This is a genomic window from Synechococcus sp. ATX 2A4 (assembly GCF_024346375.1).
Classification (GTDB): domain Bacteria; phylum Cyanobacteriota; class Cyanobacteriia; order PCC-6307; family Cyanobiaceae; genus MW101C3.
Map to the genome: position 1 here is coordinate 1 of NZ_JAGQCV010000012.1, position 55,441 is coordinate 55,441.

At 65.7% G+C, this 55,441-nt stretch carries 57 protein-coding genes (1 of these 57 cut by a window edge); 24 read left to right on the forward strand and 33 right to left on the reverse strand.

The features are described 5' to 3' along the window. Window positions 1-498 precede the first annotated feature (498 nt). The 4 genes from KBY97_RS11565 (at window position 499) to KBY97_RS11580 (ending at window position 2,244) form a co-directional block, all read left to right on the forward strand. Window positions 499-1,017, forward strand: a complete 519-nt coding sequence (locus KBY97_RS11565) for a YihY/virulence factor BrkB family protein (protein ID WP_255147147.1) — start codon at window positions 499-501, stop codon at window positions 1,015-1,017. Continuing rightward, window positions 987-1,502, forward strand: a complete 516-nt coding sequence (locus KBY97_RS11570; RefSeq protein ID WP_255147149.1) for a YhjD/YihY/BrkB family envelope integrity protein — start codon at window positions 987-989, stop codon at window positions 1,500-1,502. Before KBY97_RS11565 ends, KBY97_RS11570 begins: the two co-directional genes overlap by 31 nt. Before the next feature lie 62 nt (window positions 1,503-1,564). Then, the gene (locus KBY97_RS11575) at window positions 1,565-1,759 is read left to right on the forward strand and encodes a glypican (RefSeq protein ID WP_255147150.1); all 195 of its coding nucleotides are present in this window, start codon (window positions 1,565-1,567) and stop codon (window positions 1,757-1,759) included. Further along, a complete protein-coding gene (locus KBY97_RS11580) occupies window positions 1,759-2,244 on the forward strand; it encodes a zinc ribbon domain-containing protein (RefSeq protein ID WP_255147151.1) in 486 nt (161 codons plus the stop codon). The genes KBY97_RS11575 and KBY97_RS11580 overlap by 1 nt, the downstream gene beginning before the upstream one ends. Window positions 2,245-2,420: 176 nt before the next feature. Here the strand turns inward: KBY97_RS11580 and KBY97_RS11585 are convergent, their stop codons facing one another. From KBY97_RS11585 to KBY97_RS11605, 5 genes are all read right to left on the reverse strand, one after another. Continuing rightward, window positions 2,421-2,801, reverse strand: coding sequence for a DUF2834 domain-containing protein (locus KBY97_RS11585; protein ID WP_255147279.1), 381 nt, complete (start codon window positions 2,799-2,801; stop codon window positions 2,421-2,423). A 38-nt stretch (window positions 2,802-2,839) separates the two neighbouring features. Then, window positions 2,840-3,151 (reverse strand): exodeoxyribonuclease VII small subunit, encoded by a 312-nt coding sequence (gene xseB, locus KBY97_RS11590; protein ID WP_255147152.1) that lies wholly within the window; start codon window positions 3,149-3,151, stop codon window positions 2,840-2,842. Further along, window positions 3,148-4,347 carry an exodeoxyribonuclease VII large subunit gene (xseA, locus tag KBY97_RS11595; RefSeq protein ID WP_255147153.1) on the reverse strand — a complete coding sequence of 400 codons (1,200 nt, stop codon included), beginning with the start codon at window positions 4,345-4,347 and terminating at the stop codon, window positions 3,148-3,150. The genes xseB and xseA overlap by 4 nt, the downstream gene beginning before the upstream one ends. Then, entirely contained in the window at window positions 4,337-4,513 is a 177-nt protein-coding gene (locus KBY97_RS11600) for a hypothetical protein (RefSeq protein ID WP_255147154.1), read from the reverse strand. The genes xseA and KBY97_RS11600 overlap by 11 nt, the downstream gene beginning before the upstream one ends. A 150-nt stretch (window positions 4,514-4,663) precedes the next feature. After that, window positions 4,664-4,810, reverse strand: a complete 147-nt coding sequence (locus KBY97_RS11605; RefSeq protein WP_255147155.1) for a chlorophyll a/b-binding protein — start codon at window positions 4,808-4,810, stop codon at window positions 4,664-4,666. Window positions 4,811-4,979: 169 nt separating this feature from the next. Between KBY97_RS11605 and KBY97_RS11610 the strand changes: the two genes are divergently transcribed. Beyond that, entirely contained in the window at window positions 4,980-5,861 is an 882-nt protein-coding gene (locus tag KBY97_RS11610; protein WP_255147156.1) for an HAD family hydrolase, read from the forward strand. Between the two features lie 65 nt (window positions 5,862-5,926). On the opposite strand, the gene hrpB is transcribed toward KBY97_RS11610, so the two are convergent. The 3 genes from hrpB to KBY97_RS11625 form a co-directional block, all read right to left on the reverse strand. Next, on the reverse strand, window positions 5,927-8,467 hold the full coding sequence (hrpB, locus tag KBY97_RS11615; protein ID WP_255147157.1) for an ATP-dependent helicase HrpB: 2,541 nt from the start codon (window positions 8,465-8,467) through the stop codon (window positions 5,927-5,929). Between the two features lie 323 nt (window positions 8,468-8,790). Continuing rightward, window positions 8,791-9,174, reverse strand: a complete 384-nt coding sequence (locus tag KBY97_RS11620) for a hypothetical protein (protein WP_094512782.1) — start codon at window positions 9,172-9,174, stop codon at window positions 8,791-8,793. A gap of 162 nt (window positions 9,175-9,336) precedes the next feature. Further along, window positions 9,337-9,639 (reverse strand): DUF2973 domain-containing protein, encoded by a 303-nt coding sequence (locus KBY97_RS11625; protein ID WP_255147158.1) that lies wholly within the window; start codon window positions 9,637-9,639, stop codon window positions 9,337-9,339. A 321-nt stretch (window positions 9,640-9,960) separates the two neighbouring features. Between KBY97_RS11625 and KBY97_RS11630 the strand changes: the two genes are divergently transcribed. After that, window positions 9,961-11,100, forward strand: coding sequence for a trypsin-like peptidase domain-containing protein (locus KBY97_RS11630; RefSeq protein WP_399217753.1), 1,140 nt, complete (start codon window positions 9,961-9,963; stop codon window positions 11,098-11,100). A 165-nt stretch (window positions 11,101-11,265) separates the two neighbouring features. Here the strand turns inward: KBY97_RS11630 and KBY97_RS11635 are convergent, their stop codons facing one another. From KBY97_RS11635 to KBY97_RS11645, 3 genes are all read right to left on the reverse strand, one after another. Then, entirely contained in the window at window positions 11,266-11,538 is a 273-nt protein-coding gene (locus KBY97_RS11635; RefSeq protein WP_255147161.1) for a hypothetical protein, read from the reverse strand. A 129-nt stretch (window positions 11,539-11,667) separates the two neighbouring features. Beyond that, the gene (locus tag KBY97_RS11640; protein WP_255147293.1) at window positions 11,668-11,868 is read right to left on the reverse strand and encodes a hypothetical protein; all 201 of its coding nucleotides are present in this window, start codon (window positions 11,866-11,868) and stop codon (window positions 11,668-11,670) included. A gap of 180 nt (window positions 11,869-12,048) precedes the next feature. After that, window positions 12,049-13,776, reverse strand: coding sequence for an ABC-F family ATP-binding cassette domain-containing protein (locus tag KBY97_RS11645; RefSeq protein WP_255147163.1), 1,728 nt, complete (start codon window positions 13,774-13,776; stop codon window positions 12,049-12,051). A 115-nt stretch (window positions 13,777-13,891) separates the two neighbouring features. Here KBY97_RS11645 and KBY97_RS11650 point away from each other — a divergent pair, with 115 nt between their 5' ends. Next, a complete protein-coding gene (locus KBY97_RS11650) occupies window positions 13,892-14,110 on the forward strand; it encodes a hypothetical protein (protein ID WP_255147165.1) in 219 nt (72 codons plus the stop codon). A gap of 43 nt (window positions 14,111-14,153) precedes the next feature. Here the strand turns inward: KBY97_RS11650 and KBY97_RS11655 are convergent, their stop codons facing one another. From KBY97_RS11655 to KBY97_RS11665, 3 genes are all read right to left on the reverse strand, one after another. Continuing rightward, window positions 14,154-14,399, reverse strand: a complete 246-nt coding sequence (locus KBY97_RS11655) for a hypothetical protein (protein ID WP_255147167.1) — start codon at window positions 14,397-14,399, stop codon at window positions 14,154-14,156. A gap of 33 nt (window positions 14,400-14,432) precedes the next feature. Beyond that, the gene (locus KBY97_RS11660) at window positions 14,433-16,496 is read right to left on the reverse strand and encodes a glycosyltransferase (protein ID WP_255147168.1); all 2,064 of its coding nucleotides are present in this window, start codon (window positions 16,494-16,496) and stop codon (window positions 14,433-14,435) included. 385 nt (window positions 16,497-16,881) lie between these two features. Then, window positions 16,882-17,256 (reverse strand): hypothetical protein, encoded by a 375-nt coding sequence (locus tag KBY97_RS11665; RefSeq protein ID WP_255147169.1) that lies wholly within the window; start codon window positions 17,254-17,256, stop codon window positions 16,882-16,884. Between the two features lie 116 nt (window positions 17,257-17,372). Between KBY97_RS11665 and KBY97_RS11670 the strand changes: the two genes are divergently transcribed. Further along, window positions 17,373-17,714, forward strand: coding sequence for a ribbon-helix-helix domain-containing protein (locus KBY97_RS11670; protein WP_255147170.1), 342 nt, complete (start codon window positions 17,373-17,375; stop codon window positions 17,712-17,714). Between the two features lie 73 nt (window positions 17,715-17,787). Here KBY97_RS11670 and KBY97_RS11675 read toward each other — a convergent pair whose 3' ends face one another. The 7 genes from KBY97_RS11675 to KBY97_RS11705 are packed head-to-tail and all read right to left on the reverse strand — an operon-like array spanning window position 17,788 to window position 25,397. Then, entirely contained in the window at window positions 17,788-18,963 is a 1,176-nt protein-coding gene (locus tag KBY97_RS11675; RefSeq protein ID WP_255147173.1) for an anhydro-N-acetylmuramic acid kinase, read from the reverse strand. A gap of 4 nt (window positions 18,964-18,967) precedes the next feature. Beyond that, window positions 18,968-19,672: a TrkA family potassium uptake protein gene (locus tag KBY97_RS11680; RefSeq protein WP_255147175.1), complete on the reverse strand. Its 705-nt coding sequence runs from the start codon at window positions 19,670-19,672 to the stop codon at window positions 18,968-18,970. A 43-nt stretch (window positions 19,673-19,715) separates the two neighbouring features. Then, complete coding sequence (locus KBY97_RS11685; RefSeq protein WP_399217731.1) at window positions 19,716-21,104, reverse strand: TrkH family potassium uptake protein; 1,389 nt, start codon at window positions 21,102-21,104, stop codon at window positions 19,716-19,718. Further along, a complete protein-coding gene (locus tag KBY97_RS11690) occupies window positions 21,101-21,736 on the reverse strand; it encodes a peroxiredoxin (RefSeq protein WP_255147177.1) in 636 nt (211 codons plus the stop codon). The genes KBY97_RS11685 and KBY97_RS11690 overlap by 4 nt, the downstream gene beginning before the upstream one ends. A 44-nt stretch (window positions 21,737-21,780) precedes the next feature. Next, window positions 21,781-23,418 carry a GTPase HflX gene (gene hflX, locus KBY97_RS11695; protein WP_255147178.1) on the reverse strand — a complete coding sequence of 546 codons (1,638 nt, stop codon included), beginning with the start codon at window positions 23,416-23,418 and terminating at the stop codon, window positions 21,781-21,783. A gap of 18 nt (window positions 23,419-23,436) precedes the next feature. Then, window positions 23,437-24,099: an HAD-IA family hydrolase gene (locus KBY97_RS11700; RefSeq protein ID WP_255147282.1), complete on the reverse strand. Its 663-nt coding sequence runs from the start codon at window positions 24,097-24,099 to the stop codon at window positions 23,437-23,439. After that, window positions 24,096-25,397, reverse strand: a complete 1,302-nt coding sequence (locus tag KBY97_RS11705) for an NAD(P)/FAD-dependent oxidoreductase (protein WP_255147179.1) — start codon at window positions 25,395-25,397, stop codon at window positions 24,096-24,098. Before KBY97_RS11705 ends, KBY97_RS11700 begins: the two co-directional genes overlap by 4 nt. Window positions 25,398-25,474: 77 nt before the next feature. Here KBY97_RS11705 and KBY97_RS11710 point away from each other — a divergent pair, with 77 nt between their 5' ends. Both KBY97_RS11710 and KBY97_RS11715 read left to right on the forward strand, forming a co-directional pair. After that, the gene (locus KBY97_RS11710) at window positions 25,475-26,224 is read left to right on the forward strand and encodes a phosphoadenylyl-sulfate reductase (protein WP_255147181.1); all 750 of its coding nucleotides are present in this window, start codon (window positions 25,475-25,477) and stop codon (window positions 26,222-26,224) included. Window positions 26,225-26,272: 48 nt separating this feature from the next. Next, a complete protein-coding gene (locus tag KBY97_RS11715; RefSeq protein ID WP_255147184.1) occupies window positions 26,273-27,055 on the forward strand; it encodes a type III pantothenate kinase in 783 nt (260 codons plus the stop codon). Here KBY97_RS11715 and bcp read toward each other — a convergent pair. Then, entirely contained in the window at window positions 27,021-27,500 is a 480-nt protein-coding gene (bcp, locus tag KBY97_RS11720; RefSeq protein ID WP_255147185.1) for a thioredoxin-dependent thiol peroxidase, read from the reverse strand. The genes KBY97_RS11715 and bcp overlap by 35 nt on opposite strands. Window positions 27,501-27,568: 68 nt before the next feature. Between bcp and KBY97_RS11725 the strand changes: the two genes are divergently transcribed. Both KBY97_RS11725 and KBY97_RS11730 read left to right on the forward strand, forming a co-directional pair. Then, complete coding sequence (locus tag KBY97_RS11725; protein ID WP_255147186.1) at window positions 27,569-28,096, forward strand: hypothetical protein; 528 nt, start codon at window positions 27,569-27,571, stop codon at window positions 28,094-28,096. Window positions 28,097-28,353: 257 nt separating this feature from the next. Then, window positions 28,354-29,007, forward strand: a complete 654-nt coding sequence (locus KBY97_RS11730) for an alpha/beta hydrolase (RefSeq protein WP_255147284.1) — start codon at window positions 28,354-28,356, stop codon at window positions 29,005-29,007. A gap of 11 nt (window positions 29,008-29,018) precedes the next feature. Here the strand turns inward: KBY97_RS11730 and KBY97_RS11735 are convergent, their stop codons facing one another. After that, a complete protein-coding gene (locus KBY97_RS11735) occupies window positions 29,019-31,262 on the reverse strand; it encodes an AAA family ATPase (protein ID WP_255147187.1) in 2,244 nt (747 codons plus the stop codon). A 144-nt stretch (window positions 31,263-31,406) separates the two neighbouring features. Here KBY97_RS11735 and KBY97_RS11740 point away from each other — a divergent pair, with 144 nt between their 5' ends. The 6 genes from KBY97_RS11740 (at window position 31,407) to KBY97_RS11765 (ending at window position 41,063) form a co-directional block, all read left to right on the forward strand. Continuing rightward, on the forward strand, window positions 31,407-32,492 hold the full coding sequence (locus tag KBY97_RS11740; protein WP_255147189.1) for an efflux RND transporter periplasmic adaptor subunit: 1,086 nt from the start codon (window positions 31,407-31,409) through the stop codon (window positions 32,490-32,492). Between the two features lie 10 nt (window positions 32,493-32,502). Then, window positions 32,503-35,910: an efflux RND transporter permease subunit gene (locus KBY97_RS11745; RefSeq protein ID WP_255147191.1), complete on the forward strand. Its 3,408-nt coding sequence runs from the start codon at window positions 32,503-32,505 to the stop codon at window positions 35,908-35,910. Next, window positions 35,910-36,194: a hypothetical protein gene (locus tag KBY97_RS11750; RefSeq protein WP_255147193.1), complete on the forward strand. Its 285-nt coding sequence runs from the start codon at window positions 35,910-35,912 to the stop codon at window positions 36,192-36,194. Before KBY97_RS11745 ends, KBY97_RS11750 begins: the two co-directional genes overlap by 1 nt. A 219-nt stretch (window positions 36,195-36,413) precedes the next feature. After that, a complete protein-coding gene (locus tag KBY97_RS11755; protein WP_255147194.1) occupies window positions 36,414-37,493 on the forward strand; it encodes an efflux RND transporter periplasmic adaptor subunit in 1,080 nt (359 codons plus the stop codon). Next, a complete protein-coding gene (locus KBY97_RS11760; protein WP_255147195.1) occupies window positions 37,490-40,765 on the forward strand; it encodes an efflux RND transporter permease subunit in 3,276 nt (1,091 codons plus the stop codon). The genes KBY97_RS11755 and KBY97_RS11760 overlap by 4 nt, the downstream gene beginning before the upstream one ends. 1 nt (window position 40,766) lies before the next feature. Next, complete coding sequence (locus KBY97_RS11765; protein WP_255147196.1) at window positions 40,767-41,063, forward strand: hypothetical protein; 297 nt, start codon at window positions 40,767-40,769, stop codon at window positions 41,061-41,063. Between the two features lie 62 nt (window positions 41,064-41,125). On the opposite strand, the gene KBY97_RS11770 is transcribed toward KBY97_RS11765, so the two are convergent. After that, window positions 41,126-42,787, reverse strand: a complete 1,662-nt coding sequence (locus KBY97_RS11770) for an alpha-D-glucose phosphate-specific phosphoglucomutase (RefSeq protein ID WP_255147198.1) — start codon at window positions 42,785-42,787, stop codon at window positions 41,126-41,128. A gap of 234 nt (window positions 42,788-43,021) precedes the next feature. On the opposite strand from KBY97_RS11770, the gene KBY97_RS11775 reads away from it, so the two are divergent. Next, complete coding sequence (locus tag KBY97_RS11775; RefSeq protein WP_255147200.1) at window positions 43,022-43,309, forward strand: hypothetical protein; 288 nt, start codon at window positions 43,022-43,024, stop codon at window positions 43,307-43,309. 6 nt (window positions 43,310-43,315) lie between these two features. Beyond that, window positions 43,316-43,555: a hypothetical protein gene (locus KBY97_RS11780; protein ID WP_255147202.1), complete on the forward strand. Its 240-nt coding sequence runs from the start codon at window positions 43,316-43,318 to the stop codon at window positions 43,553-43,555. 6 nt (window positions 43,556-43,561) lie between these two features. Here KBY97_RS11780 and KBY97_RS11785 read toward each other — a convergent pair whose 3' ends face one another. After that, entirely contained in the window at window positions 43,562-44,080 is a 519-nt protein-coding gene (locus KBY97_RS11785) for a hypothetical protein (protein ID WP_255147204.1), read from the reverse strand. A gap of 66 nt (window positions 44,081-44,146) precedes the next feature. Continuing rightward, entirely contained in the window at window positions 44,147-45,337 is a 1,191-nt protein-coding gene (locus KBY97_RS11790; RefSeq protein WP_255147206.1) for an FAD-dependent monooxygenase, read from the reverse strand. 492 nt (window positions 45,338-45,829) lie between these two features. On the opposite strand from KBY97_RS11790, the gene KBY97_RS11795 reads away from it, so the two are divergent. Beyond that, window positions 45,830-46,906 carry a hypothetical protein gene (locus KBY97_RS11795; RefSeq protein ID WP_255147207.1) on the forward strand — a complete coding sequence of 359 codons (1,077 nt, stop codon included), beginning with the start codon at window positions 45,830-45,832 and terminating at the stop codon, window positions 46,904-46,906. 103 nt (window positions 46,907-47,009) lie between these two features. Here the strand turns inward: KBY97_RS11795 and KBY97_RS11800 are convergent, their stop codons facing one another. From KBY97_RS11800 to KBY97_RS11820, 5 genes are all read right to left on the reverse strand, one after another. Continuing rightward, entirely contained in the window at window positions 47,010-48,380 is a 1,371-nt protein-coding gene (locus KBY97_RS11800) for a phospholipase D-like domain-containing protein (RefSeq protein ID WP_315857166.1), read from the reverse strand. Window positions 48,381-48,751: 371 nt separating this feature from the next. Continuing rightward, window positions 48,752-48,994, reverse strand: a complete 243-nt coding sequence (locus KBY97_RS11805; protein ID WP_255147209.1) for a hypothetical protein — start codon at window positions 48,992-48,994, stop codon at window positions 48,752-48,754. Further along, window positions 48,985-50,100 (reverse strand): DUF4912 domain-containing protein, encoded by a 1,116-nt coding sequence (locus KBY97_RS11810; protein ID WP_255147286.1) that lies wholly within the window; start codon window positions 50,098-50,100, stop codon window positions 48,985-48,987. Before KBY97_RS11810 ends, KBY97_RS11805 begins: the two co-directional genes overlap by 10 nt. Window positions 50,101-50,324: 224 nt before the next feature. Continuing rightward, the gene (locus KBY97_RS11815; protein WP_255147210.1) at window positions 50,325-51,086 is read right to left on the reverse strand and encodes a phycobilisome rod-core linker polypeptide; all 762 of its coding nucleotides are present in this window, start codon (window positions 51,084-51,086) and stop codon (window positions 50,325-50,327) included. 105 nt (window positions 51,087-51,191) lie between these two features. Next, complete coding sequence (locus KBY97_RS11820) at window positions 51,192-51,848, reverse strand: phycobiliprotein lyase (protein ID WP_255147212.1); 657 nt, start codon at window positions 51,846-51,848, stop codon at window positions 51,192-51,194. Window positions 51,849-51,902: 54 nt separating this feature from the next. Here KBY97_RS11820 and KBY97_RS11825 point away from each other — a divergent pair, with 54 nt between their 5' ends. Continuing rightward, window positions 51,903-52,802, forward strand: coding sequence for an EamA family transporter (locus tag KBY97_RS11825; protein WP_399217737.1), 900 nt, complete (start codon window positions 51,903-51,905; stop codon window positions 52,800-52,802). On the opposite strand, the gene KBY97_RS11830 is transcribed toward KBY97_RS11825, so the two are convergent. Continuing rightward, entirely contained in the window at window positions 52,750-53,151 is a 402-nt protein-coding gene (locus KBY97_RS11830) for a hypothetical protein (RefSeq protein WP_255147214.1), read from the reverse strand. The genes KBY97_RS11825 and KBY97_RS11830 overlap by 53 nt on opposite strands. Next, window positions 53,144-53,827, reverse strand: coding sequence for an iron-sulfur cluster biosynthesis transcriptional regulator SufR (gene sufR / locus KBY97_RS11835; RefSeq protein ID WP_255147216.1), 684 nt, complete (start codon window positions 53,825-53,827; stop codon window positions 53,144-53,146). The genes KBY97_RS11830 and sufR overlap by 8 nt, the downstream gene beginning before the upstream one ends. A 317-nt stretch (window positions 53,828-54,144) precedes the next feature. On the opposite strand from sufR, the gene KBY97_RS11840 reads away from it, so the two are divergent. After that, the gene (locus KBY97_RS11840) at window positions 54,145-54,507 is read left to right on the forward strand and encodes a ferredoxin-thioredoxin reductase catalytic domain-containing protein (protein WP_255147217.1); all 363 of its coding nucleotides are present in this window, start codon (window positions 54,145-54,147) and stop codon (window positions 54,505-54,507) included. 13 nt (window positions 54,508-54,520) lie between these two features. After that, window positions 54,521-55,441, forward strand: the 5' portion of a protein-coding gene (sufB, locus tag KBY97_RS11845; RefSeq protein ID WP_255147218.1) for a Fe-S cluster assembly protein SufB. 522 nt of this gene lie beyond the right edge of the window; the window shows 921 of its 1,443 coding nt (coding positions 1-921); its start codon is at window positions 54,521-54,523; its stop codon lies beyond the right edge, outside the window.

The following is a 55,441-nucleotide window of genomic DNA, read 5'->3' on the forward strand; positions in this document are numbered from 1 at the left end:
GGTAGCTTCCTGCAAAAATAGCTCAATGCCAGGATAAAACTCTTTGTTCACACTTTGCATTGTTTAGATCGTGCTTTGTCGTCTGATGATGGCACCATGGATCAAGACATGCACTTGAAGGCCACCCAAGAGGGTGGCTTTTTTGTTGGCTTGATCGCTCGTCAATTCGTCAATTCGTCAAATCGTGAATTCCTGAATTCGATAGTTGATTGATTCGTTGTTTAATGAGTTCGTTGGCTGGTTGGTTGGCTCGCCGAACTTGCGCGATGTCAATTTGGGGTGTGTATGGATACCGGAAGGGCTGAAGATGTGAATCACTTTGTCATCATGATTCCGAGCATGGTTTTGCTCTGATGCTGTACGTTGACAGCGCCGCCGGCAGTCATTGCTCGTGACATGGTGAGCTGGGGAATCAGGCCTCTAGGGTTTGTAGAGCGTGAGCATCGCCTGGCCCACGTACCGGTTTGACTTGCCCATGCCAAGGCTTGTGCACGGCTGATGGCTGCTTACAGTACCCAGGCTGACCGTGTTGATGCTGTGAACATCAGGCTTCCGCAGGGAGCTAAGAGACTTGTCCTGACTGGGTGGAGGGCCTATCGCCTTTGGGATCGGTGTGACTGTATTGATCTCAGTGCAGCCTTCGCCTACCACACACTTCAATCGATCTTTCCGGTGCTGTTGATCGTGCTCTCAACGGCAAGTGGCATTCTCGGCAGGGAGGATGGTCTCACTGAGCAAATCATCAGCTGGTCCGCGCAGTTTTTCCCTGAAGCCTCGCTGCCGTTCATTCGCACCACCCTTCTCAGGCTGCAGACAGCCAGGGGAAGTGCCGGATGGTTTGGTGTGGGGATGCTGTTGCTCACATCCAGCAACGCCTACCTCACCCTGCAGCGCGGAGCCGACAGATTGTGGGGGATCCAGGGAGCACTCCCCTCGTTGCCTCTCCGTCTCGGATCGATTCTCTGCGTGCTGTGCGGCGCTTTGTGTTGCAGCGTCTCAAGGCGTTTGGGCTTGTAGGTTCAGTGGGTGTGCTGCTGGTGATTGATCAGCTCACCACAAACATAAGGTCTATGGGAACGCAGACATGGCGCACACTGTTCGATACTCACTTCTCTTGGCTGATCCAGGTCTTCCTGCCTGATCCCACTGTCCTGAATGTTTTGGGGTCGCTCCTGACATCTGTGTTGGTGGCCTTCCTGCTGTTGCGTGTGCTGCCATCCGGCACCATTCCATGGCGTCCTCTGCTGCCGGCTGCGTTGCTGATTGGCGTGGTGCAGTTGCTCTTGAACCTCGCGGTGGGCCGAAGCCTCGTTTCCCTCGGCACTCGCTTTCAGGCTTATGGCGTGATCAGTGGTGTGCTGGTGTTAACCCTGTGGGTCTGGCTGCAGGGTTTGATCTTCTATTACGGCATCGCTTGGAGCGTGGTGCTGGGACGGCGGGGGCGTGGGGGCGATCCACACCTCGGGCTGGTGGACCAGCCCGCTTCGCTCAAGCGAGGATGATGGTCATTGGAGGTAACCGTGTGGCCCGAGCAGGTCTCTCATTGCGACCACTCCCAGCCAGCGTGTTGTTGCTCGCTGCTGGCGTGGGTTCCATTATTCTCATCGTTCTTCTCAGCCTCGCAGTGGTGCCCGTGCTGTTGGGGGCTGGCCTTCTTTTTGGCTTCCTGGTGGGCACAGCACTGTTTGGCTGGGCCGGCATTGAAGGGCTTGCTGCCCTAGAGCGGTGGATCGAAAGCGACCCCCGCTTTCAGCGCTGATGGAGCGCCGCATTCCCTGGGTCTGGATCGTGTTGGGCGCGCTGCTGCTGCTCGCTCCAGGGCCTGTAGGACGGCTGATCCTCGATCTGTTGGGGGGGCTCACCCTCGTGATTGTGCTGTTGCCTTTCCTGTTGGCCGGCGGGGGATGGGTGGCTTGGCGGATTCTCAGCAGCCGGGTGCGCACCTGTTCCACCTGTGGACTCACCACCATGGCTCTGGAGCAGTGCCCGGCCTGCGGATCCCGCCTTGACCTTGATGGACCATCGGCGCGCACCTCCGATCGCGAATCGCAGGCTCCAGTGGACGACGGGCTGCGGCGGTCACCGTTTTCTGGCCCGCTGTTCAACCGCTCCCTCTTCATCCAGATCGACAGCGCAGCTGGGATGGACGCAGGGAATCGCCACGCCGGGCGAGATCCCGCGCCAAGCGATGTGACCATCGACGTTGCTGCAAAGCCGATCAATGACTCCACACCGCCGGATTGATCCGGTATGGAAAGCAATGGCGGTGTGGAGTCATTTGTGCCACAGAGCAGACGGTTCGGATTGCTTGGTGTCACGGAGCAGAGGAACACCCCCGTGCGAATGCTCCTCGGTTGTGCAGGGCCGTCACCGGTATCCCTACTCAACGACCGTGACATCGCTGACACCGGTGTCTTCCCTCATTCCGTTGCGTTGACTGCACTGACGCGCTCCAGCTCCTGCAACCGCCTCTCGCGCAGAAACAGGAACAAGGGAGCGCCGCAGGCGAAGGCGAGCGTCACACAGCACAGCAGGCAGATTCCCAGGCCCTTCACCTGCAACCGGCGCGCTTCCGCCACCATCCAGATGGTCACGGCTGAGGCGCCGATGAACAGATCACGTGACAGTGACTGCGCCGCCGGGTTGGCATTGGCCTGTTGGAGGAACAGGCCCAGATCGAAGGCGTTGTCACTGAGCTGGATGAACTCCAGATTGGCCAGCCAGGGCAGGACAGCTCCCATCACTGCCAATGCCAGGTACAGCCACTGGAGACGATGCGCGCCGGTGGGTGTCCCTGTGATCGCCACGGAAGTGGGCAGATCTGAAGCCGATGGTGTCGTCAAGGCAGCGTCTCCGTGAACGGGGTAGTAGTGGCCTGGTCGAGCTCGGTGACCTCAAGCTGCAAGACCTCTTGCTCCACCTGCTGCAGCACGGCTTCGCAGCGTTCGCCATAGGCAAGCGCCCGCTGATAGAGCTCAGCCATCTTTTCCACTTCGAGATCCTCCGACTGCAGCTGGGCCAGGGACAGCTCCAGCGCTGTGAGTGCCTGGCTGTACGTGAGTTCGGCGACCTCCGCCGCCCAGGAGGGCGGCAGGCCGGCTTTGGGGCCAGTGGCGACTTTGGCCAGCGGCTTGCTCTTGCGTGTGGTCATGGCGGGGACAGGACGGCAAAAGGATCGACCACGGCTTCTCCGGTGGGGTTGGTATTGGTGACCTGGACGCCCGCCAGGCCATCGGCCCACTGCAGCTGCAGATGTTGACCAGTGTTCACCTGCGCCAGCGAGCGCACCAGCTGACCCTCCTCACCACGGGCCAGGCAGAAGCCCCGGCGGAGCAGGCGTTGCGGTGAGAGGGCTTCGCGCAGGTGACCCAGTTGGTGGAGCCGCTGGCGGCGCTGTTGCAGGATCCGGGCGGGATGGCTACTGCCGCGCTGGGCCGCCAGGGCGAGCAGGGTCTGGCGTTGGCTCTGCAGCCGCCAGCGCAGTTCGCCCCCTAGCTGCGATCGGAGCGAGCGCAGACGCTGTTGGGCGCTGGTGCGATCTGGCAGCAGGGCCACCAGCGCGGCCGTGGGGGTGGCGGCCCGGTAGTCCGCCACCAGGTCGGCGATGGTGGTGTCATTTTCATGGCCGAGCCCGGTGACGACGGGCAAGGGGCACGCCGCCAGGGCCTGGGCAAGCTCTTCGCCATCGAAGACAGAGAGATCTTCACGGCTCCCCCCGCCACGGGCCAGCACCAGCGCCTCAATGCCGAGTGCACCAGCGTGCCGGCCCACCGCGGCGATGGCGCGGCAGATCTCCTCCTCCACGCCTCCCTGTACAGGGATCGGCAGGATCACGATCCGGGTGGCCGGCCAGCGTTCCCTCGCGGTGCGGAGCATGTCGGCGAGCGCTGCACTAGGCACGCTGGTGAGCAAGGCAATCGCCTCGGGGAGAGCGGGGAGGGGGCGTTTGCGGGCGGAATCGAAGATCCCCGATGGTTCGAGCAGATCGCGAACCCGCTCAAAACGGCGCAGCACACTGCTGAGACTTGGCCTGACGTCAAGAACCTGAACGCAAAGGGTGGCCCGGGCCGCCCAGAAATTCAGCTTCCCCACCACTGTGACGCCATCCCCATCGCCGGGGCGAAAGCTGAGCCGCGGCAACTGGGAGGCCCACACCACGCCGGAAATAGAGGCCTCTTCGTCCATCAACGTGAGCCAGAGGTGACCCTTCTTGAGCTGGGGCCGAGAAACGGTCGCTTCCAGCAGGAAGCGCGGCGCAAACCCCCGCTCGATCAAAGTGCCGATCGCGCTGTTGAGTTCGGCCACACTGAAGCGGGCGAGAACACCGGTGGCGGAATCAGCGTTCAAGACGGCCGTAGCAGAAACCCCAGTAGACACTCAAGGCGGCGGCCGCCAGGAAAATGGTTCGGCCGCTGGGGTGATCGAAACGCATCAATCCCGCAGCGCACACCACCAGTGCGGTACTTAACAGGCGAGATCCATCGCGTCGGTTCTTGACGTAGAAGGGAGCCATGCGAGCGATCTCGGCACCGAAGGCTCAGTCTTGCCGATCGGGCGACAGCATGGGGATCGGTGGACTGTCCGCCCGTGAAACGTCAAAGCAACAAACCCCACTGCTCCCGTAGGAGCAATGGGGGCCAAAGGGAACAAGCAGGCAGGGAACTCAGCCGAGGCCAATCTGGGAGAGAATTCCCTGGCCTGTGAGCACTTCGGTGGCCAGGCCGATCACGAAGCCCAGCATGGCCAAGCGGCCATTCCAGGTTTCCGCGAAGTTGACGAAGCCGAAGCGTGGGGAGGTGGAGTCAGCCATGACGGATGCTCAATGACAGGTCAAACTGTAACGAAAGTTGGCGTTGACTTGACAGTCGCCGGGTTGCACTTCCGGTTCGGATGCCCGCCCTACGGGGTGCTTGGACGACGGGCCACCAAGCAGGGACCCGCTAAGTAGGGACCCGCCAAACAGGGGGACCCTCCAACAAGTGATCCCCAGCCAGCGCTCTAAAAGCCACCACACCATCGACTGCCTCGCCATCGACCATCCCGCCAATGAACGACGCGCCAGCGATCCAGGCGCGACAGAGCATCCGGCCACTGCTCAGCTGGTGGCTCGACTGCCGCCAGACCCGGAGCTGGTGCTCGTCACCGATCTCGATGGCACGCTGCTGGAGGGGAGTGTGGTTGCCAAGGGCGCGTTCTATGCCTGGTTGGAGCAGCGCCGCGACCGGGTGCTGCATGTGTTCAGCACCGGCAGGGATCTGGCCTCCGTGGGCCGCTTGCTGCTGCAGGAGGCCGCCCAGCGCCCCCCCAGTCCCCATCTGGTGATCAGTGATGTGGGTGCCACCGTGGCCTGTGGCACCAGCTTGGCGCTTCTGCCGGGTCTGGTGGAGCCGATCGAGCGTCGCTGGCAGGGCTGCGCTGAACGGCTGGCACCACTGCTGCGCAACCAGCCCGGGCTCAGCCCCCAGCCGGTGAGTGCCCACCGCCGCCTCGCCTACGACGTGGACCTGGGCAAGCTCGACCCGGGGCTGCCGGCCCGGCTGAGCGCCCAGGGGGTGGATTGCCTCATCTCTGCCGACCGCTATCTGGATTTGCTGCCAGCGGGCGTCAACAAGGGCTCGACACTGATGGCACTGCTGCAGTGGCTGGAGCTGGATCCGAACACGGTGATCACCGCCGGAGACAGCCTCAACGATCTGGCCATGTTCGAGACCGGCCTCAAGGGCGTGATGGTGGGCAACGCCGAACCGGCCCTGCGCCAGGCGCTGCCCCGTCTGCAGCGCACCTATGCGGCGCGCGCCCCTGGCTGTGAGGGCATCGTGGAAGGGCTCAGGCATTTCGGCTTTGCCCACCTGTTCGACTGACGCTTGAGGTCACCCCTTCGCAGCGATCAAGACGTTGTGGTCATTGCGCCGTGATCACAGTTCAGTTATTTGGGTGAAGCGGGCTTGCCACGGCTCGTGGGCAGGGACTGGCGGGGATCCTCCGGCCACGGATGACGCGGGTAGCGGCCTCGGAGCTCGGCGCGCACCTGCCGGTAGCTGCTGCTCCAGAAGCCATCAAGGTCCTGGGTGATCTGGACCGGGCGGCCGGCGGGAGAGAGCAGGTGCAGGGTCACCGCCAGGCGCCCCTCCAGCAACGCCGGCGCGCGGGTGCAGCCGAACATCTCCTGCAGCCGCACGGCCAGCACGGGGGGGGTGTGGCTGTAGTCGATCGCCAGCAGACGCCCCGACGGCACCAGCACCTTGGCAGGCAGGAGCCGGTCCAGGTCCCGGCGCCAGTCCCAGGAGATCCCCGACCAGAGCGCTTCCTGCAGATCGAGCGCTTGCAGATCCTGAAGGGAACGCCGGCCGGCAAGCTGATCGCCCAGCCAGGCGCCGAAATCGCTGCCAAGGGCCGCTTCGCTGCGGTCTGGCCAGGGCGGCCCCAGTTCGCGATGGGCCAGGCAGAGGCGCTGCTGCAACTGCCGGCTGCCGGCGCTCCATGGCAGGGCGTCCAGGCCGTGCTCCCGCAGGCCCGCCATCAGGGCGTCCTGCACCTGGTCGAGCGGGGCGTCCTGCCAGGTCCGCCGGCTCAGTACCAGGGCCCCCAGCCGGCGTTCCTGCACGGCTACCACCCGTTGCTCCTGGCCGTCCCAGCGCACCGCTGCCACGCTGCTGCCCTCCTGCTGGGTCAGCCGCTCGAGGCTGGCCCGTGCCATGGGCAGGGCCAGCAGAATCCGGGCCTCGCTGCCACCGGTGTCTGCCCGGGCGATGGCCAGGGCCTCGGCGCCCGCCAGCGGATCACCGCAATGGAGCCGGGCGCCGCGACCGTTGCGCATCAGAAAGCGGCCCCCGGCTTCCGGGCGGGCCAGCGCCACCTGCTCGGGGTAGGCCAAGCCGATCAGCTCGGCCGCCTGCTGCGCCTCGGATCCACCCGCACCGACCCCGCCGCCGCTGGCCACCAGTGCTAAGGTCGCGGCTCGCCCGCCCGCCTGCAGCTGCGCCAGCTGCTGCAGCAAGGGCTGACGGCGCAGGTCGGCGCTGTCCTGTCGTAGCCAATCGAGCCGCAGCAGCAGATCTGAGCCGGCCTCCGGCAGCCCGAGTGGATCGCGGGCCTCCAGCAGCACCGCCAGCTCGCAGGCCAATGGCAGCTGGTTCCGCCCCCTGGCCTGCAGGAGCATGTGGGCGAGCCTGGGATGCAGGCCGAGCTGGGCCATGGCGCGGCCATGGGCCGTGATGTGGCCTTGGACGTCCGTGGCCCCGAGCTGGCCCAGCAGGTCGATTGCCGCCAGCAACGGCAGCTTTGGTGGTGGATCCAGCCAGGGCAACGACGCACCGGCTCCGGCGCCCCACTGCGCCAGTTGCAGGGCCACTGGCAGGGGATCCCGCTCCAGCAGCTCGGGCAGGTCGAACAGTGGACGCCGCTGTTGTTCCGCCGGTGACCAGAGCCGAAGGCAGCGGCCTGGGCCCAGGCGTCCGGCCCTTCCCCGGCGCTGCGTGGCGGAGGCCTGGCTGGCCGGCACCGTGACCAGCCCATCCATGCCGGTGCTGGAATCGAAGCGGCTACGACGGCTGAGGCCGCTGTCGATCACCAGGCGCACCCCCGCGATCGTGAGCGAGCTTTCGGCGATGGCACTGGCGAGCACCACCTTGCCCGCCCCGTTGCCTGCCTCCCGCATCGCCGCTGACTGTGCCCCCAGGGGCAAGCCGCCGTGCAGGAGGGCGAGTTCCAGCTCGGCCCCCCAGCCGGTGGCCTGGATCGCGCGCTGGCAGTGGAGGATTTCCCTCTGTCCGGGCAAAAACACCAGCACGGTTTCGCCGCCGCTGCGGCCTTCCAGCCAATGCTGCTCAAGCCCGCGCACCACCTGCTGGGCCAGGGTTTCCTGCGGCCTTGGGGGCTGGTAGGCCAGATCCACCGGGAAGCTTTGCCCTTCACTGCGGATCACAGCGGCTTCCGGCAGTTGCCGGGCCAGTGGGGTGAGATCCAGCGTCGCCGACATCACCAGCAGCCGCAGCTCCGGCGCCAGCAGCGGCCGGGATTCCCGCAGCAGCGCCAGGGCGAGATCCGTGTCCGCCCGGCGCTCGTGAAACTCATCGAAGATCACGCACGACACGCCCGTCAGCGCGGGATCGCCCTGCAGCCGCCGCAGGAACAGCCCATCGGTGAGCACCTCAAGCCGGGTGGCCTTCGAACAGCGCTGCTCCAATCGCACCCGGTAACCCACCGTTTCGCCCACCGCTTCCTTGAGGCTGGCGGCGAGCCGCTGGGCGGCGGCCTTGGCCGCCAGACGCCGGGGCTCCAGCATCAGAACTGTGTGACGCTCGCCAGCGGGGCGCTGCTCCTGCAGGCGGTGCAGCAGCGCCAGCGGCACGCGTGTTGTTTTCCCCGCCCCAGGCGGTGCATGCAGCAGCAGGGTGGATCCGACGGCTTCAAGCCGCTCAAGGATCTCCGGCAAGACTGCATCGATCGGCAGAGGCTCCTCGGCCAAGCCGCCGGCTGCGGAGGGGACAGGTCCGAGCCGATGCATGGCGAGGGGCAGCGGGAGGCTGCTGCGGATCAGCCGAGCAGCTTGAGGATCAGAGCCAGCAGGGCGGTGCTGAGCAGCCCGAGGGATGCCAGCAGTCTCACCAGGGGGCCGATCGACAGGGCCAGCGAGGACATAAAGAAAAACGGAAGAAACCGATGCGTCCGTTCTAGCGCCCCTCTGGACCACAGGTGGTGGTCTTAGCCACGTTTCTTTGCCTGTTGATTCAATCGATGGCGCCGCCGCTTCATCCCCCAGCAGCCGCGCGCGTCACCGCTGGCCGCGCTTCAGCGCACGTGACGGGCCCCATCCACCGGGTGGTAGGCCTCGCCAGTGGTTTCTTCGTAGACAACCGCAGGCAGGCCGGTTTCGAACATCGTTTGCAGGGCTTCCTTCAGGTAAGGATTCCAGCCCCCTGTGGTGACCTTGCCGTGGCGCACGGTCCAGTCCCAGGTGCCCTGCAGATCGCGGGGAATCCTGCCCTCCCGATCGCGGCGGGCCACCAGATCCTGGGATTCCACCAGGCCCACCAGGATCGGGTCTTTGCCGTAGGAGGGCGTGAGGCTCAGTTCCAGGCGAATCGGATCCTCCTTGGTGAGCTGGAGGCGAAACCGGGGCGGAAGTTTAAGGCTGCGCAGAACGGCCGCCACGATTCGAGTTCTTTGATCCAACTGTCGGCCTCCGCCGTGATTCGGTTCTACGTTCTGGTTGTACCAGCCCATGGGACCGGAGCAGGCTGATCCGGTGGGCTTGTGGTCAAGCCAAGGCCTGTAACAAGGCCCAGACCACGGGCCTGAAGAGGCAGTGCTGCAGCTCGATAGGCCCTAGGCCGCCTAGGGCGATTCAGGGGGAAGAACCGTTTCCTCCGCGTCGTCACTGAAGCGCACCGTCAGCAGATCCTCCTGGGTGAGGCTGCCGTCGGCGTCGAGCAGCTCCGGGTGAATGGTGAGACGGCCCGTGCGATCGGTGTTCACCGACGGCGCGGAGGCCGGGGCGAAGGGCGTGGGAAAAGGGAGATCGTTGGGGCGGGAAACCGCCGTGAACCCCTTGGCCATCACCCGAAACGCCTGCCACAACAGACCAAGCAGGCAGGCGGCGTAGAGCAGCGGGAAGAGGCGGGCGAGGAAGGGGTCCATCGGGGACGGGCAAGCTGCCGTGGCCGTTGAAGGCCATGGCCCATCATCGCCTGCTTGAAGACCCGGGAGCGATGCTCCAAGCCCAGAGGGTGCTGCAGGCAGCGCCGAAAGAAAGAACAACCAGCAAAATTGTGCTCGTGTCCATGTTCGTTCATAAAAGTTCGTTAACTCTAGGAGTGCTTTGGGGCCTGTGTCGAAATCCCCCCTCACCCGCGCTGTGCCGCACTTCGTCACACCTTTGCTGCCGCAGCCATTCCTGAACTCCTGGCAGCACCGTTACGGTCGGAATCACGCCCCGCTGTTGTCCTGATCGCCATGACCATGAGACGTTTGCCGCTCCGCCAGCTTCCTTATCTCCTCCCTCTTGCGGTTCTGCTGGCCTCCCCGGTGCTCACCCGACCAGCTCCCGCGCCGGCCCAGGCTCAGCCAGGTAGTGCGCCGGGGCTCTCCAGACAGTCGTTTGTGACGGCCGCCGTCCGCAGCGCCGGGCCGGCTGTTGTGACGATTGACACCGAGCGCACGGTGGTGAGCGGCGGCGGTACAGGATTGCCGCGCGGCTTGATGGCGGATCCGTTTTTCCGCCAGTTCTTTAACGTGCCGCAGGCACAGCAGCCGTCCCAACGGACCGAGCGGGGCCAGGGCAGCGGGGTGATCTTTCAGTCCGATGGCCTGCTGCTGACCAACGCCCACGTGGTGGAGAACAGCGATCGGGTGTATGTGGGCCTCAAAGATGGGCGCCGGGTGGAGGGGAAAGTGGTGGGGCTTGACAGGCTTACCGATCTCGCCCTCGTGCGGTTGCTGAGCCCAGGGCCATGGCCGGTGGCCAGGCTCGGGAATTCCGATGCGCTTCAAGTGGGCGACTGGGCGATTGCGGTGGGCAATCCCTTCGGCCTCGACAACACCGTGACCATGGGGATCATCAGCAACCTCAACCGCAACGTCAGCAAGCTGGGCATCACCGACAAGCGACTGGATCTGATTCAGACAGACGCAGCCATCAACCCCGGCAATTCCGGAGGGCCCTTGCTCAATGCCGATGGTGAAGTGGTGGGGATCAACACCTTGGTGCGCTCCGGCCCCGGCGCTGGCCTCGGTTTTGCGATTCCGATCAACCGGGCCCGCAGCATCGCCAATCAGTTGCTGGCCACCGGCCGGGTCGAACATCCGATGATTGGCGTCGGCCTCGATAACGTGCCCGGCACCAATCCAGGCACGGCCCCACGTGGCGCCCTGGTGCGCTCGGTGCTGCCGGGCAGCCCTGCGGCGGCAGCGGGTCTGCGGCCGGGCGATGTGATTGTGGCGGTGGAGGGGCGCCCGCTTCCCGGGCCCTCCCAGATGATCGCCGCCGTGGAAAACAATGGTGTGGGCCGGCCGATGGCGGTGCGCATCCAGCGCGACGGCGCCGACATCAATGTTCAGATCACGCCGACGGCGATGGTGGGTCAGGGCCAGCGCCGTTGAACAGGAGGCGCAGCTGACTCCAGTGGCGGGATCGCCCGTCCCGTGGCAAGCCCCATAAAGAAGCCCTCGGGCTTTCACTGCCAAGGGCTTTGGAGTTGGTGTGTCGGTTGTGCAGCGGGTTGCTCACCGCTGAACAACCGGAGGGGGGCAGGGCAACAGCCAGATTCAGAGCACATCCGGGCCGGCGACGGAAAACTCCTGCTTGACCGGGAGCTTGCCGGCCTCAGTGCCCCCTGCAGAGCCACCGAGGCGACTCGGCGGACTGCCGAGTTGCTGGCGCATCATCCACTCGGTGGCGGCCCGCTGGGTTTGCCAGGCCTGAAGCAACTGTTTGGCCAGACCGCGCAGGGATTGGGCGTCTCCGGTGGAATCGATGACGCGGGTCATGCGCTCCAACTCGAATTTCTGGCCAAGGGTGAGGGCGAGCGGTTCGGACATTCCTGGCATCGCGACGGATCAATGAGCCGCCCCAATGCTACGAAGTGTTTCGAGGTCACGCGTATCGATCGCCACAGAGTTAGGGGGATCTTGTCAGGATCCGCCCATGTCGGGTCTCACCCGCTGGGCTCAGTGATGCATCCGCAGCTGCTCAACGCACTGGGTGATGCAGGCTCCGTCATCCAGTGAGCACGTGGTGATGCATTCGAAGTAAGACTCCACGGAGTCGCCGGCGGCATCTCGCCCGAGGGCGGCATCCATGATGGTCATGCCGGTGTCAAGGGCATCGGGACCAAAGGAAGGTTGGGAAGACAGGCGGGGATCAATCATTGGTCCTGCGGCAGGGGATACGGTCAGGATATGCAGATCAATGGCAGGGGTCCAGAAAAATGAGTTTTCTCGCCTAAGCCTTCATGAAGTTTTTTGTGGTACCCCCTGCAGCATCCAGGCCCTGAGGCTTTTCTGCTGGTTCTGAGCCTGCAAATGCCCCGCGTGGCGGTCGTGACCTGCTCAGTTCTGGCGGGTCTTGCGGGAAGCCGCTTTGGCCTGTTGCTTGTCCTTGTTGGCGGCTGCTTTGGCGCGGCGGACCTGTTCCTCCAGCACCAGTTGCTCCGCTTCGGCTTCTTCGCGTTTTTTCTCCAGGTAGTAGGCGTAATCGCCCCGATAGAGCACCAGTTCACCGTCGCGCAGCTCCACGATGCGGTTGGCCACCTGGGCAATGAAGTAGCGATCGTGGGAAACGATCAGGGCTGCCCCGTCGTATTGCTGCAGCGCCTGTTCCAGCATCTGCTTGGCGGGGATGTCGAGGTGGTTGGTGGGCTCGTCAAGGATCAGCAGGTTGCAGGGGGTGAGCAGCATCAACGCCAGTGCCAGCCGCGCCTTCTCGCCGCCGCTGAGCTGCCCCACCTGTTTGAACACCGCGTCATTGCTGAAGCAGAAACTGCCCAGCAGGGAACGCACCTGGGTCTGGGTCCAGTCGGGCACAGCCTCGAACAGGGTGTCGATCACGGTTTTCTCCAGGTTCAGCGCTTCGGCCTGGTTCTGCTCGAAGTAGCCCGGCACCACGTTGTGATCGCCCAGGCGAGCGGTGCCCTCGTCGACGGGCTCGAGGCCCATCACCAGGCGCAGCAAGGTGGACTTGCCGGCTCCATTGGGCCCGACAAAGGCAATCCGGTCGCCCCGTTCCACCTCCAGCCCCGCACCGAGGAACAGGATCCGCTCGCCGTAGCTGTGGCTCATCTCTTCGATCAGCGCCACCTGTCGGCCTGAGCGGGGCGCCGGCGGGAACTGGAAGCTGGGCCCGGACACCCCCTCCAGCGGCGCTTCAATCCTCTCCACCTTCTCCAGCAGCTTTTCGCGGCTCTTGGCCTGGGTGCTGCGGGTGGCGCTGGCGCGGAAACGGTCGATGTAGGCCTGCTGGCCCGCCAGTTCCTTCTGCTGGCGCTCGAAGGCGGCCTGGGTGGCTTCCCGTTCCAGCAGCTTCTGCTCAAGATGCTGGCTGTAGTTGCCCAGGTAGGTGCGGGAAATGCCGCGCTCGGTTTCGACGATCTGGTTGCAGATCCTGTCGAGGAAGGTGCGGTCGTGGCTGACCACCACGATCGGCACGGGCTGGGCCACCAGGTAGCCCTCCAGCCACTGGATCGTTTCCACATCCAGGTGGTTGGTGGGTTCGTCGAGCAGCAGCAGATCGGGATCCTGCAGCAGGATCTTGCCCAGCGCGATCCGCATCTGCCAACCGCCGGAATAGTCGCCCACCGGCAGGTCGGCGGATTCGGGGGTGAAGCCGATCGTGGGCAGGAGCTTGTCGATGCGGGCGTCGAGCTCGTAGCCGTGCAGGGCTTCGAAACGGCTGTGCAGCCGCCCGAGTTCGTGGATCAGATCATCGAGATGGTCGGGGTCGGCGCTGGCCTGCTCGCCCGCCATTTCATGCTCAACCCGGTGCTGGCGGATCAGCACTTCGGCGGCCTCCCCGAACGCCTGGAAGAGCTCCTCCCGCACGGTGCGGCCGGGATCCACATCGAATTCCTGCTTGAGGTACGCGATGCGGGGATTTCCCTGGCGCACCACCTGGCCGCTGGTGGGCTCCTCAATCCCGGCGATCAGCCGCAGCTGGGTGGATTTGCCGGCACCGTTGACCCCCACCAGACCGATCCGGTCGCCGGGCTTCACTTCCCAGGTGACGTCGCGCAGCACTTCGCCGGTGGGGTAAAGCTTTGAGACGCGTTCCAGACGGAGCACAGCAGGGGAGGTATGGGTGTTGATCCCCATCATCACGCCTGCGCCCGCCTCGAACCGTATCGGCAGAGTGGGGGCTGGAGCAGGGCCCCGCGATGATGGCCCACCGGCTGGAGCCATGGTGAAACGACTGGAGCAAGTGGCGGCGTTGGTGGTGGCCGCCGGGTTGGCACTGGTGAGCTACTGGCTGTTCTTCAGCTGGTCGCAGGGTGGCCGCTCCGATCGTCTTGCTCCGCGCAGCCTCACGCCCACCCCGGAGGGAACGGCAGCGGAGCTGACGCGCCCGCAACCGCAAGCCCCGCGTTTGGAGCCGCCAGCGGCCACAACGGAACCCTGAGCGGGCGGAACTGCCGTTTTGATCAGGGCTCCGAATGCGTAGATCAGAGTCCGCCGCGGGCCTTGACCAGCCATTGCCGCGTGCCTTCATCAAGGCCGGCCAGATGCTCCTTGACCTGCTCGGCGCTGACCGGCAGATTCCATTGCTCGCCCAGCTCCACGATCCGCTGCAGGGTGCCCTTCGGATCTTGCAGGGCTTGCCGGAACAGCAACTGGGTCAGGTCGTGGTCTTGCTGGATCCGGGCGTACAGCTCGGCAACGGGTGATGGTGCGGCGCTGGAATCTGTCATGGAAACGGATGGAAGCCGTTGACTGGTTCGACGTTATGGGTGGCTCGCGAGTGGGGCGAGCGATTGTGTGCTGTTGATGGACTTCGGCACCAGGCTGCGGCGGAAGGGGCGAGCCTCCCGTGGGGCCCGCAGCAGCTGGGAGAACAGCACGATCAGGGCCTTCCATTCCGGCGGCGCCTGACGCTGGGGCCAGCTGCCCGGGGTGCAGTACAGGAACCGAATGAGCGCATTGTGGCTGTCCCAGCCGAGCGTCTCCCACGTCAATGCCACACGCCGTCCCCGGTGGGCCAGGCAGCTGGCGTGCAGCGCGTCGGGCAGGCCCGGAAGTTGCAGGGTGGCCTGGCTGAACGGCGAGAGGTCGGCGGTGAGGTGGCCTTCCACACCCCGCTCGCTGATGGCGTCGATCTGGAGGGTGCAGGTGATCCCCTCCGCCCGCAGCTGGGCGGGCAGGCTGAGCGCCAGCCAGGGGGTGGGATCCAGGCAAGGGGGATCAATGCAGCTGCGCAATGCCACCAGCAGGGCGAAGGTATTGAGGCCGCCCCAGAACAGCCCCACCCAGTGGGTGGTGGGAGCGAGCGGACCTGCCTGCAGGTGCAGGAGCACGGCGCCCAGATTGATGAGGTTGACCACCAGCAGCACGAACAGGGGCAGTAGCAACGACAAGGCGCCTCCGCCGTGCTCGCGGAGGCGGTGCTTGGGGGTGATCGTGAAGCCGCCGCCCGGCAACACCAGGCTGCGCAGCACGGTGATCGCCAGTGGCACCGCCAGCAGCCAGCTCATCAGCTCCGGCAGCAGGGCATGCCGGGAGCCCCTGGTGAGCCAGCCCACCAAGGCCAGCTGGCTGCAAAGCACAGGCAGGGCGTAGACGAGGAACTCCTCAAGCGTCATGCGGATCGGCAGGATGCCGAGCAGGCCCACGCAGAGCGGCATCAGCAGCAGGATCAGTCGGGGCAGGTTGTTGAACCAGTGCAACAGCCCCTCGCTGTAGGAGAAGCGCTGCTGCGCCGTGAGCCCCCGCAGCCGCAGAGGATTGGCGTGCAGGCGCAAGGTCTGCAAGGTGCCGGTGCACCAGCGCAAGCGCTGCTGGACGAAATCCGCCATCGTTTCGGCGGCCAGACCGGCGCTGAGCTTTTCTGGCAGATAGACGAGGCGATGGCCGCGCGCGCTGAGCTCCAGGCCGGCCACGAAATCCTCCGAGAGTGCAGCAGGGTTGAAACCACCGACGGCCGCCAGGGCCGCGCGCCGCACCACAAACGAGGTTCCGGCACAGACGACGGCGCCGTTGCCATCTCGCACCGGCTGGATCCAGCGATAGAAACTCTCTTCATCGGGCAGCAGCCAGCGCTCCATCGCCAGGTTGCGCATCATCGGGTCGGCGTTGATGAAGGTCTGGGGGGTCTGCACCAGCGCCACATCCGCATCCAGAAAGAAGCCGAGCGTCCGCTCGAGAAAGTGGGTCTGCGGGATGAAGTCGGCGTCGAACACCACCACCAGCTCTGCGTGGCTGTGGCTGAGCCCGAAATTGAGGTTGCCCGCTTTGGCGCCGTGGCGATCCAGGCGGCTGAGGTAGGTGCAGCCAAGCTGATTGGAGAGCTCTTCCACCTCAGCGCGGCCGCTGTCATCAAGCACGAACACCCGCTTGTGGGGGTAGCGCATCGCCGTGACGCCGACCAGACAGCGCCGCAGCACCGCCAATGGCTCGCCGCAGGTGGGGATCAGCACATCCACCGGGGGCTGCCAGGTGCCTTCGCGGAAACAGGCTTCGAGCCGGTCGGCCTGCCGCTCCCGTGGCGGAATCGGCCGCCAGCTCAGCAGGATCTGGATCATGCCGGTGCCCAGCAGGAAGGCCTCGCAGCCCAGCAACACCAGGGAGAGGGTGAGAGCCAGCGCCGACGACGTGTTGAGGCTGAAGCCCACCCGCCACACCAGATAACGCAGCACCAGAACCAGCAGTAGGGCCGCCGCCAGCCGGCGCGCCGCTAAAGGGCGCAGCACTTCAGGCCGGTGCGTGAGCCAGCGGGCCGCGGCCAGCACCAGGAGCACCGGCAGCAGGGCAGTGGCCAGAGAGGCCGATGGAATCAGTGGGAAGGCGTTCACGACGTGTTCGGCGTTCCCTCAATACCACCCAAATACCTTGTCGGATGTCTTTAAGCGCCGTGGCAGCGGCTTGGCGAGGCTGTGACAGGGTGCGTCTGCGAACTGCGCGTGGCCTGAGAACTGAGTTGGCTTCGGCGACGCCCAGGCTTCGGTGGAGATATTTTCCGATGGGCTCGCCTGCGCATGGTGCTGTCCTCTGAACAAGCTGCCTGCCGATGAAGCTGCCTTGCGGGGCGGGTTGAGGCCAGGGTCGAGGTGGCCGAGCTGACCGAGCTGACAATGCCTGCAGTTGTGGCAGTTAGAGAGAGACAGTCTTCTGATTGTCTCGATTTACGCTCAGACTGCTTGCAGAGCGGCGCGAAGGCGCAGGGCTCGGCGGTTCGCTTCAGGCCGCGCACGGCGAGTCGAGATCCTCCTGTTCGGAGGCGGAGGCGTCCTCCATGGTGCGGGCATCGAGGCAGAGCACCTTGCGCAGCTGGGCGTAGTTGGAGGCCTGGGACTTGTGCCCCTCCTGGGCTGCGGCGAACTCGGCGCGCTGCAGGACGTGGTGCAGATGGGTGAGTAGATAGGTGCTGATCACAGCGGACACAAGCACGTCACTTTTCTCGGCGCCGCCGCCCATGCCTCCAGCCTGGGCCGAGGGCTTGCGGGCGGCGCGCCTGGAGGGTTTCGAAGCTGCCGCCGGGCTGGCCTTGGTGTCGCTGGGAGTGGCGGGCCCATCAGTGGCCCTGGTCCCGTCCCTGGTTACAGATTTGGTCATGGCTTTGGTCATGGCGTTGGGAGTGGCGCATGCGCAGAGCTCCTCAAGCATACGGCTGGATACTATCCCTGCGCACCTCTGTACACTCGTGTGTGCAGGAAGCGCACCGTGGGTCCGTGGCCACCCGTCAGACCTCCGCCAGCGGCCGCCCTAAATCACCTCGCATTCAGGTGGTCCTGCCTGAAGAACTCTGTGAGCGACTGGCCGCAGTGGCTGAGGCGGAGTCACGCACGGTCAGCAATATGGCCAAGGTGCTGATCCAGCAGGGCCTGGATCGGTTGGACCGGGAGCTGCCGCCAGAACTGACGCGCGACCTGCCGCGCGAAGGCGATTCCCGCAGCCAGCGCCAGCTGCGCACCGATCAATTCCGCCAGGCCCTTGAGCGGCAGCAACGCAATGGCCCCGGCCGTCTGCGAGGGGCGCCGCGGCGGCTGCGGTTCTACCGGCCGGCGGGCTGAACGGCTCCTGGGACGCAGGCAGGAAGTCTTCCTGGCCGACCTGACTTTGCCGGGGGGTGGCAGTTGCTTGAATTCAACTGGTGGGGCTAGCGAGCACGCCCAGCACCGCGCTGCGGGAGGCCCCGGTGACGGCAGGCAGGGAACCGGGATGGCGGTGGTGGTGCCACCAGGCCAGCAGCGCGAAGCCCAGCGCCTCGCGCTGCGACGGCTCCACCCCCAGCTCCGAGAGGGGCCGCACCATCACGCCACGGCAGCGCTGGCGCAGTTCTCGCACCAGGGTGGGGTTGTGGGCGCCGCCGCCGGCCAGCACCAGCTCAAACGGCCGGGTTCCCCGTTCCAGATCCTGAGCGACAACCGCTGCACTGAAGGCGGTGAGGGTGGCGAGCGCATCGGCCTGCTGCTCCGCAAGCTCGGCGCCACTGCTGCCGGCAGCGGTAGCAGCGCCGGCAGCAGTGGCGAGATCCTGCAGGCGGCGGCGCAGATCCTCCTGGCCGAACAGCTCGCGGCCGGTGGATTTCGGCGGCGGCACGCGGAAGTAGTCGTCCTGCAGCCAGCGGGCGATCAGGGCCTCCTGCACCTGACCGCGGGCGGCCCAGGCACCATCGCGGTCGTAGCTGAGGCGTCCTTGGCTGAACTGCGCAACCGCCAGGTCGATCAAGGTGTTGGCCGGCCCGCAGTCCCAGCCCGTCACCGGGGCCTGCCGCTCCGGGCCGCTGGCCGGTGGCAGCAGGGTGAGATTGGCGATGCCGCCGAGGTTGAGCACTGCCCGCCAGCCGCCGATGCGCGGCAGCAGCGCGGCATCGGCAGCGGGTACCAGTGGCGCGCCATGCCCGCCGAGTGCCAGATCGTGGGCGCGCAGATCAAACACCACCGGCGTGTTCAGCAGTTGGGCCAGCAACGGGCCTTGCAGCAGTTGCCAGCTGGCGCCGCGACCTTCGGGCGTGGGCGGGCGGTGCCAGATGGTCTGGCCGTGGCAGCCCACCAGCTTCGCGTCGCCGGCGGGGTCGCAGCTGCGGGCGGCGCGCGCCTGCTCAACGGTGACCTCCTCCGCCAGATCCAGCAGCGCGGCGGCGGTGTGCGGCTCCCCCTGACCCACCGCCACCAACCGAGCGCGCAGCGGCTCGGGGTAGGGGGTGGAGGTGCTGCGCAGCACACTCCAGCGGGGGTGGTCGCGTGGACCTTCGAAGCGAGCGAGTACGGCATCGATGCCATCGGCACTCGTGCCGCTCATCAGGCCCAGCACCTTCATCGGCTCAGTGGGAGGGGAGGGCCTCGAGCGCCTCGCTGCTACCCATCACCACCAGCAGCTCATCTTCGTTGAGCACGTGGGAGGCCGGCGGATTCACGGTGAGGCGGTTCTGGGGACCGGCCGCCAGCACACTGACGTTGTGGTTCTTGCGCATGTTTAGATCGCGCAGGGAGCGACCCACGAACACCTTCGGCACCTTGATTTCCTCGATGCTGTTGCGGTCGTCGAGCCGCAGCCGCTCCAACAGGTTGGGCCGCACCAGCTCCATGCCCAAACGCGCGCCCTGCATCTTGGACGGGAACACCACCCGATCGGCGCCGACCCTCCGGAGCATTTTTTCATGCAGATCGCTGGTGGCCCGGGCAATCACCTGACGCACCCTGCTGCCGGGTGCATCTTTGACGATCAAGGTGGCGGTGATGCTGGCCTCGATTGGCTCACTGATCGCCACTACTACTGTGCCCACATCCAGTGCGCCGGCGGCGCGCAGCGCTTCCTCATCGGTGCAATCCACCACCCGTGCCTCAATGGCCGGATCCTCCTGGCGCAGTTCATCGATCGCCCGTTGGCAGTTGTCGATGGCCAGCACCTCCGCATCGAAGCGCAGCAACTCCTTGCAGACGGCACTGCCGAAGCGGCCCACGCCGATCACGGCGTAACTCCTCGACACCGTGTCGCTGCCGCCCTGCCATTGCCACCACTGGGTCATGAGCGGTGCAAAGGAAGGAAAAAAGTGGAGAGGTGCATGACGATCAGAGGTAAAGCTCTTCGCGGGGATAGCCCACCCGATTGTGGGTCCTGCTGGGGTAAAGGGACGAGAGCAACAACAGAATGCCCACCCGGCCCACAAACATGCCCACCATCAACACCAGCTGGCCCCAGCGGTTGAGCTGGGCAGTGACGCCCACATCCAGGCCGACGGTGCCGAAGGCCGACACACAGGTGAACAGCTTTTCGAGAAAGCTGAACGGTTCGCCACCCGATGCTCCCGCAGCGGTGTTGCCGAGGCCGAGCACCAGGGCCATGCCCAGCACGAACAGGGCGGAGGAGAGGGCCACGCCGATGGCGCGCAACACCACCTTGTCGGGGATCTCGCGGTTGCGCACCACCACTTCCTCTTCACCACGAAGGGTGGCACGGGTGGCGGCCACCAGGGCGGCGAAGGTGGTGGTCTTGATGCCTCCGCCGGTGCCGCCCGGGCTGGCCCCGATGAACATCAACGCCATCATCAGCAGGAGACCGGCATCGGAAATCGTGTCCACCGTGAGTGGCACGGTGTTGAAGCCGGCCGTGCGGGTGGTGATCGACTGAAACAGCGTGACCTGCACCTGGTCCCACCAGCCCATGCTTCCCACCATCCGCTCGGTGGCGAAATGTTCGGTGAACAGCAACCCCACCGTCCCCAGAATGATCAGGACCACCGTGCTGCGGATCACCAACCGCGTGTGCAGGCTGAGCCGGCTGAGCCGGTGCAGGTGGCCGAGGCGGAAGCGGTTCACCCAGAGGTCATTGGCGACGCGCCAACCGATGCCACCGATCACGATCAAGGCAGCGATCACCGCATTCACCACCGGTTGCTGGCGGTAGCTCACCAGGCTGTCTGACCAGAGACCGAAACCGGCGTTGTTGTAAGCGCTGATGCAGTGGAACAGGGCCGCCCAGAGCCGTTCTCCCCGGTTGTGAATGTCGGCGAATCCATAGGTGTAGAGAATCACCGTGCCCACGGCGATCACCGCGGCGGCAATCACCAGAATCTGGTGAAAGGTGGTACCGATGCCACCAACTCCGAACTCATCGAGGGCCCGGCCCTTGTCGAGCCGGTGACGCAGGCCGGAACGGCCCTGCACAAATCCCTGCAGGAAGGTGGTGATCGCCATCAGCCCCAGCCCGCCGGTGAGGATCAGACCCGCCAGCACCATCTGACCGACCAGGGTGAGGTCGGTGCCGACATCAATGATCGACAGCCCCGTGACCGTGATCGCCGAGGTGACGGTGAACAGCGCCTCCCAAAGCCCTACATCGGTGCTGGAGCAAACCGGGCTGGCCATCAGCAGAGTGCCCACGGCGATCACCAGCATCCCTGTCACCAGGGTGAACTGAGGAACAGTGAGACGGTGCTGCCAGCCCGATCGGGTGCTCACGTATTGGGCTGGGGGGTCATGCGCAGGTAGGGCTTGACCTCAGTGACCCCTTTGGGGAACTTGGCCCGGGCATCTTCGGTGGAGATCGAGGGCACCACCACGCAGTCGTCACCCTGCTGCCAGTTCACCGGAGTGGCCACCTGGTGGTGGTCGGTGAGTTGGAGGGAGTCGATCACCCGGAGGATTTCATGGAAATTCCGGCCCGTGCTGGCTGGATAGGTGATCTGCAGACGCAGCTTCTTGCTGGGATCGATGATGAACACCGAGCGCACTGTGAGGTTGTTCAGCGCTTTCGGGTGGATCATCCCGTAAAGGTCGCTCACCGATTTGTCCGCATCTGCCAGGATCGGGTAGTCAACGATCGTGCACTGCGTTTCATTGATGTCGCCGATCCAGCCTTTGTGGCTCTCGGCGGAATCGACGCTCAAGGCGATCGTCTTGACATTGCGCTTTTCCCACTCCGGGCGCAGTCGGGCCACCTCACCCAGTTCCGTGGTGCAAACGGGGGTGTAGTCGGCGGGGTGAGAAAACAGCACGACCCAGCTGTCGCCGGCAAAGTCGTAGAGGTTGATCGGACCCAGCTGGGATTCCTGGGTGAAGTCGGGGACGGTGTCACCGAGTTGAAGGGGCATGGCAGGGAGGATGAGACATCGTTGATCGTGCCATAACCCTGCGGTCAGCTGACTTGGGTGATCATCCAGTCGCGCAGTCCCTCCAGGCCGAAGTCTGCAGTCGCTGACACGAACAGCATGGTGGGGTACAGGGCGCGGGCCAGTTCCAGCGCGTGCGCATCGCAGCGGTCGATCTGGTTGCCCACCACCTGCCGCGGCGCGGCGCTGCCGAGGGTGTCGAGCAGGCTGTTCACCGCTTCGAGCTGCTGTGGCCAGGCCGGGTCCGACAGATCGACCACCACCAGCAACTGATCGGCGTCAAGGGTTTCCTCCAGCGTGGAGCGGAACGCCTCCACCAGTGGTGGAGGCAGGGCGCGGATGAAGCCGACCGTGTCGGTGATCAACAGCCGGACCAGCCCTCCCTGCCCATCCGGCAGGTCAAGCCGCCGGGTGGTGGGATCGAGGGTGGCGAACAGCTTGTTCTCGGCCAGCACCTCCTCACCCGCCGCCGGGCGGGTGAGGGCATTGAGCAGGGAGCTCTTGCCGGCGTTGGTGTATCCCACCAGGGCCAGGCGTTTCACGCCCTGGCGCCCCTCGCGCAGGCGAGCCCGGTGCTCTCCGAGCCGCTGCACCTCCCGCTGCAGGCGATCGAGGCGGCGGGCAATGGCCCGCCGGTCTTTCTCCAGCTGGGTTTCCCCCGGGCCTCGGGTGCCGATACCGCCCCCCTGGCGCGAGAGGCTCTGGCCGCGGCCGCTGAGCCGTGGCAGCCGGTAGCGCAGCTGGGCCAGCTCCACCTGCAGACGTCCGGCGCCGCTGGCGGCCCGCTGGGCAAAGATGTCGAGAATCAGTTCGGTGCGGTCGCTGATCGGCAGGTCCACCAGCCGTTCCAGGTTGCGGGCCTGCACCGGCGTGAGGTCCCGATCGGTCACCACCAGAGTGGCTCCCAGGCGCCGGGCCTCCAGTGCCGCCTCGCGCAGTTTTCCTTCCCCCCAGAGCGCATGGGCCGCCGCTCCCTGGCGCTTCTGCTGGATCAGGCCCACCGGCACCGCGCCGGCGCTGCGCACCAGCCCTTCGAGTTCGGCGATGTCGCGCTGGCTGGCGGTGCCGTCATCGCTGATCAGGGCCAGCAACAGCACCCGTTCGGGTCCCGCCTGGGGCGCCAGCCGTGTGTCGTCGGCCGCAGCTTCCGCTGGTGCCGGCGAGGCCTCGGCCTGGCAGATCTCAGCCAGGTCGGCTTCCCGGTGCAGGGCCCAGGGGCGCCCCTCCTCCTGGCTGATCGTGTAAACCGCTGCCGCCCAGCGTCCCCCCGCGGCGGCTTTGTCGGGGTAGCGGAGCCACACCAGTGGCTCCAGATCGAGCCCCACCAGCGCTTCGCTGGCCAGCGGTTCGAGAGCGGGCTTGCGGCCCACGCAGGTGATCAGGCGCAGGTCGCTCCCCTGGCGCCGCTCGCTGCCGGGCAGCCGCTCGATCAGGCGGCCCGATTGCTCCAGCGGCCCCACCCACAGCAGGCGGGTGAGCCCGCGCCCGTCGATCACCAGGCTCAGCGGCAGCTCCAGCTCACGGGCCTCGGCCGCCAGCCGCTGCAGGCAGAGCAGTTCCGCGCCGCCGCCTTCGGGGTGGCGGCGGTGGGACAGCCGCTCCAGGCGGCGTTTCTGGGCGGGGCGCAGACCGGTGACGCGTCCCAGCAGCACAGCTTGTTTCAAGGGCGCGGGTGCATCGGGTCAGGGGCGTTGGATCCGCAGGCAACGCACACCGGCGGCGGCCGCCCCTTCAGCATCCTCGGGGCTGTCCCCCACGTGCCACACATCCGTGGCTCCGAGGCCGAGCGCCGTCAGCGCCAACCGGAAGGGCAGGGGGTCGGGTTTGGCGGCCCCGGCCGCGCTGGAGACGATCACCGCCTGGAGGTGCACCGCCAGCCCCAGCCCGCCAAGCAGCCCGGGCAGACGCCCGTCGAAATTGCTCACCACTGCCAGCCGGAGGCCCAGTGCCGCCCAGTGTTCAAGGGCGGTGAGCACCCCGGGCAGCACGTGCCACAGCGCCGGATCGGCAAAGCGGAGATACAGCTCCTCCCGCAAGGCGGCGGGGGCAGAGGCGCCGCTGCCGGCGGCCAGCAAGGCGCCATTGATCCGCTCACCCCACCACTGCCGTTCAGCCTCCTCGAGCTCCTGCTGCTGCAGGCCGGGGAAGGCCAGGGGCGGGGCCTGGCGCAGCACGGCCGGAAAGGCCTGGTCAATGGCGGCTGCGTTCACCGTGATCCCATGGCCGGCAGCGGCGGCGGCGTAGGTGGTGCCCACCGATTCCCGCAGGCCGATCAAGGTGCCCATCGCATCGAGCAGCAGCCCCTTGGGGGCCGGCCAGGCCTCTGTGGCGGCGGCGGCGCTCAGGGCCGGGGCGGCGGCGTGCCGGCGGGTTCGCCGGTGGCGAAGAGGGGGCGGCCCAGGTCGGAAAGCCAGCCTGCGGCCACGCGCAGCTGGTGGGGCAGCCCTGGCAGACGGCCCAGATAGGTGAGCTGGCGGAGGCGATAGGCGGCGGATCCGGCCAGGGTGAGACCCAGCCCGGTGAGGCTGGCCTCGCCAATGCCGAGGCTGATCATTTCGCCGAGATCGTTCCAGCGAAATGGGGTGGTGGGCTCGCCGGCCAGGCTGCGGATCAGGTTGTCGGCCAGGTTGTCGGCCTGCTGGAAGGCCACCTGGGCCGTGCCCGCCAGGGGCTCGCCATCGGCATCGGCCACATGGGCCACATCGCCGAGGGCATAGAGATGGGGATGTTGCACCAACGACAGATCGGGGTGGCAGAGCAGACGGCCGCGGCGGTCGGTGGCGGCAACGGGTGTGATCGCTGGCGCGGCCACCGTCACCCCGGCGGTCCAGACCACACCATCGACGTTGAGATGCTCGGTGTTGGCGGCGCCCCCGCCGGCCGGTTCATGCCGCAGCCTGACCCGGCCGGCCTCTACCCCTTCCACCCGGGTATGGGTGCGCAGGCGTACATCCCGGCGTAATAGGGCAGCCCTGGCCTGCTCGCGGTTGAAGGCACGCGCCTCGGGCAGCAGCTCGGCGCCCTGCTCCACCAGCTCCAGCACGGCGTGGCCCTGCAGCAGGTCGGCCAGCTTGCAGGCCAGTTCCACGCCGCTTGCCCCGGCACCCACGATCGCCAGGCGTTGCAGGGGCCGCTGCTGCGCCCTGAGCCGCTGCACCAGGGCCTGAAGGCGTTCCACGTCCTCCAGGCTGCGGAACTGCAAGGCATGCCCGCCCACGCCGGGGATGCCGAAATCATTGGCGCGGCTGCCGGTGGCCACCACGAGCCGGGAATAGGGCAGGCAGCGGCCTTGCGTGGTGGTAACGGTGCCGGCGGCGGCATCGACGCTCGCCACGCGGTCGCGCAACCAGGCGATACCGCGGCTGGCCAGCAGGCTGGCGTAACGCGGCGCCACTTCCCAGGCGCGCAGCTCATCGGAAAGCAGCTCGTAGAGGAGCGGCAGAAACACGAACCGCTCGTTCGGCTCCACCAGCAGCACCGGCGGCGGATCACGCCGGGCGGCCAGGGCCAGTGCTGTGTAAAGGCCTCCGAATCCGCCCCCGACGATCACCACTGGATGGGGGGGCTCCCACGGGGCGGTGCTGCCTGCGCCGGCGTCGGCTGGATTCGGGAAGGGGGTGCGGTCCCCGCTGGTCTCCGCCATGGACGCGGCGTCTCGGTGGCTGGGTGGGCAGCTCGAACCCTAACCAGGGCGTTGCATCACAGGAGATGATGGGATTCATGGCCGCCACCATCTCCACCACCCTCCCCACCAACCGCCAGGGCCTGCCGCTCGACGCTGAGGCCGCAGGGACAGTGCTGAAAGCCCTTTCCCCCCAGGAGCAACTGCGCTGGGGAATGGACAGCTTCGGGGATCACTTCGCCCTGATCACCAGCTTCGGCATTCAATCTGCGGTGCTGCTGCACATGGCCGCCACCCTCGACCCCGCCCTGCCGGTGATCTGGGTCGATACGGGCTATCTCCCCCCCGAGACCTACCGCTACGCCGAGCAGCTCACGGGCTTGCTGTCGCTCAACCTGCAGGTGGTCCAGGCCGAGCTGAGCCCAGCCCGCATGGAAGCGCTGCATGGCCAGCTGTGGGCCACCGGCGATGCCGATGATCTCGAGCTCTATCACCGCCTGCGCAAGGTGGAACCGCTCGATCACGCCTTCGAAACGATCGGGGTGACCTGCTGGGCCAGTGGGGTGCGTAGTGGCCAGACCGACCACCGCGCTGCGATGCTGCCGCTCCAACCGGTGCGGGGACGTTGGTCGCTGCGGCCGCTGCTGAGTTGGACGAACCGGGACGTTTATTACTACCTGCAGAACAATGGCCTGCCCCAGCACCCGCTGTTCGAGCAGGGGTATTCCACCGTGGGCGACTGGCATTCCAGCGGCCCCGACGACGGCAGTGGCCGCTCCACCCGCTTCAGTGGCCTGCAGCAGGAGTGCGGCATCCATCTGCCCGGTGTGATGGGCGAGGGGATCTAGGTGGAGGGCTCGCCGGGCGGCGCTCAAGGCCGTCCGGCGAGCCTCGTTGTGTTGATCGGCAACACCCACTGGCACTGGGGGCGCCGCGAGCCGGCCCCGGGCCGTGATGGGCTGGGCGCTCTCCACTGCTGGAGCACCCGGCCGCCCGAGTGCCTGGAGCAAGGGGAGCTCGAGCAACTGCTGGCCTGGGCCGCGGTGGGCCCCGTGCCGCCAGAGCTGGAATTGCCGCCGCAGCTACAGCTGACGCTTGATGCCGTGCCCCTGTTCGGCATGCCCGCCTGGCTGGGCATCGACCGTGCTTTGGCCGGCTGGGGGGCCTGGCAGCACCAGCAGGAGCGTAAGGCGCGCGAGGGCCCGCCAGGTGACGGAGATGGAAGCAGGGGTGGCCCGGGCCCGGTGCTGGTGGCGGATGCCGGCACGGCGCTGAGTTTCACCCGGGTGGCTGGCAACGGCACCTTCGCGGGCGGCCGGCTAATGGCCGGGGCTGGGTTGCAGTTGGCGGCGCTGGCCGGGGCCACGGCGCTGCTGCCGCAGCAGGGCCTGCCGGATTCGGCCGCGCAGCTGGAAACCTGGCCCATCGCCACCGGTGCCGCCATGGCCAGCGGTTGCCTGTGGGGGCTGGCCCATGCGATCGCGGGGGCCAGCCGGCAAGATCACCCTGAGCAGGCGCCGGGCTTGTGGCTCACCGGCGGTGATGCCCCCCGGCTGGCCCCGCTGCTGCGGGAGCTGGGTCAGCCGTTCGAACTCGTGCCCAACCTGGCGCTGGAGGCGCTGGACGCGCTGACCGGCGCGCGCATCAGCCGGCCGTGGCGTTCAGGCCCAGATCGATGAGCACCTGCTCTGCCATCTCTTCGGCTTTCACCTTGCGGTAGATCTTCTCAAGCGTGCCATCGGCGGCCACCACGAAGCTGTGGCGCATCATCCCCATGTATTCCTTGCCCATGAATTTCTTCAGCCCATAGCTCTCGTAGGCCGCTGCCACCGGACAGGGTTCCGCATCCGTGAGCAGGGTGAAGGGCAGTTCGTATTTGCTGATGAACTTGCCGTGGCTGGTCGCCCCGTCCTTGCTGATGCCCAGCACCTTGATGCCATGGGCTTCGAACTGGCTCCACAGGTCGCGGAAGCTGCAGGCCTCTTTGGTGCAACCCGGGGTGTCGTCTTTGGGATAGAAGTAGATCACTACGCGCTGGCCTTTCAGAGAGGAGAGCTGCACTGGGTTGCCTTCCTGATCCGGCAGGGTGAACTCGGGCGCTGGATCACCGATCTCGAGGGTCATGAAGCTGTCCAAAGCAGGGCTGGATGGAGCCTAAGGGCGGCTAGGGTCCGGCCAACCACTGGCCGCTGATGGCCCTCGTCGTGCGCCTCGGTCTGTTCGGAATCCTGGCGGCACTCGGCCTGGCTGGCCTCAGCCAGCTGCGCCTGCATCCTCCCCTGGCCAGCCGAGCCGATGCCGACACGGTGGAGGTACTGGCGCGCCTGGAGACCCAGGAATCCCTGCTGGGGCAGAGGCAACAGGTGTCGCTCTTGCTGAACCGTTTTGTGGGCGCGGAAATCACCCGCTATTTCTGGGGGGGCTTCACCCCCTACCTCGATGTGCTCGGCATCGAGATTCCCACCACGATGAAGGCCGATGTGGTCTTCAATCAAGACCGCGTGCAGTTGGTGCTCGCCCCGATCGGTGGCGACGAGATCTACCTGGCCCGGGTCGAAGCGATTGAGAACGCGCCACGGGGCGTGGTCTGCCGAGGTTCCAGACCGGCCCCGGATCCAGAGGCGTTCCCCAGCCAGGGGAATCGGCTGCTTTGCCCTGCCGGGTGGGCGACCCTTCCGGCCGTGCGTCCAGCCGCTGCCGCCGAAGCGACACGCTCTTGAACCCTGCCGCGCAGCTCGTTTGCACCGCGCCCGCCGCGAGCTGCTGAGCCCCGGCTGAACAACCGCCAACCTGCGGCCCAGGGCCATGCAGGTTCGCTGCGGATCTGCTGCTGTTGCGCTGCATCATCAGCACTTCGCGCGCGCCCTCTTCATGTCTGGCCGATGACGAGTTGTTGGCAGATGCAACTGGCCTGATTAGGTTCAGATTGTTGTTCCAGAACCGATCCGTGCTGAAGCGTCTCGCCGCCGGCCTCCTGATGGGGACGGCCCTCATGGCCTCCACCCTGCCGGCATCCGCTGCTGTTGATAATGATCTTCCCGTCCGGTGGAACACCGGTGGGGCGGTTTGGTCCACCCCCATGGACGCCTTCACCACCTTCCTTGAAACCGGTGAAATCACCGACCGTGGACTGGCCGGTGGGCTTAACCTTTCCGGCTGGACGGCCGCTGAAGTGCGCGCTGGTCTCTCCAAGTCGTACAGCGTTGATCTGGTTGGCGTCACCCGCTTTCTCTATTCCGATGCGGGCGTGAAGTTCCTGAAGGACCAGAGCCGCAGCTATTTCCCCTACTGGACGATGAGCACCTACGCCGTGCAGGGCCTGCGCAGCGCGATCATCGCCGATGCCAAGGATGGTCAGATTTCCTCGGCGGGGATCATGGCGGCGCTGCCGGTGGATTACCGCCTGGCAGACACCTGCGGCACCTACGACGGCAAGCAGAACATCTGCGCCGATGGCAAGTGCAAGCAAGGCACAGCCCAGTGCACCTCCCTGCTCTCCTGGTATGTGTTCCTGCCGGCTTGCATTCAGGCCAACCAGATGGGCGATCCTGTGGCGAAGGTTGAAAACTTCCAGGCGCCCGTGGTGGTTCCCACCGTTGCCGAGCCCATGCCCATCCGCGGCCTCTGGTGAACCCCTGGGGTTCAGCCTTCCGGCCCCGGGTTCCCCGGGGCTTTTTTCATGGCCATCAGCAGGGTGTGCTGCAAGGCCTGTGCCAGCTCTGCCCCGTCGAGCTCGGCGCTGAGCCGCTCCAGCCGTTCGGCGGCATCACTGCCGAGGGCGGCGCCGAGCAGCCGCCCATAGCTCGCCCCCTCGCCGAACCAGCGCTGACGCAAGCCAACGGAGAGCTTCACAGTCAGGGGTTCGCGCCACTGCTCAGCTTCCACACTCCAGCCCCGCGCCTCCAGGCCCTGCTGGACGGCATCCGCGCCGGGCCCGCTGCCCAGCCCGGCGCTCTCCCAGGCTGCTGCCTGCCGCACGAGGGTTGCCAGCTCCTCCGGACCACAGCGCTGCCGTTGCCGTATCAGTTCCGCCAGGGCTCCGGCGGGACCGATCAATGGCGTGCTCTGCAGCAAGCGGAGCTGGCCCTGTGGCGCTGCCAGCTCGCCGATGCAGTCGAGCCAGGCCGCCAGGCCAGCCTCCTCCAGCTGCTGAAAGGGAGAGCGGCCCACGATCCACTCGAAGCGTTCGCCCGGCTCCAGGGCAGCGATCAGCGCTTCGGGGTGGGCGCCTGGAACGCAGAGCAGTCGCGGGCGCCGCAGCTGATCCAGCACCTGCAGCTGGGCCTCCAGTCGGCCCCGTTCAGCCTCTGCCGCCACCGTGATCACCACGCCCCCCTCCGGGGTGGCGTCGAGCGGATCCAGGCTCCACAGCAGCGAGCGGGCATTCACCACCAGACAGCGGTCGTGCCGCTGCCAGCGCGCCCCCTGCCAGAAGCGCTGCCGCAGCCGCTCGAGGCGCTGGCCCTCACTGCCGATCTGGCGCCGCAGCCAGCGCTGCAGGGCAGGATCTTCCGGCCCAGCGGTGAGCAGGATTCCCTGCTCGAGATCGGCTTCGGCCGCTGCCGCCAGCTGGGCGGCGCGGCGCCGCTGCAGGCCGGCCCCAAGGGCGCCCTCCCAGCCCAGGCCACCCGGCTTCCAGAACACCTCTCCCTGCAGGGCGCCGGGCAGATACTGCTGGGCCACCCAGTGCTCTGCGTATGCGTGGGGATAGCGGTAGCCCACCCCGTCGCCGAAGGCCTTGCCATCACGATTGGCATCCCGCAGGTGGGAGGGCACCTCCTGGCGGCTGGTGGCACGCACGCTCTTGAGGGCATCAAAGAAGCCCAGCACGCTGTTGCTCTTTTCCGCGGAGGCCAGATAAAGCGCCGCCTGGGCCAGCGGGTAGAGCCCCTCGGGCAGCCCCACCCGCTCGAAGGCGGCGGCGCAGGCTTCCACCACCACTACGGCCTGAGGGTCCGCCAGCCCCACGTCCTCGCCGGCGGCGATCAGCATGCGGCGGAAGATGAAGCGGGGGTTCTCGCCGGCCTCCACCATGCGGGCCAGCCAGAACAGGGCGGCGTCGGGATCGGAGCCCCGCAGCGACTTGATGAAGGCACTGATCGTGTCGAAATGGGCATCGCCCTGCTTGTCGTAAAGCACGGCCCGCTGCTGAATCGACTCCTCGGCGATCGCGAGATCGATGGTGATGGCGCCGTTTGCATCCGGCTCCGTCGTTTCCACCGCCAGCTCCAGGGCATTGAGCAGGCAGCGGGCATCACCGCCGGCCACATCCAGCAGGTGGGCGCTGGCGGCGTCCTCGATCTGGATCTCCCGCCCGCCGTAGCCGTGCTCGCCATCCGCCAGGGCCCGCTCCAGCAGCTGGCGCAGGTCCGCGGGCTCGAGCGGCTGCAGCCGGAACAGGCGGGAGCGGCTCACCAGGGCCTTGTTCACCTCGAAGAACGGGTTTTCGGTGGTGGCTCCGATCAAGGTGATCGTGCCGTTCTCCACCCAGGGCAACAGGGCGTCCTGCTGGGCGGCGTTGAAGCGGTGCACCTCGTCGATGAACAGGAAGCTGCGCAAACCGTGCCGGCCCAGCCGTTCGCGCGCGGCCTCCACTTCGGCCCGCAACTCCTTCACCCCCGCCAGCACCGCGTTGAGGCTGGCGAAGTGGGAGCGGGTGGTCCCGGCGATGATGCGGGCGAGTGTGGTCTTCCCCACACCGGGCGGCCCGTGCAGGATCAGGTTGCCTACCCGGTCGGCGGCGATGGCGCGGCGCAGCAGGCGGCCCGGGCCGAGGATCGCCTCCTGGCCCACGAAGTCATCGAGCCCGCGCGGCCGCATCCGGTCAGCCAGTGGGGCGATCCGCTGGCGCTGGCGTGCGGCTTCGAAGTCGAACAGATCCGTCACCGCCTTTTGGTTTGCCGCAATCCTCAGCATGCTGACCCGGTGGGTGACAATCCTGCGACCCCACCCCAGCGCCCCGCAGCGATGCGTGCGTCCTGCAGAATCCCCCCAACCAGAGCCTGCTGCGTGATTCTTCCCCTCCGCTCCATGTCAGTTGGAACGGGTGTCTCTCTCGCGGCCACCCTGCTTGTGCTCGTGGGTTGCGGAGGCGGTCCGCCGACCTCTCAGCAGCGCCAGGTGCAGGTGTCCACCCAGCCGGTGGCGCTAGGTCGCTTCAGCAATGACGTCGACACGATCAGCACCCTGGAGGCGATCGAGGAGGTCCAGCTGGCCGCCCAGACCGCCGGGCGCATCGAGCGCCTGTTCGTACGTCAGGGTGACGTGGTGCGCCAGGGCCAGCTCCTGCTCGTGCTCGACCAGGCCCAGGTGCGCGCCGATGTGGCCAGCCTGATCGCCCAGCGCGACAAGGACAGGCTCAATTACGAGCGTTTTGAGTTTCTGGTGCGCCAGGGCGCCGCCAGCGCGCTGCAACGGGATCAGCTGCGCGCCGAATACATCCAGTCGCGCGAAGCGGTGGTGGCGCGGCAGGCCGACCTCGCCTTCAACAACCTCACGGCGCCGATCAGTGGTGTGATCAGCGATCTGCAGGTGAAGCAGGGCGATGTGATCGCCGCCGGCGCGCCCTTCACCAAGGTGGTGCGCAACGACCGGCTGATGGCCCGCATTGATGTGCCCGGCGCCTTCAGCGACCGAGTGCGCCCAGGCCTGCCGGTGGTGCTCCAGGAGCCGCTGGGCGATCGGGTGCTGGCCAGGGGGGTGGTGGGTTCGGTGGATCCGGCCGTCACCCCTGGCACTCAGGCGTTGCTGTTGAAGGCAGAGTTCCCCAATCCCAATGGTGCCTTGCGCACCGGCCTGCGGCTGCGCACCCGCGTGCAGCTGGCGGCTGGTGATGTGCCCTCGGTGCCGTTCGTGGCGGTCACCCAGTCGTCGGGGCAGAGCTTCGTGTTCGCGGTGGGAACCCTGCAGGACCTGGAGCGCAACCCCGGGAGGGCGGACCTGGAGGCGTTACGGAAGTTGCCACCGGGCACGAGCTTCGCTCTGCAGGTGCCGGTGCAGCTCGGCGAGCTGCAGAACAACCGCTATCCGGTTCTCAAGGGCGTTGACCTCAATAATCAGGTGATTACCACCAACCTGCTCACCCTGCGTCACGGCACACCCGTGACGGTGAAGTAGGAATCCGCCGATGTCTGCTTCCGATAATTTCATCACGCGGCCGGTTCTGACTACCGTCTGCAGCCTGTTGATCGTGATCGGCGGATTGATTGCGATTCCGCTGCTGCCGATCGAGAACCTTCCCGATATTGCTCCGCCCACCGTCACGGTGAATGCCAATTACAACGGCGCCGATGCGGTGTCGGTGGAGGAGGGGGTCACCAATGTGCTGGAGCAGCAGATCAACGGGGTGGAGAACATGGAGTTCATCACCTCCTCCAGCACCGCTTCCGGGGCCAGTTCCATCACCGTGTCGTTTGCCAGTGGCACCGACGGTGACATCAACCAGGTGAATGTGCAGAACCGGGTGTCTCAAGCCCAGCCCCAGTTGCCCGAAGAAGTGAGGCAGTCGGGGGTCTTGGTGAACAAAGCCTCAAACTCCATTCTGCTCGTTTACAACTTTGGCAGCGAGGATGCCGCCAATGCCTACAGCACGGAATTCATCAGTGGTCTGCTTGACCAGAACCTGATCGATGAGCTCAAACGCGTGCGTGGGGTGGGCAACATTGCCTACGCCGGTAACCGCAAGCTCGCCTTCCGGCTCTGGCTCGACCCCGACCGGCTGGTGGCCAACAAGCTGAGCTCGGCCGATGTCGTAAACGCGTTGCGCAGCCAGAGCCGTCTGGTGCCGGCCGGCCAGGTGGGCGGCGAACCTTCACCGGAGGGCCAGCTGTTCACCTTCACCGTGCAACTTCAGGGCCGGCTGCGCAGCGCCCAGGAATTCAGCAACCTGATTCTGCGCACCACCGATCAGGGCGGCCTGGTGCGTCTGCGAGATGTGGGCCGGGTGGAGCTGGGCGCGGAAAGCTACGACGCCAATGCCACCGACCTGAGGGCGACACCTTCTGTGGGCCTGCTGGTCTATCAGCTGGGCGGCAGCAATGCGTTGGAGGTGTCAGAGGCGGTGGAGAACGTGGTCGAGAACTTCCGTCTCACGATTCCGCCAGGAATGAAGATAGAGAAGATCTACGACACCACCGATTTCATCAACGCGTCCATCAGAGGCGTTACCAACTCGCTGCGTGATGCGGTAGTGCTGGTGGTGCTGATCCTGTTCCTGTTCCTTCAGAACTGGAAAGCCACGCTCGTGCCCGGCATTGCCATCCCGGTGGCGCTGGTGGGCACCTTCCTGTTCGTGAAGGTGGCCGGCTTCTCCCTCAACCAGCTCACCCTGTTCGGCCTGGTGCTCGCCACGGGCCTGGTGGTGGATGACGCCATCACCGTGATCGAAGACACCTCCACCAAGAAGGAGCAAGGCATGACGGCCTTGGAGGCCGCCAAGAGCACGATGAACGAGCTGTTCGGCGCTGTCATCGCCACATCGCTTGTGCTGTTTGCGGTGTTCCTTCCGGTGCTCTTCTTTCCCGGGGCCACGGGCACGATTTACCAGCAGTTCGCCGCCACGATCATCTTTTCGGTGGCGATCTCCACCTTCAATGCCCTCACCTTTTCTCCGATGCTCTCGGCCCTGTTGCTGGCCAGAGAGGGGGACCCTCCCGGCCGCCGTGCTTACACGATCGCTGGCGGCTCCATCGGCTTCATTTACGGCCTGCTCGTGAGTGGCAGCGGTGCCCTGCTGGTGATCGGCGTGGTGATCGCGGGCCTGCTTCTGGGCTATCTGCTGAGTTTGATCACCAGGTTGCCGTTGCGCCTTCCCTGCGTGATCGGTGCGGCCGTGGTGGGGCTGCTGATGGGCCGGGTGGAAGCACCGATCTCCGTCCTGGTGTTCACCCTGATCGGTCTGCTGGTGGGCTTCTTCCTCGGTCCGATCTTCAAGGGCTTCAACCGCGTTTATTCCTCCGGTGAAGCGTGGTACCAGCGTGCCCTGGGTTGGGTGCTCAGCCGCCGTGCCCTGATCATGGGGGTGCTGGTGGGGGGAGTAGTGCTCACGGGAGTGGCCTTCACCTCCATCCCCGCCGGATTCGTGCCGATCGAAGACCAGGGCTATGCGATCGGTTTTGTCCAGGCCCCTGATGGCAGCTCCTCCCAGACCACCAGCAAGATCAACGATCAGGTGGCCGAGATCCTACGCACCGAGAAAGACATCAGCACCGCCTTGCTGATCAGCGGCTTCAGCCTTGATGGCAACGCCCCCAACAAGGGTCTGTTCTTCTTCGGCACCAAGAACTGGGACGAACGTCCCAACCCCGATCAGGCCATGGAGGCGATCGTGGAGCGGTTGAACCGCAAGCTTTCGGTGATCAGTGGCGCGCGGATTTTCGTGGTGGAGCCCCCTGCAATCCCCGGCTATGGCACCTCCGGTGGTTTTGAGTTCCAGATGCTCGACCAGAGCGCCGGTGCCCTCACACTGCCCGATTTCTTCGCCAACGCCCAACAGCTGATCGCCAAGGCGATCGCCAGCGGTGATTTCGGCAGGGTGTTCACTCAATTCAGCCCGGAATCCCCACAGTTGAAAGTGAGTGTCAACCGTGATCAGCTGGCAGCCCTGCAAGTGGATTATGGCCAGGCGATGCAGGCCTTCAGCTTTTACTTCGGTGGTGCCTATATCAATGACACCTTCCAGGAGGGCAAGATCCGGCGCGTCTATGTGCAGTCGGATGAGGCTTTCCGGGCCACCCCGCAGCAGCTGACTTCGCTCTTTGTCAACAACCTCAAAGGGGAACCCGTTCCGTTGGCAGAGGTGTTCACGGTGGAGCCTGTCACCGGCCCCTCAGTGATCCCGCACTTCAACCTGTTCCGCTCGATCAAGGTGGAAGGCAGCCCGGCACCGGGGCGCAGCTCCGGCCAGGCGATCACCGGCATTCAGGACCTCTTCAAGAAGATGGAGGTCAACGGCCTCGGCTTCGATTGGACAGGCCTTTCCCGCGAGGAGATCAAGGCCGGAGCGCTGGCTGTGGTGATCTTCGCCCTTGGCATCCTGGTGGTGTATCTGGTGCTGGCCGCCCAGTATGAGAGCTACACCGATCCAATCATCATCCTGATGACCGTGCCCACCGCCATGCTCGGAGCCCTGGCGTTTCTTGCGGCCCGCGGTGAGGTGCTCAACATCTATGCCCAGGTAGGCCTGGTGATGCTGATCGGCCTGGCGGCCAAGAACGGCATCCTGATCGTGGATCTGGCCAACCAGCGCATGGCCGATGGGGCAACAGCGATGGAGGCGGCGCGGGACGCGGCGGAATCCCGCCTCCGGCCGATCCTGATGACGGCCATCTCGTCCCTGTTCGGCTTTCTCCCCCTGGTGCTGGCTAATGGTGCGGGCGCCCGCAGCCAGGCCTCTCTCGGCACAGTGGTGTTCGGTGGCCTCACAGTGGCCACGGTGTTGTCTCTGTTCGTGGTGCCTGTCTTCTATGTGGTGCTGAAGGGATTCGGCTCCGCTGATGCTTCGAAGCCTGACCAGTTGCCCTCCGCTGCTCCCTAATGGCCTGTCCTCCCGAGCCCCTTCAAGGTCGCCGCATCGTTCTCGCTGGACTTGTGGGGGCCGTGCTTGGCCTTTCCATCAGCCTCTTTCTTCAGGCCATTGTTGCCCATACACCCGTTACGGTGAGTTCCAGCGCCTTGGTGTGGTTCCGCATCCTGTTGGCCTCTTTCGGCAGCCTGGGTGGCATGGCGATTGAAACCGTGCGACAGCTGCAGGTCACCAACCCAGATCCCGCGTACCACAGGAAGGTTTACCGGGTGGGCCGAAGCCGCGATCGGATCTGATCCTCCCGAGCGGCACAGTGGGCATCGGTGTCACCAGGTGTATGCCGTTCTGTGATGTGCATTCGCTTTCCCTGTCGCCATACCACCCAACGCATCAACACGCAACGGAGTAGCGATGGGTGTAGACACCACTGCGGTTGTGCGCCAGCCTGGAACGAACGCATGACCAGGCAGTTGCGGCCACCCATCACCGTTCTGGCGGCATCCTCTCTTCTGACGTTGGTTGCTCTCGTTGGCTGTGCCCCGGCCAAGCTTCCTGAGCAGCCTCCAGCGGCCGTCAAGCTGGTCAACCCGCGTTCTTCCAGCTTCAGTGATTCGGCTGACTACCAGAGCACGCTTGAGGCCATCCGCGAGGTGAAGCTTGCTCCTGAGATTGATGGCCGCATCGTGGCGATGCCGATGCAGGAGGGCCAATCGGTGCGGCAGGGCGAGTTGCTCTTCCGGCTCGACCAGGTCCAGCAGGAGGCCAGCACCAATGCCGATCGCGCCGAAGCCCGCAAGGACCTCGTGAACGCCGAGCGTTACATCTTTCTCAACGAGCAGGGCGCCGTTTCCACCAAGGATCGCGATTCCTATGTCACCCAGGCTGTGCAGAGCCGCGACCGGCTTGAATCTTCTGAAGCCACCCTGGGCTACAAGAACGTCACCGCTCCGATCACCGGTCAGGTGGGCAGCATCAATGCCAAGCTCGGGGATGTGGTGCGCGCTGGCGGTGTCGTCACCAGCGTGGTCGACAACTCGCGCCTGTGGGTGCGCCTCGATGTGCCGGGAACCGACGCTGCCCGCGTGAAGGTGGGGATGCCAGTGGTGCTCAGCGCTCCTGATCGCCCCGAGCTCACCGCCCGCGGGTCGGTGAGTTTCGTGGCCCCTTCGCTCGACAAGGAGCGCCAGACCCTGCTGGTGAAGGCCACGTTCGCCAACGACGATGGGGTGCTGCGCAACAGCCAGCGGGTGAACGCCAGGTTGATCTTCTCGCAGGGCAGTGCGCTGTCCATTCCCGAGCAGGCGGTGCTACTGCAGGCCGGCAAAACGTTTGTGTTCCTGGCTGTGAGCCCCGAGCAGGCGCGGCAGCTGCTGGGCCGGCCGATTGAGCCACCGCCGCCGGCCGGGGCGCTGGTGGCGGTGCAGGTGCCCGTCACCCTCGGCACGCTGCAAGGCGGGATGTTCCCGGTGGCCTCGGGCCTGCAGAACACCGATTCGGTGATCCTGGGCAACCTGGCCCAGCTGCGCAGTGGCCTGGCCGTGCGCGCCGCCGCTGCAGCGGCGCCCGCTTCCGCACCCCCGGCGGCCCGTCGATGAGCCTTTCGGACACCTTCATCCGCCGCCCCGTGCTCAGCACGGTATGCAGTGTGCTCATCCTGCTGGCAGGCGTGATCAGCCTGCCCTTGCTGCCGATTGAGAACCTGCCGGACATCGCTCCGCCCACAATTCAGGTGAATGCCAGCCTGCCCGGGGCCGATGCGCTCACGGTGGAAAGCGCCGTGACGGGCCCCCTTGAGGAGCAGATCAACGGCGCCCCGGGGATGGATTACATCACCTCCACCAGCACCGGTGAAGGCAGCAGCCAGATCAACGTCTATTTCAAGCCGGGCACGAACGCAGACATCGATCAGGTGAACGTGCTGAACCGCGTTCAGACCGCCACACCACAATTGCCTCCCCAGGTCAATGCCCAGGGTGTGACCGTTCAGCAGACCTCCGGCAGCTATTTGCTGGTTTACAACCTGACATCCACCCAGGGCCAGTTCGACGGCCCATTCCTTAACGGGCTGCTGCAGCTCAATCTTGTGTATCCGCTGACGCGCGCGGATGGCGTTGGCCAGGTGAACATTTTTGGAGCCAGTGATCCCGCCTTTCGCCTGTGGGTGGATCCACTGCGGCTGGCCCGTTTCAATCTTTCCGTCACCGACGTGGTGAACGCGCTGAAATCCCAGAACGTGGTGGTGATCGCCGGCAGCGTTGGTGGCCCGCCATCGCTGCCCACCAACCGCTCCACCTTCCCGATCCTGGTGAACGGCAACCTTGAAACGGTTGGAGAATTCGAGAAGCTCATTCTATCGAAAGGCCCCGATGGCGGCCTGATCCGGCTGGGGGATGTGGGCCGCGCTGAATATGCCTTCCAGAGCTTCAATCAGTCTGCCATTAATGCCATCAGCGGCTATCCATCTGTGGGTTTTGGCGTGATCCAGCTGCCCGGCAGCAATGCGATCACCACGGCCAAAGCGGTGGATGAGGTGCTCACCCAGTTCCGCAATTCGCTGCCACCAGGCGTGGTGCTGGAGAAGGTGTTCGACCAGACCGACTTCATCAATGCCTCGATTGAAGGGGCTCTCGATGCCCTGCGCGATGCGGTGGTGCTGGTGCTGCTGATCATCTTCCTGTTCCTGCAGGATTGGAAGGCCACAGCTGTGCCAGCCCTCGCACTGCCGATCGCCCTACTGGGTGCGATGGTGTTTGTGAAAGCGTTCGGTTTTTCGATCAACGAACTCACGCTTTTAGGCATCATCCTGGCCACTGGCTTGGTGGTGGATGACGCGATCGTCGTGGTGGAGGCCGTGTCGGCGCGCATTGAAGCCGGCGACTCACCATTCGTGGCGGCCTCAAATGCCATGAAAGAGCTCACGGGCGCCATCCTGGCCACCGCCCTGGTGCTCCTGGCGGTGTTCGTTCCTGTGGCCTTTTTCCCGGGTGCCACCGGCGTGATCTACCGGCAGTTCGCGCTCACGATCGTGTTCTCCATTATTGTCTCCACCTTCAATGCGATCACCGGCAAGCCGCTGCAATCGGCGCTGTTGCTCGGTGGCGGCAAGACCGAACCCAGGGGTTGGCGCTGGACGGCGATCGGCGGTGGCTTGGGTGCGCTGTACGGCACCTTGGCCGGTGGCTGGCTGCTGGCCGTGGTGCTTGGCCTGGTGGGTGCGGTGGTGGGCTCCTTCTTGATGCCCATCTTCACGGCCTTCAACAAGCTGTTCGAGCAGGTGGCCCGCGGCTATGCCGCCCTGCTTCAGCAAGTGATCCGTCTCCGGCGGCTGGTGCTGGTGGCGTTGCTGGGTGGGGTGTTGGTCACCGGTGCCGCCTTCGTGCTCATTCCCACCGGCTTTGTGCCCACGGAAGACCAGGGCTATGGCCTGGGCATCATTCAATTGCCCGCCCAGTCGTCGATCGAGGCCACCATGGTGGTGGCGGATGAGGCCCGCAAAATCATCGCCAAGGAGCCTGATGTGGTGTCCGGGGAGCTGGTGGGTGGGGCCGGATTCAACGGCGGCTCGCTCAATCAGGGCATCTTCTTCTTTGGCTTCAAGCCGATTGAGGAACGCACCAGCCCGCAGCAATCGGCCAACGCCATCATCGGGCGAATGAACGAGGCCTTTGCCAAGATCCCCGGCGCGATTGTGCTCGCCCAGGCACCAGCGGCCGTGCCGGGCTTCGGCGCCCAGGGCGGGCTCTCCTTCCAGTTCAACGACCTCAGCAACGGCGGCTACAGCCCCACCGAACTGGCAGGTCTGGCCAAGGAACTGATCGCCAAGGCCAGGGGAACCGGCACCTTCGGCAACCTCTACACCCAGTTCGTCAGCGATGCGCCGGTGTGGCGCCTCGACGTGGATCGCGACCGTATGGCCTCGCTCGACATTGACTACAGCGCCGCCATGGAGACCCTCGGCACCCTCACCGGCGGCAGCTTTGTCAACCAGACCTACGAGCAGCAGCAATACCGCCAGGTGTACGTGCAGGCCGATGCCAGCCACCGCACCATGATCCAGGACCTCAACAATCTCTATGTGAGCAACCGCTCCGGTGCGCTGGTGCCGCTCTCCAACGTGGTGAAGGCCCGCCTCGACAGCGCCCCGCCGATCATCAGCCACTTTGATCTCTATCGCACGGTACTGATTCAGGGGGTGGAGGCCGCCGGCAAGAGCAGCGGCCAGGCGATCGACACGATCGCGGCGGTGTTCCGTCGGCTCAACTTCTCCAACATCGGTTCGGCCTGGTCGGCGCTGACCCGATCAGAGGTACAGGCCGGAGCCCTGGCGATCCTGGTGTTCGCTCTTGGGATCGTTGTGGTGTACTTGGTGCTTTCGGCGCAGTACGGCAGCTACATCGATCCGCTGATCATCCTGATGACGGTGCCCCTGGCCATGCTTGGCGCGCTGCTGTTCCTGGTGTTGCGCGGCCAGGTGAACAACGTGTACGCCCAGGTGGGACTGGTGACGTTGATCGGCCTGGCCGCCAAGAACGGCATCCTGATCGTGGATCTGGCCAACCAGCGCATGGAGCAGGGGATGAGCGCCACCGATGCGGCCATGGCGGCCGCCTGCTCCCGCCTGCGCCCGATCCTGATGACGGCGATGGCGGCGCTGGCCGGCTTCTTCCCCCTGCTGGTGGCCAGCGGCGCCGGCGCGCTCAGCCAGCAGTCGCTGGGGGCGGTGATCTTCGGCGGGCTGCTGGTGGCCACCGCGCTCAGCCTGTTTGTGGTGCCGTCCTTCTATGTGCTGATGAAGCAGTTGGAAGCTTCCTGGTTCCCGGCCAGCCAGGCCACCGAGCCGGTGTTGCCGGCAGGACCCACCGGCTGAGATGCCACTGCCCCGCCCTCCTGGCTACCGGCCGCTCCGCCAGTTGCGGGTGGACCGACGCCGCATCGTGCTGGCCGGATTTCTCTATGCTCTCGCTATGTTGGTGCTGCTGCTGCTGGCGCACCAGGTGTCACGCACTCCTGGTGAGTTGCTGCCGACGATCCATCCCCGCTTCTGGGCTCTGCTGATCGGCATGGCGGGCTTCTGCGGTGCATGGGGCGAAACCCTGAGGCAGATCAGCCTCACCCGCCGCGGCCAGCCCGGTGCGCCGCTGGGTGAACCTGAAGACGACTTCTGAGGGCCGACCGCGAGAGCTGCCCCCCCGGCCCGCCCTGCGCATGGAAGGAGGGAATCAGCGGATCAGGTGATCACCGTTGGCCGGTCCATGCCGGTGCGGCTGCGGATCTCGGCCAGGCCATCGGCGGCGCTGATCAGATCGGCGAGGGCCGCCTGGGGATCCTGGGCCAGATTGCCGCCGGAGGGCACGAAGCTCTCCAGATAAAGGCGCAGGGTGGCGCCCTGGGTGCCGGTACCGGAGAGGCGGAACACCACCCGGCTGCCGTCGTCGAGCAAGAGCCGCAGGCCCTGCCCCAGCGTCGTCGATTGATCCACGGGATCGTCGTAGCTGAAGTCGTCGGCGGTGGCGATCGCGCGGCCGGCAAAGCCGGTGCCCTTCAAGGTGGGCAGCAGGCCGTGAAGGCGGTCGTAGAGGCCATGGGCGCGGTCGCTGGCGATGGCTTCGTAATCGTGGCGGGAGTAGTAGTGGCGACCGAAACGGGCCCAGTGGCTGGCCATCACCTCGGCCACCGAGCAGCGGCGTTTGGCCAGGATCTGCAGCCAGAACAGCACCGCCCACAGCCCGTCTTTTTCGCGGATGTGGTTGCTGCCGGTGCCGAAACTTTCCTCGCCGCAGAGGGTGATCCGGCCGGCATCGAGCAGGTTGCCGAAGAACTTCCAGCCCGTGGGTGTTTCGTAGCAGGGGAGCCCCAGCTCGGCGGCCACCACATCCACCGCGGCGCTGGTGGGCATGGAGCGGGCCACACCGGCCAGGCCACCGGCATAGCCCGGTGCCATCGCCGCATTGGCGGTGAGCACCGCCAGGCTGTCACTGGGGTTCACGAAACAGCGGCGGCCCAGGATCATGTTGCGGTCGCCATCGCCGTCGCAGGCGGCGCCGAAGCTGTAGGAGTCGCCACCGAGCAGCAGATCCGCCAGCTCATGGGCGTAGGTGAGGTTGGGATCGGGGTGGCCGCCGCCGAAATCCTCCAGCGGGATGGCGTTGCGCACCGTGCCCGCTGGCGCCCCGAGCAGCCCTTCAAACAAGCGGCGGGCGTAGGGGCCCGTGACGGCATGCATGGCATCGAAGGCCACCGGGAAATCACCCGCCAGCAGGTCCGCGATCGCGTCGAAGTCGAACAGGCCCTGCAGCAGCGTCAGGTAGTCGTCGACCCCGTCGATCACCTCCACCTGCAACCCGCCGATGTGGTGGGTGCCGGGCGCCTCCAGAGGCAGGGGGCTGCCCGCCACGATCCGATAGCCGTCGAGGGTCAAGGTGGCGGCGTAGATGGCATCGGTGATCGATTCCGGCGCGGGGCCACCGTTCGCACCGTTCACCTTCACGCCGAAATCGCCGTCAGGCCCACCGGAGTTATGGCTGGCAGAAAGGATGACGCCGCCAACCGCCGCGTGTTTGCGGATCAGGTGGGAAGCGGCGGGGGTCGAGAGAATGCCGTCGGTGGTGGTGATCAGCCGGGCCAGGCCGTGGGCGGCGCCCATGCGGCAGATCACGTCGATGGCATGGCGGTTGCCGTAGCGGCCATCACCCCCGAGGATCAAGGTGCCGCCCTCCACGCCCGGCAGCACCCGGAACACCGCTTCCACGAAGCTTTCCAGGTAGTGGGGCTGCTCGAACTGCCTGGTGCTTTTGCGCAGTCCGGAGGTACCCGGTTTCTGATCGGAAAACGGGCTGGCCAGCGTTACGCGGCAGGGGGCAATGGAGCCTGCGGAAGCGCTGCTCGTCATCGGGCCAACTGTGTGGGGGTCCAACGTAACCCTGCTTCCAGAGGGGCAGATCCGGGCAACCTCAGTAGCGTGCGCAGGGACACCCCCTTGCTTTGCAGGTTCGTGCGCGTGACACCGTCCACTCCCGTCCGGCTTCGTCTTTGGGGCCGATCTGCCCTGTGGCCAGCCCTGCTGGCCACAGCCGCCATCGCTGTGGTGGGAGATCCTTCCCTGCCCGCCCGTGGCGGTGTTTCCGTGGCTGTTCCCTCGCCGGCGCACGCCCAGGCGATCGACCGCACCAAGAAAGCCGCCCAGGCGGTGCTCGATCAGTCGGGCACGGAGCATTGCCTGCGCGGCAAGCTCACCAATGCGCTGCTGGGCCTCTCCGCCAGTTGTGCGGGCGCCGAGGCTGGCTCGCCCCTCTGTGAATTCGCTGAACGCGTGGTGGTCACCACCGGCTGGTCGGTGACATTCATGGAAACCACAGCGCGCCAGTTGCTGGCGTTGGCTGCGGTGCCTCCAAGCTCTCCCACCCAACCTTGAACGTCGATGGACATCGAACGCAGCAACGGCCAGCCCCTGACCGCCGAGCAACACGCACTGCTGGATCTCTTCCGGGCCAAGGTGGACGAAGTGATCAAATACCGTGGCCTCTCCGAATCCGATGTGAAGCGGCTGGTGAAAGAAGTGCGGGCCCATCCCGACTGCGGCCCGGAGATTCTGGCCACCGTGTTCGCTGAGCTGAGCGAACGGATGCCGGGCACTCGCGTCAGCTACGACTGGGACTGACGCCGCTCAGGAGCCCCCGGCTCCGGGCGGCCGGCTGCTGCCGGTACCGCCCCCAGCGGCGGGTGGCCGGCGGGGGGCGGCCTCCTGCTTCCTGGTGGTGGCTGCTGAGGGTTGCTGGCAGCGCCTGAGCAGTAGCTCGCCGGCCCGGTCGAGGTCGTCGCGGCGCCGGAAGCTGTTTGTGGCGGCAGGCTCGGCCTGCTGCACGATGCTCCACACGGTGTCCTTGCAGAAGGAAGGAAGCAAGGGGTTGTCCATCAGCGGATCTGCGAGGCTGCGGGCGAGGCTGCAGGCTTCGGCGCCGTTCTCGCGCGAGCAGGCGAAGGTGGCCAGCTGAATCGTGCGCAACTCCGCCGCGGTGGGGAACGCCGGCGGTTTGGGCCTGGCAGCGGCCACGGGTCCAACTCCCGTCAAGGCGCCGGCCACGAGCCAGGCGCCCAGTAAAGAGCCGGCGCTCACCAGCCCAGACCAATACGATCCCGCAGGGGCGATGGCGGAGCGCCAGGGGCGGAGGCGGTGCCGGGACATGAAGCGCGGGCAAGGCAGCCCCCGCATCATGACCGCAGCAGCCTCGAACCTGTTGTGCTGCCGTGTTCACACGCGCAGCCGCACCGGCAGGAAGCCATCGCGCAGAAGCCTTTGCCGCCGAACCCACAGCGCCTTCACCAGCGGCCCGGCCAGGGGCGCCAGCGGCGCGAGCAGGGCGCGCAGCTCCGGCCGCCGCCGCAGCAGATCGCCCTGGGCTGCCTCGGCCTGCTGGGCCCGCTGCGCCCACTGGATCTCCGCCTGCCGCTCCTGCTGGATCCGGGGCAGCACCGCATCGACGGCCTGTGGGCCGGCGCCCTGCTGCAGCAGCGGCACAAGCCAGTTGGCGGCCACGATCGCGTCGCGCAGCGCCATGTTGATGCCCTGCGCCCGCACCGGGTTCATCGGGTGGGCGGCATCACCCAGCAGCAGCAGGCCGGGCTGCTGCCAGCGCGGGCAGCAACCCACCTGCACGGAAAGCGTCTCCGGACCGCGGATCCGCGTGGCATGGCCCCGGAAGTGTGCGGCCAGCCAGGCGGGCGCCAGGGCGGCGAAGGCCTCGGCCCACTCCTGCGGGGAGCGGGTGATCCGTTCGCCGGGCCCCACCAGCCAGCCCAGCTGGAGCTCTCCGCCTTCTGCGGCTGGAAAGAGGCTGCAGCCGCCGCCGGGGCCGAGCAACACCATGAAGCGGTTGTCGGCGCTGCAGCGCGGATGGGCAGGCAGCTGAAACCAGAGCACGTCGATCGGGCTAGGGGCGCTGACGATCGGCAGGCCGGCCGCGCGCCGCAGTCCCGAGGCGCGGCCATCGCAGGCGATCACCAGATCGGCGGCCAGCACCCGATTGCCGCTGAGTCGTACCCCAGCGATGCGCCCTTCTTGCTGATGCACAAGGCCCTGAACGGTTTCCCCCGGCATCCAGGCGAAGGTGTGCTGCTGGCGGGCCCGCTGCACCAGGGCCGCCAGCAGGGCCGGCTGTGGCAGGAGTGTGCAGGGTCTGGCGCTGCCCAGCGGCTCAGCGGCATCAAATAGTTCGCGGCCATTGACGGAGAAGGACCACCCCGCCAGCGGCCGCTGGGGCAGGTCGGCCAACAGGGGCTCCAGACCCATCTGGGTGAGTGCCTCCAGCCCGCAGGGCATCAGGCCTTGGCCGCGGAACTGGCGATCGAAGCGGCGGCTCGCCTCCACCAGCGCGACCCGCACGCCCCGCTCTGCCAGCAGCAGGCCAAGGGAGGCACCAGCGGGGCCGGCGCCCACGATCACGACAGCACGACCAACGGGGCCCGCTGGGGAGGAGGAAGGGATGGACAAAAGAAGATGCAGCCAGGGGATAGCCGGTAGGGCCGGAATGATGACACTGCAGGGTTACGAGGCCCGGCGAATGGAGGGCAGCGCAAAGCCAGCGGATGGCGGGCGGTGCTGGCGAGCCCAGCTCATTGGCCCACCTGAACATGATCCCCAATCTTTGGGTAGGCGTGGGTGCGCCAGGTTCGTTGGCCAAGCGTTCGATGTCAGCCGACAAAGTGCACTAATATGGCGGAAAGACTTGGCGATATTTGAGCGCCCATGACCCGCCTTGCAGTATGACGAAGTTAGATAATCCTTGAGGTTGCTGTGGTATCTTGTGTTCAATCGATCCACATCCTTGGAAGCGTGTCACGAAGTAGGAAGCCTGTCCGCGCTGAATTGCTCTCTTCTCAGTATCTGGGGCTTCACTCCTGGCCTGGATGTGCGGTCGCTTGGTTGGCGGCCTGATTGTCTGTTCGTGTTCATGCTTGCCACAATGCTGGTTTTTCTGGTTTGCTCTCCGCTTCGTCTTGTGCTTCTACTGGCGCAGTGACTTCCCTATTGCTGCACGTGGGTCTCCACAAAACTGCCACAACCTCTTTCCAGGGTTTCCTGCAGCGCCATGATGCGGTGTTGGCCAGTTGTGGCTGTCTTTACCCACGCTCTGCAAAAGCCCCGGGATCGCAGCATGCACTCTTGCCAGGGTGCTATTTCCCTGGCCATCCTTTCCTTCCGCGCGAAAGATCATGCTCTATTGACCATTACCTCTCCCTGCTCGCTGAAGAGCTTGATCAGGCGCCTTATTGGCTTTGCGTGCTTAGTTCGGAAGTGTTCACCGAGCTCTTAAATCATGACAGGAACCTGGTTAGGGATCTGATCTCTCGGCTATCCACGCACTTTCGGGAGATCGTGATTCTACTTACGCTTCGCGATCTCCCGCAACTTGCTTATTCTGATCTTAAAAATAGGCTCAGAGACATTTCCTTGGGCTTGCGCCCGGATTTCGCATTTGCAGCACCTTTGTTCTATTCTAGGATCGAAAAATATAAGTTTCGAGAATGTGAAATGTGGCGGAATCTTGGATTTAAGGTTGTGGAGCGTAGTATGGACGGCGTGCCTGATCCTGTGGGGGCTTATTTTCAGGTTGTCGCAGATATGCTGCCGCCCAGTGCGCGCCGTGCCGCTCAAGCGGCTGTGTCCCGGCTCACGGCCTTGGCTGACGACCGAAACTCTGATCCCTTTGCTGAACTAGAATATTTGATCCTGATTCTTTCTGGGTTGAAGCTCGCCGGTGCCGGGCGAGCTAAGTCGGTAGCCTTGGATATGAATGTTACGGCAAGATTTCTGTGCAATGTAAAGGCCGCTGCCATGCCTTCCGAGCTCAATATTGAGTCTGCTCAAATGATCGCTTTGCTTCGGTGCCTGCATGCCAGCCAAGGAGATCTCAATTGCTGCATGGTGATGGAAAAGGTGGGATTCGCACCGGCCAGCGCTGAGTATGTTGATGGCCTCTCCAACCGCCTGGTTAGGCAGCTTGCCGGTTGAAGATGCTGCAGAAAACACGTTGCTTCTTCATCCGATGCAGGCCGTCATCCGTTCGTCGACAAAGCAGGAGCCGAGCCTCTGCACCGTCAACTTCTTGCTGAGTTCATTGCCGTTGTTCACCCTGACCGCAGAGTTGCCTGCTTCTTTGTAATCTGCGCTGCAGTCGCGGCGTCAGCCCCAGTTCCGCTCCTTGCCACAGCCGGTCCATTTCGCGATTGAAGTGGGCGGCCAGCACTGGCGAGCGGAGGATCAGAAGGGTTTCGTCATTTGTATGGGCAGCCGCCAGGCTCCAATTGAAGGAGCCGGTGATCACGGTGCGATCGTCAATCACGGCCACTTTGTGGTGTAATTTGTCCCCCGATGACAGGCGCGGGGCACCCACCCCTGCAAGCGGCTGTGCCAGTGGCGCATTGCCGGCTTCCAGCTTGCAACGGTGATCGGGCATGGCAATTCCCAGCAGATCAAGCACTTCTGAAAATGAGCGGTAGGCAAAGCCCGCATCCACCAACACCCGAATCTGCACCCCTTGCTGGTGCAGCAGAGCGATGCGGTTAGACAGGTTCTGGGCTGAGAACACGAACAGGTTGAGATCGAGTCGCTTTTTCGCCTGGGCCAGTTGTGTTTCGATCAGAGCCAGGCCGTTGCGAGGGTCCCGGATTCGGTGGGGAGCGAACATCACCTCCACCGTGGTGTCGCCCACCGTCACTTTTTGCAGCTTTCCGTTCTCTTTATGGATCCCGAAGCGGCTGTCGGGCTGTCCGCCGGGGCCATCACCCCAGAGGTGGGCAAACTCCTTGGCAAACACCGCAGCCAATGGGCGGCTGTCGATCCGCAGCAGATGGTTGGCGTTGCCGCGGGTGCGCACATTGTCGAGATCACCATGAATACAGGACGGTGTGAAATTCGCCGATCCGGTCACCACCCAGCGGCCATCCACCACCAGAAACTTGTGATGCATCAGTCCGCTGCCGGCGCTGCCGTCGGCTGTGTCGTCGATCTGTGGGACACCACCGCGCCGCAGGATGGCCACCGCATCCCCCTGTTGTTTTTCCTCCAGGGTGAGCACACCGTCACGGTTGCTGTCTGCCAATGCTTTCAGCGTGAAGTGGCGGCTGCGCTGGCGGCTGTCGAGATCCACCAGGTGCTCCTCGCTCCACGGCCGGCTGTAGTTGTTCTCCAGCACCACCTTCACGCTCACCCCGGCCCGGTGTTTTGCCACCAGCGCCCGGGACACCTCCGGCAGGCTGAGCTCCTGCACCGCCACGAGGATCTCCCGTTCGGCGCGCGCGATTGTGTCCAGTAGCAACTGCTCGAGATTGTCGCCATTGCGCATCAGCCCGCTGATCGGGCTGCGGTACTGGCGATCCTTTCTGTGGTTGAACGCCACCTCAATCCCCGCAGGCAAGGGCAGATCGGCGGGGGCTTGGCCGGTGATGCGTGCCGCGGCTCCGCAGCCGGCCAGGCTGAGCGCCACCCCGGCCAGGGCGAGCAGGGAGAGCCATGAGCCCGGCGCCGGTCTTGGTCTCTTTCTCGAAGACGGCGGGCCAGGTGCCGCTACCCAGGACTCGTACGGCAATCGGGCGCAAACGGGAACGGGCACTTGTGCGAGTGGGTTGCGTGAGCTCAGCTCAGAATTCCCACCTCCTCGCCGCTCGGTACAAACCAAAATGGTTTGGAGCGATCACCGGACAACTCCTGCCGGATCACTGCAGACAGCTGGCAGGGGATCACGACGGACCCACAGAATCAAACTCTGGAGCATCAAGGCCGTCAGGCCAGTTGCTGATCAGCAGATGACCAGCCGCTGATCAGCCCAAGCCCGTGATCACCAGGAACTGGCTGGGATCAATGGTGGCCTGGCATTTCAGCGGTGCGGAGCATCGCCACGAACCACACGCAACTGGCGGCCACAGCCACCCCGACGCCGGTGCTGACCCCGACGCGGACCATCAGCACGGGCACGACAAGAGGCAGCACCACTGCCCCCACCAAGGGGGTGAAGGCCACGAAGGCCTTGAGTGCCCCGCGATGATCTTCACCGGAGGTGTGGGTGGTCGACTCCTCAGTGGGCTGTGGGCTCAGAACCATTCTGATACGGCCTGGCTGGCCGGGTTGCTGTTGTCCTCGGGGGTGAACCGCTCGAACTGAAGGGTGATGTTGCGCTTCTGCTCGCCATCGGCGGCAACGGCCTGGATGGGATAGAGCTGCTGGCCATCGCGGAAAGGCACCTGCACCCGGAAGGTGCCTTCGGCGGAGAGCGGCACCACTTCGGATCCGATCATGAGCTGGGCGGATGGATCAGTGGCGCCGTAGACGATCAGTTCGGCATCGGCCACCAGCCAGAAGGAGCGCTGGCGCGGGGCCACGCCACCCACACCGGATTCATTGCGTCCGCTCGCCCAGACACCCACGCCCGAGTCGCTGAGGGAGCGACGCTGGTGATCGGCGCCGGAATCTTCCACTTCGTGGAACGCTTCCGAACCGCGACCGAAATGCTTCCAGCGCACGGTGGCGGTTTGGTAAAGCCGTTCGTGCAGGCCGTTGTCGGCGTAGTCGGCGGGGGCTGGCAGGGTGCCGGGGGCAGGCGCCACATCGAGGGAAAAGGGCACGAACTGATCGAGGATCTGCTCGCTCGGATGGAGAGCAGGCACGCGGGCCACTGAGGAGAAGGCCAGCGAGATCCAGCCGCCGCCGATCTTGCGGTAGCCAAGTTCAAGCCTGTAGTCACGGTCGCTCAGCGGCACCGGTAGGTACCACTCCGAGGCATGGCTGTCGACAGGAACTTCCTGCAGCGTGTGGGGATGGGCAGCGCCCTCGCTTAGCCCGGTCACGTCGGCAACGCGCAGGCAGAGCTGACTGGCGCCCACATTGAGGGCTTGACGCCGATCTGCTTCGGCGATCTCCCAGAAGACGTAGGCCCATTGGGGATCGCGTGGCAGGAAAACCACCCGGGTCAAGGCGCTGGGACGGGGAGCCGGCTCGAAGCTGGCTTCGAGATCCGCAAGGGTGGCAGGGGAAGCGGCGGGTTCGCTGCTGGCACCACTGGGCGCAGCGGCCTCACTGAGGCCAACGCTCGAGGCCTGAGCCGAAGGCTGGCGCGTGGTGATTTCCGTCACCAGTTCGTCTTTGGATTTGCGGCTGTACAGGCTCACACCCAGATCACTGGCGATCTGGCGGAGCTGCCTGAGCGTCATACGAGCGAGGGCATTGAGGGCCTGGGTCACCTGATCTCCAGCTTTTGTTTGGGATCAGTCTGGGGGTAGATCCCCGTTTTTGACGGGGTTCGCCGCCGCTGCGTCAGCAAGCTCTGACGGCCTCTGTGTCCGCCCAGCGGTGCTGGGCATAAAAAAACGGCGGGGGACCGCCGTTCGCTGTTCTTGGAACCAGGAGGCGGGAACCAAGGTTCCCGCCGGTTTGTTCAACGCCCGATGCTGCGGTAAGGAACCTTGGAGAGGTAATCCATGCCGGCGTTGCTGGAAGATGCAGCACCCGTGCGCAGAGCCGGCAGGGTGCGCACCCAGGGGAGGTAATCCTCGGGATAACCACCACGGCGCTGGCGAGCCCGTTCGGGCAGAGAGCGCTTGGTACCCGTGTAGATGATCTGGGGGAAGCCCAGGATGCCCCGGTGATAGGCGTCGTAACGGGGGGTGGTGATGTTGAAGGGGGTTTCGCCCACTTCGCGAGAGCCCACCACCCGGTTCCGGTGATAGGGAACCGTGTCGTAGCCAAAGTTCTCGAGGTATTCGTCGCTGTCGAGAATCTTGTCGACAGCACCGGCCACGCCTTTGGTCATGATGACGGCGGACCAGGCGATTTCCTCGGCCTTGCCATACACCTGGCGGCCCAGCAGCTTCTCCACGAGGTGGCGAGCCACCCGGTAGTTGTTGTTGAGGTTGTAGAAGCTGCGGGTGAAGGTGTCAGAGAGGCAAAGGGCGCGGATGAAATCACGCACAGTGATCTGTCCATCGCGAAGCTGCGACTCGAGAATCGTGTCGCGGTCAACCTTGAAGGCGTGGAAGAAGATCTGTCGGTAAGCCGACTCAATCACGAAGTTCTGGTCTTCGCGGTCGATCGCCTTGTCGAGGGCTACGGCCTTCGGGTCCTCGTCGGAACCCACGCGGAAGGCCTTCACCCGGGAGTTCTGGGTGATGGGCGCGTACTTCAGAAGCGGAATTGCCACACGAGCATCGTCATCCGTCGCTGTGGATCGTAGAAGTGAGCCCCGGCGGACCCCGTCTGGGAGGGGGCAGGGCTCACAGTCCGTAACGTTTGCGACACTGGCGGCTCACCAGCCAAAGACGGAGAGCACCCTGCTTTCACGGGCGGTTTCAGCCTCCCCGAGCCTTGCGTCACCCCCTGCCCCCGCCGGCGCCGCTTCGCCCCCAGCGGCCTCGTTGCCCGCGGTCTCGTCATCGCGGCAGCGCGTTTCCATGCAGAACGACGCCGTGTTCGAGAGCCCCTCCACCGTGCTGGTACGCAGGCGCAGGTCCGGGCTTGGGAACCAGAACCGCTCCAGGGAGCTCATCGTTTCGTAGGCGGTGGTGAGCAACAGGCCATCGCGCTCATCCATGCAGAACCGGCCAGCCACCGGGGCGGTTTCGGCATAGCCGCGGTCGCGCAGCAGCAGGCCCTCGCGGCCGTGGGCATCGGTGGGGATCAGGCCGAACACCGATTCCCCCTGGTGCTCCTCGCCGGCCTTGTCCCAGTCCATTGAGCCGCTCCAGCGCACCTGGCAGCCCCCCACGAGGGCGCCGGGCTCCTCGCCGTGCAGCTCGGCGATCGCCACCAGCCGCGGATCGTCGGCGCTCACCTCCACCACCTGAATCAGCGAGCCGCCCCCTTCGGCGCGGCGATGCAGCAGGTGATGGCTGGTGCGCTGGGAACGCCAGCGCCCGCAACTCAGCCTGAAAAAGCTGATGGCATCGGCAATCGGAACGGTCACAGCGGGAGGACGGCTACAGCGATGATCGCAATCCGTCCACCTTGACTGCCGCCGGTGGCCATCACGGGAGTTCTGGCCGCCCTCGCTGCTGCCTTCTGCTGGACGGTCTCCAGCAGCCTCTGGCGGCAGCTGCCCACCTCGCTGAGCGCCGCCCAGCTCAACCTGGTGAAGAATTTGCTGGCGGTGGCGACGCTGCTGCCGCTCGTGCTGCTGAGCCCCTGGCGGGTGGCGCCCCTGCCGCTGGCGTTGCTGGTGCTGAGCGGGGTGGTGGGGATTTCCCTGGGCGACAGCCTTTATCTGGCGGCCCTGCGCCGTCTCGGCACCCGCCGCACCCTCACCCTCGATGCCGGCGGCCCGGCCGTGGCGATGCTCGGCGGGGTGGTGTTCCTGGCCGAGGTGCCCACAGCGGTCCAGTGGCTGGGGGTGGGGTTGATCTGCCTGTCGGTGCTGCTGGTGGCGCGCCAGGCACCCGCCACCCTGGTGGGCCCACAACGCGATCGGCTTGGCCTGGCCCTGGCCCTGGCGGCGCTGCTGTGTGGCAGTACCGGCGCCCTGCTGGCCCGTGCTGCTCTGCGGGCCTCGGCCCTGACGCCACTGGAATCGGCCACCCTGCGCCTCGCGGCCGCGGCAGTGGTGATGTTGCCGCTGCTGTGGCGCTTGCCTCCCCCTGGCCGACGGCCCCGGCTGGGCTGGCGGCGCTGGCCGCTGGTGCTGCTGGCCACGCTGCTGGGCACCAGCGCCGGCATCGTGCTGCAGCAGACGGCTCTGCAGCAGCTGCCGGGCGGGCTGGCGGTGGCGCTGCTGGCCACGGCGCCGGTGATGGCGCTGCCGTTGGCGGGGCTGGAGGGCGACCGGCCCGGTTGGCGGGGTCTGGTGGCCGCCGTGCTCGCCCTGGCCGGGGTCAGCCTGGTGACGGGGGCGCTGGGGAGCCTGGCAGCGGCGATGACCCGCTGACGCGGGCGCGGGCCAGGCCGTCGACCCAGGTGATCAGATCGCCCAGTTGCAGCGCCAGGGGCGACCGGCCCAGGGCCGCGGCAAGGGCGTCGAGCTGGCAGGCGGCCCGATCGAGCTCCATCAGGAATGCCTGACGAAAGCCGGGATCACCTGCCACCACTGGTTGTTGGTCCACCCAGTGCTCCCGTTCCTGCTGGCTGGGCAGGGCCCCATCGCGGCGGCCGACGATCTCCTGGAGGCTGCGCAGGCTGTGGGCCAGCAGCCGCAGGTGGTGGCGTTCAAGCGCGGGCAGCAGGGTGGCGTCGAGCAGGGCCAGATCGTCGTGACTGAGGGGACCTGCCTCAGCCATCACCGGGGGGCGGATCGCTCCTGCCGGTGAGGCCTTCAGGCGGGCGCGGGGTGAGCAGGAAGCCACAGGAATGGCCGCCTTCCAGTCGCCAGTGGACACGCTCCACAGTGCAATCGGGGAAGGTGTGGCGGATCTGTTGGAGCTCCTGGTCGCAGATCAGCGGGAACTGGTCGGCGATGCGGGAGACGGAACAGTGGAATTCGCTCATGCACCAGGAGGGCCCGTCGCCATCGCGCCGGCATTCACTCATGTAGCCCTCCCGGCGCCGCAGTTCCACCAGGCGCTGCACCCGCTCGCAGAGGCTGCCCTCGCCGATCAGGCGGCGATCGACGCTGGCCTTGGCGATGGCCTGCTGGCGCAGCAGGGTCTGGATCGCATCGCGGGGCATGCTCGCCGCCATTGATTGCAGCAGGCCGATGGCGAAAGCCTCGCCGCTGTCTGGAAAGCTGTCGTGGCCCTGGCGGGTGAGGCGCCAGTGGTTGCTGGGGCGACCCGGCCCTTCAGGAGTGGGGCTGGCTTCCAGCACGCCTTCGTCTTCAAGGCTGCGCAGGTGGCGTCGCATCGCCTGCACCGATACCGAGAGCGCGTCGGCGAGCTGGGCCGCTGTGGCCTCACCGAGACGCATCAGCAGAGTGAGCACTGCCTCGCGGGTGGGGGCCTGGGTGATGGAAGGCATGGAGGAGCAGGTCGGTCTGGCGAGACGCAACCTTCTTGACACCTTGCCACGCCCGGATGGCGACTGGGGGAGGCGGATCCTTGATGTGCGCAGATCACCAGCCGGCGGTCTCGCTGTCCTAGGCTCAGGTGATTAACGAAACTTCCTGGTTTCGTAATTCGCGCAGCTCCTTCCCTCAGAAGATCGCCTCTGGCAGATCGCCCCTGGCCACCGGGTCTCTTCTCCTTCTGGGATGGAGGGCCGGCCACGCGAAACCCTTGCCGCGATCTCCGCTTCAGGCCTGCCCCCAGCCTTCCGCCCGCTTTTCCGCCGAGCCCATGCCCGAATCCGTTTCCGCCCCCTCCGCCCCCACCAGCGAAAGCCTGGAGATGATCCGGAAGTTTGCCGAAACCTACGCCCAGCGCACCGGCACTTACTTCTGCAGCGATCCCGGCGTGACCGCCGTGGTGCTTGAAGGGCTCGCCCGCCACAAAGACCAGCTGGGCGGTGCGCTCTGCCCCTGCCGCCACTACGAAGACAAGCAGGCGGAAGTGTCGCAGGCGTTCTGGAACTGCCCCTGCGTGCCGATGCGGGAACGCAAGGAATGCCACTGCATGCTCTTCCTCACCGAAGACAACCCTTTCCGCGGCGACCAGCAGACGATCAGCACCGAAGAGATTCTTTCCCATACAGCCGGCTGAGGAGGCCTCCGTCATGTCCACAGCGCCCACCGTTGGTGATCTGGTCAGCCAGCCGTACAAGTACGGCTTCGTCACCGACATCGAAACCGAAAAGATCGCCAAGGGCCTCAGCGAGGACGTGGTGCGGCTGATCTCGGCCAAGAAGAGCGAACCCACTTTTCTGCTCGATTTCCGCCTGCGGGCCTACCGGCAGTGGCTGCGCATGACCGAACCCGACTGGGCTGCACTGGGTCATGCCCCGATCGATTACCAGGAGTTGATTTATTACGCGGCGCCCAAGCAGCAGGAAAAGAAAGCCAGCCTCGATGAGGTGGATCCCAAGCTGCTGGAAACCTTCGACAAGCTCGGCATTCCGCTGAGTGAGCAGAAGCGGCTCAGCAATGTTGCCGTGGATGCGGTGTTCGACAGTGTGTCGATCGCCACCACCTACCGGGAGAAGCTGGCCGAGCACGGCGTGATCTTCTGCTCGATCAGTGAGGCGGTCAAAGACCATCCTGAACTGATTGCCAGCTACCTCGGCACGGTGGTGCCCAGCAACGACAACTTCTTTGCTGCACTCAATTCGGCGGTGTTCAGCGACGGCTCGTTCGTGTTCATTCCGAAGGGGGTGGAGTGCCCCATGGAGCTCTCCACCTACTTCCGCATCAACTCCGGCGACACCGGCCAGTTCGAGCGCACCTTGATCGTGGCGGAGGAAGGGGCATCGGTGAGCTACCTGGAGGGCTGCACCGCCCCGATGTTCGATACGAACCAGCTGCACGCCGCCGTGGTGGAACTGGTGGCTCTCGATGATGCCTCGATCAAATATTCCACCGTTCAGAACTGGTATGCCGGTGATGAGAACGGCAAGGGCGGCATTTACAACTTCGTTACCAAGCGGGGACAGTGTCGTGGCGATCGCAGCCACATCAGCTGGACCCAGGTGGAAACCGGC

Coding starts and splice junctions, on each gene's coding strand:
- KBY97_RS11565 (WP_255147147.1), top strand. CDS start 499: ATGGCTGCTTACAGTACCCAGGCTGACCGTGTTGATGCTGTGAACATC.
- KBY97_RS11580 (WP_255147151.1), top strand. CDS start 1,759: ATGGAGCGCCGCATTCCCTGGGTCTGGATCGTGTTGGGCGCGCTGCTG.
- xseB (WP_255147152.1), bottom strand. CDS start 3,151: ATGACCACACGCAAGAGCAAGCCGCTGGCCAAAGTCGCCACTGGCCCC.
- KBY97_RS11600 (WP_255147154.1), bottom strand. CDS start 4,513: ATGGCTCCCTTCTACGTCAAGAACCGACGCGATGGATCTCGCCTGTTA.
- KBY97_RS11605 (WP_255147155.1), bottom strand. CDS start 4,810: ATGGCTGACTCCACCTCCCCACGCTTCGGCTTCGTCAACTTCGCGGAA.
- KBY97_RS11625 (WP_255147158.1), bottom strand. CDS start 9,639: ATGGACCCCTTCCTCGCCCGCCTCTTCCCGCTGCTCTACGCCGCCTGC.
- KBY97_RS11630 (WP_399217753.1), top strand. CDS start 9,961: ATGAGACGTTTGCCGCTCCGCCAGCTTCCTTATCTCCTCCCTCTTGCG.
- KBY97_RS11635 (WP_255147161.1), bottom strand. CDS start 11,538: ATGTCCGAACCGCTCGCCCTCACCCTTGGCCAGAAATTCGAGTTGGAG.
- KBY97_RS11640 (WP_255147293.1), bottom strand. CDS start 11,868: ATGATTGATCCCCGCCTGTCTTCCCAACCTTCCTTTGGTCCCGATGCC.
- KBY97_RS11650 (WP_255147165.1), top strand. CDS start 13,892: ATGGTGAAACGACTGGAGCAAGTGGCGGCGTTGGTGGTGGCCGCCGGG.
- KBY97_RS11655 (WP_255147167.1), bottom strand. CDS start 14,399: ATGACAGATTCCAGCGCCGCACCATCACCCGTTGCCGAGCTGTACGCC.
- KBY97_RS11665 (WP_255147169.1), bottom strand. CDS start 17,256: ATGACCAAATCTGTAACCAGGGACGGGACCAGGGCCACTGATGGGCCC.
- KBY97_RS11675 (WP_255147173.1), bottom strand. CDS start 18,963: ATGAAGGTGCTGGGCCTGATGAGCGGCACGAGTGCCGATGGCATCGAT.
- KBY97_RS11680 (WP_255147175.1), bottom strand. CDS start 19,672: ATGACCCAGTGGTGGCAATGGCAGGGCGGCAGCGACACGGTGTCGAGG.
- KBY97_RS11690 (WP_255147177.1), bottom strand. CDS start 21,736: ATGCCCCTTCAACTCGGTGACACCGTCCCCGACTTCACCCAGGAATCC.
- KBY97_RS11705 (WP_255147179.1), bottom strand. CDS start 25,397: ATGGCGGAGACCAGCGGGGACCGCACCCCCTTCCCGAATCCAGCCGAC.
- KBY97_RS11710 (WP_255147181.1), top strand. CDS start 25,475: ATGGCCGCCACCATCTCCACCACCCTCCCCACCAACCGCCAGGGCCTG.
- bcp (WP_255147185.1), bottom strand. CDS start 27,500: ATGACCCTCGAGATCGGTGATCCAGCGCCCGAGTTCACCCTGCCGGAT.
- KBY97_RS11725 (WP_255147186.1), top strand. CDS start 27,569: ATGGCCCTCGTCGTGCGCCTCGGTCTGTTCGGAATCCTGGCGGCACTC.
- KBY97_RS11730 (WP_255147284.1), top strand. CDS start 28,354: ATGGGGACGGCCCTCATGGCCTCCACCCTGCCGGCATCCGCTGCTGTT.
- KBY97_RS11740 (WP_255147189.1), top strand. CDS start 31,407: ATGTCAGTTGGAACGGGTGTCTCTCTCGCGGCCACCCTGCTTGTGCTC.
- KBY97_RS11745 (WP_255147191.1), top strand. CDS start 32,503: ATGTCTGCTTCCGATAATTTCATCACGCGGCCGGTTCTGACTACCGTC.
- KBY97_RS11750 (WP_255147193.1), top strand. CDS start 35,910: ATGGCCTGTCCTCCCGAGCCCCTTCAAGGTCGCCGCATCGTTCTCGCT.
- KBY97_RS11760 (WP_255147195.1), top strand. CDS start 37,490: ATGAGCCTTTCGGACACCTTCATCCGCCGCCCCGTGCTCAGCACGGTA.
- KBY97_RS11765 (WP_255147196.1), top strand. CDS start 40,767: ATGCCACTGCCCCGCCCTCCTGGCTACCGGCCGCTCCGCCAGTTGCGG.
- KBY97_RS11770 (WP_255147198.1), bottom strand. CDS start 42,787: ATGACGAGCAGCGCTTCCGCAGGCTCCATTGCCCCCTGCCGCGTAACG.
- KBY97_RS11780 (WP_255147202.1), top strand. CDS start 43,316: ATGGACATCGAACGCAGCAACGGCCAGCCCCTGACCGCCGAGCAACAC.
- KBY97_RS11785 (WP_255147204.1), bottom strand. CDS start 44,080: ATGTCCCGGCACCGCCTCCGCCCCTGGCGCTCCGCCATCGCCCCTGCG.
- KBY97_RS11805 (WP_255147209.1), bottom strand. CDS start 48,994: ATGGTTCTGAGCCCACAGCCCACTGAGGAGTCGACCACCCACACCTCC.
- KBY97_RS11810 (WP_255147286.1), bottom strand. CDS start 50,100: ATGACGCTCAGGCAGCTCCGCCAGATCGCCAGTGATCTGGGTGTGAGC.
- KBY97_RS11830 (WP_255147214.1), bottom strand. CDS start 53,151: ATGGCTGAGGCAGGTCCCCTCAGTCACGACGATCTGGCCCTGCTCGAC.
- sufR (WP_255147216.1), bottom strand. CDS start 53,827: ATGCCTTCCATCACCCAGGCCCCCACCCGCGAGGCAGTGCTCACTCTG.
- KBY97_RS11840 (WP_255147217.1), top strand. CDS start 54,145: ATGCCCGAATCCGTTTCCGCCCCCTCCGCCCCCACCAGCGAAAGCCTG.